The sequence below is a fragment of the Rathayibacter sp. AY2B3 genome, assembly GCF_002931755.1.
GTDB lineage: Bacteria > Actinomycetota > Actinomycetes > Actinomycetales > Microbacteriaceae > Rathayibacter.
On the sequence record NZ_PSUG01000030.1, the window covers coordinates 1 to 44,154 of the forward strand.

A 44,154-nucleotide genomic window follows, 5' to 3' on the forward strand; every position below is an offset into this window, starting at 1 on the left:
TCGCCGACCTCGCCGTCCGACATTCCAGCCTCGCTGAGCTGGCGTTGCAGCTTGCCGTGTCCGTTGACGCTGTCCGGGCACACGGTGTTCACTTACAGCCTCAAACGGGCTCTTCCCAGATGAGGGTGTAGGTCGGCCGGGAGCGTCGGTCCGCAGACAGACGTCGAGGTCACCCGACGACGGAGGTTCCTACGCCATCCGTCCGAAAGACCTCGACGTGTCCGACGCTACCCCGCCGGCCGGCTTCGGCCGCCCTGACCTGACCGCCTTCGCGTCTCATCCCAGTCGACCCTGATCGAGTCTGCTGACCCCCTCGACGAGAACGCAGCGACATCACAGCCACCCAACCCCGACCGTCCGGGAAGCCGGGACACGTCACATGACCTGTGCTGCGGGCGTGTCGAGTGGGTCGTCCAGGGGCGACGCAGGAGCGTCGACGCGACGTGCTGAGAGGTGGTTCCAGTCGAGCGCTAGGACACCGGCTACAGGCATGGCGATAGGTCAGGAACGGCGTCGCTCCCTGCGCAGGAGGGAGCGCAGAGTCTCGGCATTCGCGTAGCCGACCCGTAGCGCGATCTCGGCGGAGGTGAAGTCCGTGGTTGCTGAGAGGTGCCGAGCTCGTTCGATGCGAAGCCGTTGGACGAAGCCGAGCGGAGTGAGGTTGAGCGCCGCACGGACTCGTCGTTCGAGGGTGCGCCGGCTGGTGCCGAGCGACTGCGCGACGAAGGCGACGTTGAACGGTTCGTCCAGGCGGGCGCGCACGAAGCGTTCGAACTCGACGACGATCGGGTCCTCGTGCCGGAGATGTTCGTAGGCGACGAAGGCCGCCTGAGACGGACGCTCGTCGATGATGAGGAGCTTGGCGACATGTTGGGCCAGGTCGGGGCTGATCGATCGCACGAGTGAGAGCGCGAGGTCGATGTGGGCGAACGCGGCGCCGGCGGTGACGAGGTTCCCGTCGACCACGACCATGGTGTCGAGATCGAGGGCGACGGTCGGATAGCGCTTCAGGAACTCCGGCCCCAGGAACCAGCTGGTCGTCGCCCTCCGATGATGCATCCGTCCGGTCTCGGCGACAGCGAACACGCCGGTGCACGCCGCGGCGATCCGGGTGGTCGCCTCGTCGAGGCGCCCGAGCGAGGCGATGACCGAACGAGCATCTCGGCTCTGGAGGACGTCGTTGGTAGCGGCGGCCGTAAGGGTTCCAAGCGCAGGGACGACGACCACGTCGAACTCTCCGGACTCCGACAGCGGGTGGTCCACCGACAGGGTCATCGATGCCGTCGTGGTCACTCGCCGTTTCGGTCCGAGGATGGCGAGTTCGATTGGGTCGATCCGCGGGTCGACATCGCCGCGGGCTCCGTCGGCCACCCGCACGATGTCGATGATCGACGCGATAGCCGAACCGAAGCAGCCGTCGATCGCGATCAGTCCGATACGCATGACGTAAACAATAGCAATACTGCCGTATACGCCACTCCCCACCGGTCCTCGCTCGTCATACGCTGAACTCGTCCCACGAAGAACCCCGACGTCAAGGAGAGTCCCTCATGTCCACACCCGCATCACTTCCGTATGCCTTCGTCGCCAAGATCGTCGCGGCCGATGGACAGCACGACGCGGTCGCCGATCTGCTCGCCGGCGCTGTCGCACTCGCCAACGAAGAAGTAGGAACGATTGTCTGGTTCGCGGTCAGGACCCACGCCGACACCTTCTGGATCTTCGATGCATTCCCCGACGAAGCCGCTCGCGACGCCCACGCCAACGGCGCCATCGTCGCAGCCCTGATGGCCAACCAGCACCTCCTCGGCGCAGCACCCGAGATCCTGGCGGCCGACGTCCTCGCGTCCAAGCTCCCGTAGTCCGCCAACGCACGAGACGATCGCGCCCCGCCGAGCCGTCGCCAGGTCGCGACGCAACGCCACGCTGCGTTGCCGAGCGGTGCGAGGCCTATCGGCACACGGACAGGATGCCGGCCGCGAGCGCTCAGCCGGCGAGGGGTCCGTCGCAGAGGAGAGCGACGTCGGTGTCGGGCAGAGCCGTGAGGCCAGCGCATCGCGCGACCACCAGAACGGTTCGCCGGAGCCGCCTGTCGGAATCGAACGGACGACCTAATCACGTCGGCTTTGCGTTTATCGCTTGATGCGCCCACTGGGCGAACGAGCCGCTGACCTGCGCAGACGCCGAGCGTGGAGGACGCCGCCATCCGGTGGTGACCGACGACGACCGACCAGTACCGACCGTTTCACCGGAGCTTGCGGCGGCGTCGAAGCCGAGCAAGCTCCATTCTTTTAGCTCACCACGCCCTCGTCCTCGCCGGCCCCGTCGTCGGCGAAGACGTTTCAGGGGTCTTCTCAGATGACGGTGTAGGTCGGCCGGGCGCGTCGGTCCGCAGATAGACGTCGAGGTCTCCCGACGACGGAGGTTCCTACGCCATCCATCCGAAAGACCTCGACGTGTCCGACGCTACCCCGCCGGCCGGCTTCGGCCGCCCTGACCTGACCGCCTTCGCTCGACTCGACGGCCTCGGTCTGAGCGTGACCGGACAACGACTTGAACCGGATCGTGCGGTCCTCGCGTGCCGCGTGGTGGAACCAGATCAGTGGTGCCGACGGTGCGGCAGCGAAGGCGCTGCTCGTGACACCGTGATCCGGCGGTTGGCCCACGAGCCGCTGGGCTGGCGACCGACCGTGCTGGAAGTTGTAGTGCGCCGCTACCGCTGTGCCGACTGCGGACACGTGTGGCGCCAAAACACCAGCGCCGCGGCGGAGCCACGCGCGAAGCTCTCGCGCACCGGGCTGCGGTGGGCGCTGGAAGGGATCGTGGTCGCACACCTCACCGTCGCACGTGTCGCCGAGGGACTCGGGGTCGCGTGGGACACCGCCAACAACGCGGTCCTGGCTGAAGGCAAGCGGCTGCTGATCAACGACCCCACGCGGTTCGAGGGCGTGAAGGGAGCACGGCGATCCACAGCCGGCTCTCGTCGCGCAGCGCCTCGGCGACGATCAGGCGGGCGCCGTCGGACGGCTCGGCGGGCAGCGCCGACTCCGCGCCGTCGACGACGACGACCGAGGAGCCCGCCAGTCCGACGACCCGGTCGATCTCGGCGCGCGACTCCGGCATGCTGCCCGGCCGGCCGAAGTGCGCGGCGACGAGGCCGCGGACGTCGAGGGTCTCGGTCAGCAGCGCCTGGACGATTGCGAACTGGTCGTCGGCCTCGTTCGCGGCGTCGGTGCTGACGACCAGGCGGTGCGGGGGAGGCGGGGTCATGCGGACTCGCGCTGCACGAGGGTCGTCGCGAGGATCGGCTGGCGGTCGACGGGGCGGCCCTGCACGACGGCGACGACGGTCTCGGCGGCGACGCGGCCCATGTCCTCCAGCGGCTGGCGGATGGTGGTGAGGGTCGGATCCGAGGTGGTCGCGATGACGACGTCGTCGAAGCCGATCACGGAGACGTCGGCGGGGACGCGGCGGCCGGAGGCCTGCAGGACGCGGATGGCGCCGTTGGCCATCAGGTCCGACGAGGCGAAGACGCCGTCGAGGTCGGGGTGACGCTGCAGGAGGCGGGCCATCGCGGCGGATCCGCTCTCGAGGGTGAACTCGCCGTGCACGATCGGGCTGTGGTCGAGGCCGAGCTCGGTCAGCTCGTCGCGCCAGCCGCGGATGCGGTCGCGGGCGGGCTCCATGTCGTGCGGGCCGGCGATGATGCCCAGGCGCCGACGGCCGGAGTCGGCGAGCGCGCGGGCGGCGAGGCGTCCGCCTCCGTAGTTGTCGGAGTCGATGACGATTGCGTCCTCGGGAAGGGCGACGCGTGGGCGGCCGACCCAGGCGATCGGCACGGGGGAGTCGGCCAGCGCCTGCGCGAGGTGGGTGATCTCGTGCTGGAGGATCACGATCGCGCCGTCGACGGCCCTCGAGCGGAGGAAGCGGGGGATCCGGTCGCTGTCGTCGTGGTCGGCGGGCAGCAGCACCGGCTGCACCTCGCCGGCGTACAGGCCCTTCGCGGCGCCCTTCAGCACCGAGGTGAAGAACGTCCCGGTGAGGCTGTCGAGCTCGTTGAAGGCGACGATCAGGGCGATGGCCCCGGCCCGCCCGCCGCGGAGCATCCGGGCGGCGCTGTTCGCCTCGTAGCCGAGGGACTTCGCGGCGCGCTCGACCGCGGCGGTCATCCGGACGTCGACATTGGTGCCGCCTGCCAGCACCCGGGCGGCGGTGGCGCGCGAGACGCCTGCGGCCTGGGCGACGTCCACCAGCGTGGGTCGAGTCATGCTGCTTCCTTCTGCGAGGGGAGGTTCCGGCTTCCGCGCCTCCCCGCGGAGCGCGGTGGGGAGAGCGTCGAGGTGAAGACTCGCACGGGGCGGCGGGCGGCCGTCCGGAACTGCTCGATTTGCGAAACTTCCCTTTGATACTAGGCGGAGATCGTTATCTCGCGGAGACCGGTTCTCGCTTGCGTCGTGCTCGCGGGCGGGTTAGGTTGGCCGCCAAGAGATCGTTCTCTGAGGCCCGCCCTCACCGAAACCCTGCGAATCCCCAACGAAGAGGAATTGTCGTGAAAAGAAGCCTGACGGCCGTAGCCGCCGCAGCAGCAGTAGTCGCGCTCACCCTGACCGGGTGCTCGTCCGGAGGGGGAGGAGGCGCCTCGGACGACCCGAACGCCGAAGCCACCTTCTGGTCCTTCACCGGCATCAACGCCAAGGACAGCGTCGACGAGTACCTCGCGAAGATGCCCGACGCGAAGATCAAGCTCTCCGAGGTCGGCAGCACGACCGAGACCGCCACCGCCCTCACCGCGGCCCTCGCCGGCGGCAAGGTGCCCGACCTGGTCATGATCCAGAACGACGACCTGCCCCAGTTCGTCGCCAACAGCTCGAACTTCCTCGACCTGCGCACCCTCGGCGGCGACGACGTCGCCTCCACCTACCTCCCGTGGGCCGCGTCCGCCGCGACCGCCGACGACGGCTCCGTCGTGGGCGTCCCGACCGACGTCGGCGGACTGGGCTTCGCCTACCGCGCCGACCTCTTCGAGCAGGCCGGCCTGCCGACCGAGCCCGACCAGGTCGCCGAGCTCTGGAAGGACTGGCCGTCCTTCATCGAGACCGGCAAGAAGTACACCGAGGCGACCGGCAAGCCCTTCGTCGACAACATCGAGACCAGCGTCTTCTTCTCGACCGTCAACCAGGTCTCGGAGAAGTACTACTCGCCCGACGGCGAGCTGGTCTACGACACCAACCCGCAGGTGAAGGACGCGTTCCAGGTCGCCGTGGACACCAAGGACGCCGGCATCAGCGCGGGCATCGCCGCCTGGTCCTCGGGCTGGGCCCCGGGCCGCGCGAACGGCGCCTTCGCCGTGACGATCGCCCCCTCGTGGATCCTCGCCGGCATCAAGACCGACGCCCCCGACACCGCCGGCAACTGGCGCGTCACCAGCGTCCCCGGCATCGGCGGCAACTGGGGCGGCAGCGTCATCGCCATCCCCGCCCGCGCCGAGCACCCCGAGGCCGCCTGGCAGTACATCAAGACGATGATGTCCGCCGAGGGCCAGACCGACCACTTCAAGGCCTCGGGCACGCTGCCCGCCGCCACCGAGGCGGTCGCGAGCGAAGAAGTCCAGTCGTACACCGACCCGTTCTTCGGCGACTCGAAGATCGGCGAGGTCATGGCCACCTCCGTCGAGCAGTTCCCGTCCTTCTACAACGGACCGGACACCACCCCCATCAACGGGGCACTCCTCAACACCCTCGTCGAGCTGGAGGCCGGCAACGTCACCTCCGACAAGGCGTGGTCGACCGCACTCGACACGGCCAAGCAGGCCATCGGCGGCTGATCGCCCCACCCACCCGAGCGGCCCGGCGCCTCGCGCGCCGGGCCCCTCCCCCCTTTCTCGACGGAGGTACTCCCGTGTCAACGGTGACAGCAGCACCACCCCGCAAGCAGCGCAAGCAGCCCAGCGCGCCGGTCCAGAAGGCCGCGCGGATCCGCAACTCCCTCTCGGAGCGGATCGCCCCCTACGCGTACGTCGCGCCCTTCTTCATCATCTTCATCGTCTTCGGGCTCTTCCCGCTCCTGTTCACGTTCTACGTCTCGCTCTTCGACTGGAACCCGATCGGCGAGCAGACCTTCGTCGGCATCGCGAACTTCCAGCAGCTCTTCGCCGACTCCCGGTTCTGGAACGCGCTGGTCAACACCTTCGGCATCTTCATCATCTCCACGGTGCCCCAGCTGCTGTTCGCCCTCTTCCTCGCGCACCTGCTGAACCACGCCCGCCTCCGCTGGGCGAACTTCTTCCGCATGGCGCTGCTGGTGCCGTACATCACCTCCGTCGCGGCGACCGCGATCGTGTTCGCGCAGATCTTCGACAAGAACTTCGGCCTGATCAACTGGTTCCTCGGCATCTTCGGACTGCCCTCGATCAACTTCCTCGCCACGAACTACGGCTCCTGGATCGTCATCTCGACGATGGTCTTCTGGCGCTGGTTCGGCTACAACACGCTCCTCTACCTGGCGGGCCTGCAGTCGCTGCCCCGCGAGATGTTCGAGGCGGCCTCCGTCGACGGCGCGTCCAGCTGGCAGCAGTTCCGCCACCTCACGATCCCGGCGCTGCGCCCGATCATCGTCTTCACCGTGATCATGTCGACCATCGGCGGTCTCCAGATCTTCACGGAGGCGCTCCTGGTGGCTCCCGAATCGGGCCTCACCTGCGGCGCCGGCCGGCAGTGCCAGACGCTGGCGCTCTTCCTCTACGAGCAGGGCTTCGGCCAGTTCAAGTTCGGCTACGGATCCGCCATCGGCGTCGTGCTGTTCGTGATCGTGGTCCTCGTCTCCCTCCTCAACTTCTACCTCTCCACCCGCACCCGGAAGGAGGCCGTCTGATGTCGGATGTGATCGACCAGGCCGTCCCGCAGACGCTGGCCCCCGCGGTCCAGAAGGCACAGCTGCCGAAGCGGCGCGGGAAGGGCGGCGGAGTCGGCTGGCCGACCTACGTCTTCCTCGTGATCGCGGTGCTCGTCTCGATCTTCCCGCTCTACTACATGTTCGTCGTGGCATCGGTCGGAGCGACCGCCGTCACGTCGATCCCGCCGCGCCTGTACCCGGGCACGAACTTCATGGCGATCGCCGAGAAGGTGTTCGACACCGTCCCGTTCATCGCCTCCATGCTGAACAGCCTCATCGTGTCGCTGAGCATCGCCGTCATCTCGGCGATCCTCTGCGCGATGGCCGGCTTCGCCTTCGCGAAGCTGCAGTTCCCGGGCCGCAACGTGCTGTTCCTGATCGTGCTGCTGACCATGACGGTGCCGGCGCAGCTGAGCATCATCCCGCAGTACCTGATCGTCTCGGCGCTCGACTGGGTCGACACCCTCCAGGCGATCATCGTGCCGGGCCTGGCCAGCGCCTTCGGCATCTTCTGGATGCGGCAGCACATGTCCACGACGGTCAGCGACGAGCTGATCCAGGCGGCCCGCATCGACGGCGCCAACTCGTGGCAGCTGTTCTGGCGCATCGCCTTCCCGGTGGTCCGCCCCGCGGCGTTCGTCCTCGGACTGATCACGTTCACCGCGGTCTGGAACGACTTCATGTGGCCGTTCATCGTCCTCAAGTCGCCGGAGCTGTTCACGGTGCAGATCGCGCTGAAGCAGCTGCAGGCCAACCGCTCGATCGACGTCGCCCTGGCGATGGGCGGATCGTTCATGGCCACCCTCCCGCTGCTGATCGCGTTCTTCTTCGTCGGCCGCCGGATGGTGTCCGGGATCATGGACGGGGCGTTCAAGGGCTGATGCACGACGCTTCCCCAGCACTGCCCGGGACGGACGCCGCGCGTCCTCCCGGGCGGGACTGGCGGGACCGCGCTCTGCCTCCGGCCGAGCGCGCCCGCCTCCTGACCCAGGAACTCACCCTCGAGGAGAAGGCGGCGCAGCTCGGCTCCGTCTGGCTCACCGACTCCGCCGACGACTTCGCTCCGAAGCTCGACGACGGGCCCGCCGCGGTCGGCGATCTCTTCACCGGCGGCCTCGGCCAGCTGACCCGCGTGTTCGGAACCGAGCCGGTGACCGTCGCGGAGGGCGTCCGCCGGCTCCGCGAGCTGCAGGAGCGCGTGGTCGCCGGCAGCCGCCTCGGCATCCCGGCCATCGCGCACGAGGAGTGCCTGACCGGCCTGGCCGCGTACGGCGCGACCGCGTTCCCCACTCCGCTGGCCTGGGCGGCCACCTTCCACGAGGAGCTCGTGGGCGAGATGGCGGAGGCGATCGGCTCGGACATGCGCGCTCTCGGCATCCACCAGGGCCTCGCCCCGGTCGTCGACGTCGTGAAGGACTATCGCTGGGGCCGCGTGGAGGAGACCCTCGGCGAGGACCCGTATCTGGTCTCGCAGCTCGGCGCCGCCTACGTGGCCGGGCTGGAGGGGACCGGTGTCGTCGCGACGCTGAAGCACTTCGCCGGGTACGCCGCCTCCCGCGGCGCCCGCAACCACGGCCCCGTGAGCATGGGGCCGCGCGAGCTCGCCGACACGGTGCTGCCTCCGTTCGAGGCCGCCCTGCGGCACGGCGGCGCCCGCAGCGTGATGACCTCGTACACCGACATCGACGGCGTGCCCAGCAGCGCCAGCCGGCACCTGCTGACGACGCTGCTCCGCGACCGCTGGGGCTTCGAGGGCACGGTCGTCGCCGACTACTGGGCGGTGCCGTTCCTCCAGGCCATGCACCACGTCGCGGTCGACGCGGCCGACGCGGGGCGCCTGGCGCTGCACGCCGGGGTCGACGTCGAGCTGCCGCAGACGGCCGCGTACGGCGAGCTGCCGCGCCTGATCCGCGAGGGAGTCGTCGACGAGGCCGACCTCGACCGCTCCGTCGTCAGGCACCTGCGCCACAAGTTCGAGGCGGGCCTGCTCGACGGCGGCCCGCTGGTGCCCGAGGGGGCCGAGGAGGTCGACCTCGACAGCGCCCGCAACCGCGCGATCTCGGCGCGGATCGCGGAGGAGTCGGTCGTGCTGCTGCGCGACGAGGACGTCGCGGGGCTGCTGTCCTCCGGCTCGCTCGCCGTCGTGGGACCGGCCGCGGACCAGTTCCGCAGCCTGGTCGGCTGCTACGCGTTCCCCAACCACGTGCTCTCCAAGCACCCCGGGCACGATCTCGGCCTGTCGATCCCGACGGTGCTGACGGCGCTGCAGGAGGAGTTCGGCTCGTCGCGCGTGCGCTTCGCGGAGGGCGGCTCGATCACCTCCGCGTCGACCGACGGCGTGCAGGAGGCGGTGGACCTCGTGCGCGGCTCCGACGCGGCGGTCGTCGTGGTCGGCGACATCGCCGGGCTCTTCGGCGACGGCACCTCGGGTGAGGGCTGCGACGCGGCCGACCTCCGCCTCCCCGGAGCGCAGGAGCCGCTGGTGACGGCCGTGCTCGAGACCGGCGTGCCCACCGTGGTGGTCGTCCTCTCGGGCCGGCCCTACGCGCTCGGGGCGTTCGGAGCGGCGCGCGGACTCGTGCAGGCGTTCTTCCCGGGAGCGGACGGGGCGGCCGCGGTCGCAGGCGTCCTCTCGGGCCGTGTGGCTCCGACCGGGCGCCTGCCCGTGCAGATCCCGCGGCTCCCGTCCGCGTCGACCACGTACCTGCAGCCGTCGCTCGGGCTCTCGAACCCCGGGATCACGGCGCTGGACGCGACTCCGCTCTACCCGTTCGGCTACGGGCTGACCCGCGGCTCCGTCAGCTACCTAGGGCTGGCGACGGCTGCGGAGCTGCCGGTCGGCGGATCGCTCGACGTGGCGGTGTCGCTCCGGAACGACGGCGCCGACACGGTCGAGGTGGTGCAGCTCTACGCGGGCTACCCGACCTCGGCGGTGGTGCGGCCGGTCGCGCAGCTGATCGGCTTCGCGCGCGTGCCGATCGCGGTGGGCGAGACGCTGACGGTGCACTTCCACGTCGACGCGGCACGGCTCGCGGTGACGGGGGAGGACGGCCGCCTCGCCGTGGACCCGGGGCCCCTGCGGCTGACGGCCGGCGCCTCGGCGGCGGACGCGGCGGTGACGGCGGAGGTGTCGATCACGGGGGAGCGGCGGCTGCTCGCCGAGCGGGCGCTGCGGACGCCCTGGTCGGTGGCGCGGGACTGAGCGGTCGGCGCCTCAGGGGGGAGGCGCCGGCCGCTCGCGGGGGCGCGCCGGCGGTGCCGACGGTGCCGGCCTGCGAGTCCGCGGAAGTCGCGGTGCTCGCGCGCGAGCCCTGCGACTTCGGCGGTTCTGCGGGATCGGCGTGGTCGGCGGCCGGGAGCGCGACGGACGCGTAGCACCGGAGGCGCACAGCGCAAGGGGCCCGCGCGAGCCGGGGGCCCGGCCTAGCGTGGAAGGAGCGGCGCCGCCGGTGGCGGGCCGCGGAGAAGACCGATGCAGAGGAGAGTCATGCCCGCCCTGACCGACACGTTCACGCTGTCCAACGGAGTCGCCATCCCGAAGATCGGGTTCGGCACCTGGCAGATCCCCGACGGCCCCGAGGCCTACGACGCGACGACCGCCGCGCTCGAGGCGGGCTACCGCCACATCGACACCGCCCGCGCCTACGGCAACGAGGCGAGCGTCGCCCGAGCCCTGCGCGACAGCGGCGTCCCGCGTGACGAGGTGTTCATCACCACCAAGCTCCCGGCCGAGGTGAAGGACTACGAGGGCGCGAAGGCGAGCTTCGAGACCACCATGGCGGCGCTCGAGCTCGACCACGTCGACCTGTACCTCATCCACGCGCCGTGGCCCTGGCAGGACATGGGCTCCGACCACCGCGAGGGCAACATCGCGGCGTGGAAGGCGATGGAGGAGATCCTCGAGGCCGGCCGCTCGCGCGCCATCGGCGTCTCGAACTTCCAGGTCGCCGATCTGGAGTCGCTGATCGCGGCGACGGACGTGGTGCCGCACGCCAACCAGATCCGCTGGTTCGTCGGCAACACCCAGGACGAGACGACCGCGTACTGCAAGGAGCACGGCATCCTCGTGGAGGGCTACTCGCCGCTCGCGACGGGCGGCCTGCTCGACAACTCCGACATCGGGGAGATCGCCGCGAAGTACGACAAGTCGGTGGCGCAGCTCTGCATCCGCTACCTGCTCGAGAAGGACGTGCTGCCGCTGCCGAAGTCGACGACGCCCTCGCGCATCGTCGAGAACGCCGACGTCGACTTCGAGATCTCGTCCGAGGACCTCGCGCACCTCGACTCGCTCGTCGACACGGAGTCCTGACCCGCGGTCTCCCGCTCCTGACCGTCCGGAGGTCGTCGCACTCGAGCGCGAGTGCGACGGCCTCCGTCGTCTCGGCGCGTCCGGCGTCGCCGTCGCTCGCGAGTGCGCAGAAGTCGTCGCAGTCGACGTCGAGTGCGACGACTCCTGGCTTCTCGCAGGATCCCTCCCGACCGCGGTCTCGCGAGTGTGCAGGAGTTGTCGCAGTGGGCGTCGAGTGCGACAACTCCTGGAGTGTCGGGGTGGTCGGCGGAGGAGCGACGGGCGTCCGGGATCCCGAGCCCCGCCGCGAGTGTGCAGGAGTTGTCGCAGTGGGCGTCGAGTGCGACAACTCCTGGCTTCTCGGCAGGGCAGGGCAGGGCACGGCGGGCGGGGCCGGCCCGCCCGGCCCGTCCGCCCGCCCGGCCGGCGCCTGCGCGTCAGGCCAGGCGCAGCAGGCGGCAGCCGTGCGGCTCGAGCTCGAGCTCGACGGCGCCGCCGATGATCGGCAGCTCGGCGCCGCTCCACACGTCGACGGCCGAGGTCGCGCCGGAGCAGCCCAGGTCGGCCAGGTGGGCGGAGTAGGACCGCGCGGACGAGCCCAGCCAGAACACTCCGCGCCACTGCTCGTCGCCGCGCCACGCCGACCACACCACCAGGTCGCCGTCGCGGACGATCTCGCGGCTGCCGTCGCTGCCGAGCAGCGCGAGGACGTCGCCGTTCGTCAGCAGCGCCAGGGTGTCGGCGGGCGTGTCCGGGAGGTGCCCGCCCATCATCAGCGGCGAGCGGAGCAGGCACCACAGCGTCACGAGCGTCCGCTGCTCCGCGGGCGTGAACCGCGAGAGCCGGTCCTCGCCCACGTGGGCGCGCACCCCGATCCGCCCGAGCGGCAGCATGTCGGCGTCGGCCCAGGCGCCGGGGCGCTGGTGCGGAGCCCAGCGCGCGGCCCGCTGGAACTGCTCGTGCAGGTGCGCCCAGTCGTCCCAGAAGTCGTCCGAGATCCGCCACATCTGCGCGCTCGAGCGCAGCAGGTCGAGGTTCTCCAGAGAGAGCTGCTTGCCGGGGGAGAGGCTCAGCACCATCGGCCGGCCGGTCGCGTCGATCGCGCGGGAGATCGCGGCGATCTCCTCCGCCTGGATCGGCGGGTAGAGCACGTCGTCGAGCTTCACGAAGTCGACGCCCCACGAGGCCAGCTGCGCCATCACGGAGTCGTAGTACTGCTGCGCGCCGGGCACGCTCATGTCGACGCCGTAGTCGTCGGGGTTCCACGGGCAGACGTCGCCGCGGTCGGCGATGTCGGCGCAGGTCGCCTCCGACCCGAGCACCGGCAGGCCGAGCTCGGCCGCCCGCCGGGGGACGCCCCGCATCAGGTGCACGCCGAAGCGGAGGCCGAGAGCGTGCACGCGCGCGGCCAGCGCCGTGAATCCGCCCGTCGCCGCGGACGGGAAGCGGCCGACAGCGGGCTGCGGGCGGCCCCAGTCGTCGAGCACCGGCTCCGAGACGTCCTGGTAGTCGCTCGTGCCGGGGTCGGGCTCGTACCACTGGATGTCGACGACGACCGTGTCCCAGCCGTGCGGCAGGAGGTGCTCGGCGAGGTACTCGGCGTTCGCGAGCACCTCCTCCTCCGTCACCGAGGCGCCGAAGCAGTCCCAGCTGTTCCAGCCCATCGGCGGGCGGCGGGCGGCCTCCGTGCGCGCGGCGATCACGCGAGCTCCAGCGTCACGGTCGCGAAGGAGTGCGGGGGCAGCGTGACGCGGAGGCCTGTCGCCGTGGTCTCGACGCCCTCGAGGGTCACGGGGCTCACCTCGTCGGCGGCACCGGGGCGGTTGTGCGCGTCGGGCCGGTCGGCGGTCAGGAGGCGGCCGGTCGCGCCGGTCACGGTCCCGCCGCGGAAGTCGAGGGCGATCTCGAGCGGCTCCTGCAGGTCGACGTTGGTCAGCGAGACCAGGACGCGACCGTCCTTCGTGGAGGCGGAGGCGGAGGAGACGGGGATCTCTCGGCCGTCGACCGCGTGCGTCGGGCCGGCGACCGTGGTCGGCAGCACCGTCGCGTCGTGGTGCCCCTTGTTCATCTCGAACACGTGGTACGTCGGCGTGCGGACCATCTCGCCGCCGTCCGGGTCGGTCAGCAGCATCGCCTGCAGCACGTTCACCGTCTGCGCGATGTTCGCCATCGTCAGGCGGTCCGCGAAGCCGTGGAAGACGTCGAAGTGCCAGGCCGCGACCATCGCGTCGCGGACGGTGTTCTGCTGGAAGAGGAAGCCCGGGTGGGTCCCCGGCTCCACGTCCCACCAGGTGCCCCACTCGTCGAGCACCATCCCGTACTTCTTCTCGGGGTCGTGGACGTCCATCACCGCGGCGTGCGAGCGGAGCAGCTCCTCGATCCCCTGCGCGGCCACGATCGTGCTCCAGTAGGTGTCGGCGTCGAAGTCGGTCGCGCTGCCTTTCGCGTGCCAGCTGCCGCCGATCGTGTAGTAGTGCACCGAGACCGACTCCCACGGCACGGAGGAGAAGGGGTGCCCCTCGATCTCGGGGATCACCTCCATCAGCGTCTGCGTCCAGTGGGTGTCGGCGCCGTCGGCTCCGGCGGCCACGCGGTAGAGCGGAGTGTCGTTGCCGCTCTGCACGAAGGTCCCGAACTGCCGCGCCAGGTCGGCGTAGGCGCCGGCGCGCATGTTGCCGCCGCAGCCCCAGGTCTCGTTGCCGAGCCCCCAGAAGCGGACGGTCCACGGCTCCTCCCGGCCGTGGGAGCGGCGCAGGTCGGCCATCGGCGACTTCCCCGCGCCGGTGAGGTACTCGGCCCAGTCCGCCATCTCCTGCACCGTCCCGGAGCCGATGTTGCCGGAGATGTAGGCGTCGGCGCCGAGCAGCTCGCAGAGCGCCATGAACTCGTGGGTGCCGAAGGAGTTGTCCTCCGCGACTCCGCCCCACTGCGTGTTGATCAGGCCGGGCCGCTCCTCGCGGGGGCCGATGCCGTTGGTCCAGTGGTAGCGGTCGGCGAAGCAGCCGCCGGGCCAGCGGAGGTTCGGGATGTCGAGCGCGCGGAGGGCCTCGACGACGTCCAGGCGGATCCCGCCCTCGTTCGGGACGGGCGAGTCCTCGCCGACCCAGAAGCCGTCGTAGATGCACCGGCCGAGGTGCTCGGCGAAGTGGCCGTAGAGGTGGCGGCTGATGGTGGCGCCGGGGCGGTCGAGGTCGACGGTGACGGTGCTGAGCACGGAGGACTCCAGTGTTCTCGGGGGTGGTCGGGGGTGGTCGGGTGCGGGGTCGCGTCAGGCGACGCGGACGAGCCGCAGCACGACCACCCGGTCGGGGTGGAACGCGAGCAGGTCGAGGCCCGCCTCGAGCAGCAGGCTGCCGGAGTAGGAGGGCGCCTCCTCCGCGCTGTCCAGCGGCACGGTCGCCTCCAGCCAGCGCGGGCTGAGCCACCAGGGGCCGAGCGACTCGGGGCGCGCCGCCTCGATGCGGTAGCGCGCCTCGGGCAGGAGGCCCGGGAGGCGCATCCGGTGGCGGGTGTCGGCCGAGAGGACGGGCGTCATCAGCGTGTAGAGCGCCTCGGAGCCGTCGGGCGCGACCACGCCGCGCAGGGTCGGCGAGTCGGGGTCGACGTCGCCGTCGCCGACCACGCGGCCGGTCGCGATCAGCTCCCGGTGCTCGCGGTAGGCGGCGATCCAGCGGCCGAGCACGGCGGAGTCGCCCTCGCTCAGCTCGCGCAGGTCCCACTCCACGCCGAAGTGGCCGAGGAACGCGGTGGCGCAGCGGGTGTGCAGGTCGCTGGTGCGGCCGGTGACGGAGGAGACCTCCGAGGCGACGTGGGAGCCCAGCATCTCCGGCGGCACGAGCAGGCCGGTCCAGCGGAGCATCCGGGTGCGGTCGAGCGGGTCGTGGTTGTCGGAGGTGTGCACGCGGTCGGTGCGCTCCAGGATCCCGAGGTCGACCCGTCCGCCGCCCGAGGCGCAGCTCTCGATCTCGAGCGCGGGGTGCCGGGCGCGCAGCTCGTCCATCAGTCGGTAGACCGCGAGGGTCTGCTCGTGCACGGCGGGCGCTCCGGAGGCGGGGTGGCCGGCATCGATCAGGTCGCGGTTGTGGTCCCACTTCAGGTAGGCCACGTCGAGGTCGCGGATCAGGGTGTCGAGGGCCTCGAGGATGTGCGCGAAGGCGTCGGGGTTCGTGAGGTCGAGCACCTGCTGGAAGCGCCAGCGGGCGGGGAGCTCGGAGGCGCGGGCGCGCAGGATCCAGTCGGGGTGGGCGCGCGCGAGGTCGGAGTCCTCGTTGATCATCTCGGGCTCGACCCAGAGGCCGAACTCCATGCCGAGCCCGCGCACGTGGTCGGCGAGCGGGGAGAGCCCGTCGGGCCACTTCCCGGGGTCGGCCGTCCAGTCGCCGAGGCCGGCGCGGTCGTCCGAGCGGCCGAGGAACCAGCCGTCGTCGAGCACGTACCGCTCGACGCCGAGAGCGGCCGCACGGTCGGCGAGCTCGCTGAGCGTGGCGAGGTCCTGGTCGAAGTAGACCGCCTCCCACACGTTGAGCGTGACGGGGCGCGGGCGGAGGGAGGAGCGCGAGCGGGCGCGGAGGAACGCGTGGTACCGCGCGGCCGCGTCGTCGAGCCCGGTGCCGACGCTGCCGTAGATCCAGGGGGAGCTGTAGCTCTCGCCGGTCGCCAGGCGGACCTCGCCGGGGAGCAGCAGCTCGCCGCCCCGGAACGCGAGGTGGGCGTCGGTCCGCTCGACGGCGTGCTCGTGGTCGCCGCCGATGCCGACGTGGCAGAGCCAGACCCGGCCGGAGCGGGCGTCGAAGCCCGGGGTGCCGACCGCGACGACCGTGGTCGCGTCGAGCCCGGTGCGCCCGCGGCGGGAGGAGCGCGAGTGGGTGCCCATGGCGACGGGGTGGCGCTGCGGGATCTTCTCGGTGCCCCAGCGGCCGGCGAAGTCCAGGATCTCGCGGGCCTCGGTCGGGATCCGCAGTGCCGGGTCGACGCCGATCACCTCGAGGACACCGGGGGCGGTGCTGCGGACGGTCGCGCGGGTCCTGAGCAGTCCGGCGGGTGAGAGATCGATCTCCAGAACGACCCCGATCCCCGCCTCCTCGTCGCGCGCCTCCACGGTGATCAGCGCGCTGCCGCACTGCACGACGGCCCCCTCCGGGACCTCCCGCCCGTCGACCGAGACGCCGGTGACGACGAGGCGGGGCGACCATCCGGCGCCTCCGCGATGCACCCGCAGACCCGGGAGACCCGACCAGCCGAAGGAGTGCTCGGGGAGGACCGAGGGCTCGTAGGGCACGTCGGAATCCCCGTCAATCCCTGTGCGGACAGGGGTTCCGGCGTATTCCATCAGATCGTCGTCGCTCGCCCGGAGCAGCGGGCCCCAGTGGGTCAGCACGGGGAGCGCGCCTCCCGTCTGGGTGAGGAGGACGGAGACGTCAGCGGCGACGGCATGGATCACCCGGGGCGGATTCATAACGACATTCCTACCGTCTCTCCCGGGCTGAGTACAGTGAGAGATCGATCTCGATCAACGACGAGGAGCTCCCGAATGCCGACCCCTCCCACCCTCCAGGGCACCCGCCTCGAGCACGGTCTCCTCGACGCCCGGCGCCGGCTCAACCGCGCCTACCTCGTCTCGCTCGAGGACGACGCCCTGCTGCAGAACTTCCTCCTCGAGGCCGGCATCGGCGACCAGGACTGGCACCTGCAGCCCTCGCTCGGCACTCCGGAGTCGCGCGGCGCGGCCCGGCACTGGGGCTGGGAGACGCCGGGCGGGGCGCTGCGCGGGCACTTCCTCGGCCACTGGCTCTCGGCCGCCGCGCGCGAGACCGCGGTCACCGGGGATCCGCTCCTCGGCGTGAAGCTGCAGGCGGTCCTCGACGGGCTGGAGCGCTGCCAGGAGGAGAACGGCGACGGCTGGATCTGGGCGATCCCGCCCCGCTTCCTCCGGCGCCTGGCCGAGGGCAGGCCGATCTGGGCGCCGCAGTACGCGATGCACAAGCTGCTGATGGGCCTCGTCGACGTGCACCGCGACCTCATCGACGAGCGGGCTCTCCGCCTCGCGCGGAACGCGACCGCGCCTCTTCTGGAGTGGGTGCGCGGCTTCGACGACGACGCGTTCCAGCGGATCATGGAGGTCGAGACGGGCGGGATGCTCGAGGTCTGGGCCGACCTGCTCGCGATCACCGGCGACCCGGTCTACTCCGAGCTGCTGGAGCGCTACTACCGCCGTTCCCTCTTCGACGGACTGCTCGAGGGGCGCGACGTGCTGACCAACATGCACGCCAACACCACGATCCCCGAGGTGCTGGGCGCCGCGCGCGCCTACGAGGTCACCGGCGACGAGCGCTGGCGGCGGATCGTGGAGGAGTACTGGCGCCAGGCGGTCACCGCCCGCGGCACCTTCTGCACCGGCGGTCAGACCTCGGGCGAGATCTGGACGCCGCCGTTCGAGTTCGCCGCCCGCCGCGGCGAGAAGACGCAGGAGCACTGCACGGTCTACAACATGATCCGGCTGGCCGACGTGCTGCTCCGCTGGACCGGCGAGCTCGCCTACGCCGACTACATCGAGCGGAACCTGGTCAACGGGATCCTCGCCCAGCAGCACCCGCGGACCGGGATGGTCGCCTACTTCCTGCCGCTCGAGGGCGGCGCGGCGAAGAACTGGGGCACGCCGACCGAGGACTTCTGGTGCTGCCACGGCACGCTCGTGCAGGCGCACACCCGCCACTCCGACCTGGTCTTCTACCCGGACGAGGAGGGGGTGACCATCGCGCAGCACGTCGACGCGAGCACCCGCGTGACGCTCGAGGGTGCGGAGACGGCCGTGCGGGTCGAGGTGCTCGACAACGCCGGCTACGTGGGCCCGGACGCGAACGCGGGGGAGGCGGGCGACACGCGCCGGCCGACCGCGACCCGGGTGCGCGTCGAGGTGTCGGGAGCCGCGCTGAGGGTGCGGGTGCGCATCCCGGAGTGGATCGCGGACGAGCCGCACGTGGCCGGCGACACCGAGCGGGTGGGCCGCGGCGAGGACGTGCTCGTGATCGAGCACCCGGGCGGAGCGACGAGTGTGGACTTCGCGTTCCCCTTCGAGCTGCGGACCGTGCCGATCCCGGACGAGCCGGGGACGGTCGCCTTCGTCGAGGGCGCCACGGTGCTCGCCGGGCTGGTCGACCGCGAGGTCGCGCTCCGCGGCTCCCTCGACGACGCCGCCTCCCTCCTGGCGCCGGACAACGAGCGGCAGTGGACGCAGTGGCTGCGCGGGTACCGCACGATCGGGCAGTCCGCGTCGATCCGCTTCCGCCCGGTGCACGAGATCGGGGACGAGCGGTTCTCCGTGTACTTCCCGATCCTGCCGGATCCGACCCGGCCGGAGGCGACCCGGCCGGACACGACCCGGCCGGAGGCGACCCGGCCGGAGGCGACCCGGCCGGACACGACCCGGCCGGAGGCGACCCGGCCGGACACGACGTCGCCGGTCCGCGAGGGCCGGAGCCGATGAACAGGAGCCCCATGACCCAGCTCGGCCGATCCGCGTGACCCGCGCCACCGCCGCCCGCGCCGTCCCCTCGGCGCGCATCCTGCTCCCGATCTTCGCGATGCTGGTCGGCTTCGGGCCCCTCACCATCGACCTCGTCCTCCCGTTCCTGCCCTCGCTCGGCGCCGACCTCGAGATCTCGGCCGCCTCGGCGCAGCTCGTCGTGACCGGCGCCACCTTCGGCTTCGCAGCCGGCCAGCTCTTCTCCGGACCGCTCAGCGACGCGGTCGGCCGGCGCTGGCCGCTCGGGATCTCGGCGGGCCTGCACATCGCGGCGAGCCTGGTCGCGGCGAGCACCACCGAGACCGCGGTGCTGATGCCCGCGCGGTTCGTGCAGGGAGCGGCCTGCACCGCGGCCGGAGTGGTGGTCGTCGCCATCGTGCGCGACCTCTACAGCGGCAAGCGGCTGGTGACGATGCTCGCGAATCTGGCGGTCATCACGAGCGTCTTCCCGATCCTGGTGCCCTCGCTCGGCGCGCAGCTGACCAAGGTGCTCGACTGGCGCGGCTCCTTCCTGGTCGTCGCGGTCTGGGGAGCCGTCGCGACCGCGATCGCGCTGCTCGTGCTGCCCGAGACGCTCCCGCCCGAGAAGCGGCACCAGGGCGGACTGCTGCCCTCTCTCCGCAACTCCTTCGGGCTGCTGCGCCGGCCGCGGATCCTGGCGCTCGCCGCAGCGTCGGCCGCCGGCTGGTCGGTGGGCTTCGGCTGCCTGGCGACGGCGCCGTACCTCTACACGAACGTGTTCCGGGTGAACGCCGACGGCTACGGGCTGCTCTTCCTCGCCACGTCGCTGATCACGATCGCCGTCGGCCAGACGACGGGCCGCGTGCTGATCCCGCGCTTCGGCGCCCGCTGGGCGATGACCGCCTCCGCGATCGTGACCGCCCTGGGCTCGGTCGTGCTGATCGTGCTGTCGCTCTCCGGCGACCAGCCGCTCCTGGTGATCGTGGGAGCCCTGACCTTCGCGCTCGCCGGCCGCTCGCTGGGCGCGCCCGCCGTGCAGTTCCTCTCGCTGCAGGGTCCGTCACGGGAGGCGGCGAGCGTCACGGCGATCCTCGGCACGGTGAGCTTCACCGCGGCCGGGCTGGTCATGCCGGTGATGGGCGGATTCGCGGAGGTGTCGCTGGTTCCGTTCGCGATCCTCATCATGGCGGCGGCCGTGATCGAGGGCGTGGTGGCGGTGCTGTTCCGGTCGCGGCGCTTCGCCGCCGACGGCGAGGCGGACGGGCGCGGCGAGGCTGCCGTGGGCCCCGTTCCGCGTTCCGAGACAGAGCTCGACGCGGCACCGGGGTCCTGAACCCGCCGTCCGACGCCGAGCGCGCCGCCCCTGCTCCCGCGACGACTCAAGAGTCGTCGCACTCGACGCCGAGTGCGACGACTTCTGCCCTCTCGCGGCCGCGCGCTCGGCGCCGGCGGCTCCGGGGGCCGCGACTGTCCAGGAGTTGTCGCAGTGGGCGCCGAGTGCGACAACTCCTGGATACTCGCGGCGGGCGCTGAGGGCGGGCGCTAGGGCAGGGCGCGCAGGGCGCGGCCCCGGCGGGCCCGCACGCGCGGCAGCTCAGCCGGCGGACCACTCCAGCTCGAGGCGTACCGGCTCGGAGCCGAAGGCCACACTGCCGTCGAGCACGGCGGAGCCGTCGACGCGCAGGACGGCCGCGCGGCCGGCCGTGACGCGCGTCCCTGCAGCGGGCGCCAGCCACTCCGCCCCGGCGACCCGCCGGACCGTCGCGACGGCGCGGCCCGGCTCCCACGAGAGCTCGTCCACGATCAGCCCGCCGCGGGCGCGCAGCCCCGTCACGGAGCCGCGCGGCCAGGCCGCGGGCAGCGCCGGCAGCACGGTCAGCGAGTCGGCCGTCGATCCGAGCAGCATGGCCGCGACCAGGCCCGGCAGCCCGCCGCTCGCGTCGAGGTTGAAGATGCGGCCCGCGTCGTGGCGGGTCGTCAGCGCCGGCGACCAGTGGTCGACCGCCAGCCACTCCGCGCACACCAGCGCCGACTCCGCGTCGCCGAGCACCGCCGCGGCGACGCCGACCTGCACGAGGCCGAACGCCATCTCCATCCGGCCGGGGGGCGCGGTGGGGGCCTCGGCCCGCCATGCGATCTTCGCCCGCACGGTCGCCAGCGCCGCGGCCCGGAGGCGCTCGTCGCCCGCGACCGCCGCGTCGGGCTCGTACCAGAGCGGGTACAGCTGCGAGGCGTGCCGGTGCGCGATCTCCTCGCCCCAGCGCGGATCGATCCACTCGGCGAGCGTGCCGTCCTCGGCCACGCGGTAGCCGGGCAGGTCGGCCACCACCTGCGACCAGCGGCCGTCGAGGGAGTCGTCGCCGCGGGCGCGTCCGAGCAGCGCGGTCGCGCGGGCAGCGTCGCGGAGGACCGCCACGTCCATCGTCGCGTCGACCGCCGTCGGCACCCGCTCCCCGCCGGGGGTGTTCTCGGGGGAGTAGGAGGGGACGATCCGCCGCACCCCGTCGACGACCACCGTCGCGGTCTCGGCGAAGCGCAGGACGCCCTCGGCCAGCTCCCACAGGCGGTCGTCGACGATCGAGCGGTCGCCGGTCGCGGCGACCACGTCGGCGGCGAGGCGCAGCACCCAGCCGCCGCAGCCGGTCCAGAAGAGGTGCGGGTAGTGCTCCGAGAAGTGGTCGGCGCGGCCGTGGGTCGACATCCGCGACGGGAGGAGCATCCCCTCGGCCCCGTAGACGAGGCGCGCGTTGTCGCGGTAGTCGTCGAGGTGCGGGAGGACCAGCTCGAGCAGCGAGAGCACGAGCTCGGGGGTGCCGGTCGGGATCATGCCCGCCATCGCGCCGTTCTGGACGTTGCCGTTCAGCGTGTAGTCGGCCGACCACGCCGGCCGCCAGGTCCCCTGCCAGACGCCCTGCAGCGTCGGCGGCAGCTCGCCGGTGGACGCGACGATGTTCGCCCGGCCGCTCAGCCAGGCCAGCTCGACCACGCGGCGGCGGGCGCCCGCGTCGCCGGAACGGGCGGCGTCCCACAGGTCCTCGGTCAGCTCCGCGTCGGAGGCGCCGTCGAGGTCGAGCACGGAGGCGCCGACCAGCCGGCCGTGCCCCTCGCGCTGGGCGTCGCGCAGCTCCTCCCACGAGAGGTCGGCGGAGGCGTCGGGAGCCGCGCCGATCGCGACGTCCAGCCGCAGCACGCGGGCGACCCCCGCGGAGAGCTCCACGTCCGAGACGGCGGCGCCCCCGGCCACGCGCCACGTCGCTCCGCTCGTCGCCCGCGTCACGACGCGGATCGCCGTCGGACCCTCGCCCGCCTCGGCGGTGAGCACCCCGGAGGAGCCGCCCTCGACGTGCGACGAGACCACGGCCGAGGCGTCGGGCACGCCGGTGTCGAACGACGTCGCCTCGCCGGCTCCGAGCGCGAGCTCGACGGTGACGACGGTGTCCGCGGAGGACTCCAGAGCCAGCCGGACGCCCTCGCCGCCGTGCGGGGCGAGCAGGCGCACGGCGTGGCGGCCGCCGTTCTCGTCGGTCCACTCCACCGCGGTCTCGCCGCCGAGCGGATCGATCAGGCGGATCGCCGAGGCGACGCCGCCGGGGGTGCGCAGCGAGACGGTCGCGCAGAGGCCGAGCGGGTCGGTCCAGATCAGGCCGCCGTCGTAGCCGCTGTCGCGGGCGGCGCGGGCGAGCAGGGCCGTGCCGGTGTCGGAGTCGCCGGCCAGCAGGGCGCCGCGCAGCTCGTCGCGGACACCGGCGAGGTCGGGTGCGTCGGGGCGCGGATTGACGGGGAGGAACCAGCGCTCGTGGGCGAGCGGGACGGTCAGGAAGTCGGCGGGGCCGTGCGCGACGGCGCCGACGCGGCCGCTGCCGACGATCAGGCCGTCCTCCCATGTCGGGGCGGGAGTGGCGGTGGTGAGGGCGGCGCGCGACGATGCGCGGTCGATCGATCGGATGATCGTTCCTTCCGTCAGGGTGCTCCTGATATGTTGCGTGGAACTTCAAATTAGCCGCCAGGGCACCCGGAGGGCCAACCCGGGCGGCGACTCGAGTGAGGACACCGCGATGACGCGACCGATCACCCTGTTCACCGGCCAGTGGGCCGACCTCCCGTTCGAGGAGGTGGCGCGCCTCGCGGGGGAGTGGGGCTACGACGGCCTCGAGATCGCGTGCTGGGGCGACCACATCGACGTGGCGCGCTGGGACGACGCGGAGTACGTGCAGAGCCGGAAGGACGTGCTCGCCGCGAACGGCCTGCAGGTGTTCGCGATCTCGAACCACCTCACCGGCCAGGCGGTCTGCGACGACCCGATCGACGAGCGACACCGCGACATCCTCAGCGACCGCGTCTGGGGCGACGGCGACCCCGAGGGCGTCCGGCAGCGCGCCGCCCAGGACCTCAAGGACACCGCCCGCTTCGCCGCCGCGCTCGGCGTGACGCAGGTCAACGGCTTCTCCGGCTCGTCGATCTGGAAGGGCGTGGCCATGTTCCCGCCCGCCTCCGACGAGTGGATCGCCGCCGGATACCAGGACTTCGCGGACCGCTGGAACCCGATCCTCGACGTCTTCGAGGAGGTCGGCGTCCGCTACGCGCTCGAGGTGCACCCGAGCGAGATCGCCTACGACTACTGGACCGCCCAGCGGACCCTCGAGGCGATCGGCCACCGCGCCTCGTTCGGCTTCAACTTCGACCCGTCGCACTTCGTCTGGCAGCAGCTCGACAGCGTCGCGTTCGTGCTCGACTTCGCCGACCACATCTTCCACGTGCACGTGAAGGAGTCGGTCACCAACCTCGACGGCCGCAACGGCGTCCTCGGCTCGCACCTGCCGTGGGCGAACCCGCGCCGCGGCTGGACCTTCGTCTCGACCGGGCACGGCGCCGTCCCGTGGGAGCCGGTGTTCCGCGCGCTCAACGCGATCGGCTACACCGGTCCGACCAGCGTCGAGTGGGAGGACGCCGGCATGGATCGCCTCGACGGCGCCCCGGAGGCCCTGGCCTTCGTGCGGAAGCTCAACGCGATCACGCCGCCGGCCGACGCCTTCGACGCGGCGTTCTCGACCTCGCGCGACTGACCGCCCGCCGGCGCCCCTGCGTCTCGGAGGCCGGGAGGACCGACCGCCCGGGAGCGCCGTCCGGGCTCCCCGGCCTCCATCGTGCCGCGAGCGCGTCCGCAACCGAGGTCGGGATGCTGTATCGGGCGCCGAACGGGCCGGAGAGGGCGATCCGCCCTCGATTGCTGACGCGATCCGTCTCGGACTCGGCGGCAGGCCCCCGGCGCCGACCGGGCGGCCTGCCGGGAACGACGGAACGGCCGGCCCCCGCAGGGAGCCGGCCGTTCCGTTCTCGCAGGATCTACAGGCCCTGGGAGAGGCGGTAGTACGCCGCGTTCGAGCGGATGTCGGCCTCGAAGCCGCGCAGGGTGGTCGACTCGTCGATCACCAGGAGCTCGACGCCGGCGATGCGGGCGAAGTCCTCCCACGCCTCCAGGCCGATCTGCGTCGTCATCACCGTGTGGTGCGCGGCACCGGCGGTGATCCAGGCGGCGGCGCTGGTGCCGAAGTCCGGGGCGGGCTGCCAGACGGCGCGGCCGACGGGCAGGTGCGGCAGCGTCTGAGGCGGCTCGACGTTCTGCACCTTGTTCGCGACCAGGCGGAAGCGCTCGCGGACGTCGCTCAGGGCGACCACCACGGCGGGACCGGCGTCGGCGGTGAAGACCAGGCGCACCGGGTCCTCGCGGCCGCCGATGCCCAGCGGGTGGATCTCGAGCGAGGCGCGCTTCGACGACAGGGACGGCGACACCTCGAGCATGTGCGCGCCGAGGATGAGCTCCTCGCCGGGCGTCATGTCGTAGGTGTAGTCCTCCATCAGGCTGGTGCCGCCGGGGAGGCCGGCGCCCATGACGGCGGCGATGCGGATGAGGACGGCAGTCTTCCAGTCGCCCTCTCCGCCGAAGCCGTAGCCGTCGGCCATGAGGCGCTGCACGGCGAGGCCGGGGAGCTGGCGGAGCCCGCCGAGGTCCTCGAAGCTGTCGGTGAACGCCTCGAAGCCGCCCTCCTCCAGGAACGAGCGCAGGCCGATCTCGACCGCGGCGCCGTAGCGAAGCGACTCGTGGCGCTCGCCGCCGGGGAGCAGCTCGGGAACCACGTCGTAGCTCTCGAGGTACTCGGCGACGAGGGCGTCGATCTGCTCGGAGGTCGCGGCGTCGACGCGCTCGACGAGCTCGTTCACACCCCAGGTGTTGACGCTGACGCCGAGGCGGATCTCGGCCTCGGTCTTGTCGCCCTCTGTGACGGCGACGTTGCGCATGTTGTCGCCGAAGCGGGCGACCTTCATGCTCTGCGAAGCGGACCAGCCGGCGGCCGCGCGCGACCAGGTGCCGATGGCCTCGGTGACGCGGGCGTCGCTCGCGTGGCCGACGACCGTCTTCCGGGGCACGCTCATCCGGCTGAGGATGTAGCCGTGCTCGCGGTCGCCGTGCGCGGCCTGGTTGAGGTTCATGAAGTCGAAGTCGATGTCCTGCCACGGCAGGGCGACGTTCGCCTGGGTGTGGAAGTGCAGCAGCGGCTTGGCGAGCGCGTCGAAGCCGTGGATCCACATCTTCGAGGGGCTGAAGGTGTGCATCCAGGTGATGACGCCCACGACGGAGTCGTCGGAGTTCGCCTCGATCATGGTGCGGCGGATGGCGTCGGAGCTCTTCAGCACCGGCTTCCACTCGACGGTCACGGGGATCGCGCCCGCCTCGTTCAGCTGCGCGACGACGGCCTGCGACTGCTCGGCGACCTGGCGGAGGGTGTCCTCGCCGTAGAGGTCCTGGCTGCCGGTCAGGAACCAGACGGTGCGGGTGGCGAGGTCGGGGATGATGCTCTGGTACACGCTCATGCGATGGCTCCGGTGGGGTTCTGTCCGTAGACGTTCTGGTAGCGGTCGAACAGGGCGTCGATCGACTCCTGCGGGATGGGGACGAGCTCGCCGCCCTGGCGCGCGAGGTGCACGGTGCGGGCGACGTCCTCGGCCATGACGGCCGCCTTGACGGCGTCCTTCGCGTCCTTGCCGATGGTGAAGACGCCGTGGTTCTGCATCAGGACCGCGCGCGAGCGGTGCCCGCTGAGGGTCGCGACGATGCCGCGGCCGATGGAGTCGTCGCCGATGATCGCGAACGGGCCGATGGGGATCTCCCCGCCGAACTCGTCGGCCATCGCGGTGATGACGCAGGGGATCGACTCGGCGCGGGCCGCCCACGCGGTCGCGTAGGTGGAGTGCGTGTGAACGACTCCGCCGACCTCGGGCATCTCGCGGTACACGTAGGCGTGCGCCGCGGTGTCGCTGGAGGGGCTGCGGTCGCTGCCGGGGGTGCCGGGGACGACGTTCCCGTCGAGGTCGCAGAGGATCATGTTCTCGGGCGCGAGGTCGTCGTAGGAGACGCCGCTGGGCTTGATCACGAAGAGGTCGGCGCCGGGCACGCGGCCCGAGATGTTGCCGCCGGTCCAGATGACGAGGCCGTAGCGGACGAGCTCGGAGTGCAGCCGCGCGACGTCCTCGCGGACGCGGGCGATCGCCTCCTCGACGGCGGGGGTCTGGGTGGTCATGCGGTGGCTCCCTGGTTCTGCGGGTCGGTGAGGGTCTCGACGGCGGTCTGCTCGACGGCGAGGCCGGCGCGGTAGCGCTCGAGGTAGGCGGAGAAGCCGGCGACGTCGTCCGCGTCGGGGGCGACGGTCTCGAAGCCGGAGTCGCCGAAGACCTGATCCGTCAGGTACGCGTCGAGCGCGACTCCGCTCTGCAGGCGGTAGGCGGCGAGCACGGCCATGCCCCACGGGCCGCCCTCGGACGCGGTCGCGGCGACCGAGACGGGGGCGTCGAGTGCGCCGGCGAGGAAGCGCTGGGCGACTCCGGCGGTGCGGAACATGCCTCCGTGCGCGAACATCTCGTCGATCCGGACGCCCTCGCCCGCGAGGACGCGCATGCCCAGCGCGAGCGTGCCGAACACGCCGTAGAGCTGCGCGCGCATGAAGTTGGCGAGCGTGAGGCGCGAGTCGGGGGTGCGCACGACGAGCGGGCGGCCCTCGACCAGGCCGGCGATCGGCTCGCCCGCGAGGTGGTTGTAGGCGAGCAGTCCGCCCGCGTCCGCCTCGCCCTCGAGCGCCTCGGCGAAGAGGGTGCCGTAGACGGCGTCGCTGTCGGAGGGGCCGCCGGACGCGGCGGCGAACCGCGAGAACAGGCCGACCCAGCCGGCGAGCTCGCTGGCTCCGTTGTTGCAGTGGACCATCGCGACGAGATCGCCCGCGGGGGTCGCGACGAGGTCGAGCTCGTGGTGCACGCTCTCCAGCGGGCCCTCGAGGACGACCATGGCGAAGATGCTGGTGCCGGCGCTGACGTTGCCGGTGCGCGGGGCGACGGAGTTGGTCGCCACCATGCCGGTGCCGGCGTCGCCCTCGGGCGGGCAGGCGGGGGCGCCGGGCCGGAGGGAGCCGGTGGGGTCGAGCAGGAGCGCGCCCTCGGCGGTGAGCGAGCCGGCGTCGGCGCCCGCGGGGAGCACGGCGGGCAGCAGCTCGCGCAGCGGCTTCACGGCGCCGGCCGCGCGCTCGTCGTAGAGGTCGACGACGCGCTGGTCGTAGTCGCGGGTCGCCGGGTCGGTCGGGACCATGCCGGAGGCGTCGCCGACTCCGAGGACCTTCTCGCCGGTGAGGCGCCAGTGCACGTAGCCGGCGAGGGTGGTGAGGAAGTCGATCCGCTCGACGTGCGGCTCGGAGTCGAGGACCGCCTGGTGCAGGTGCGCGAGCGACCAGCGCAGCGGGATGTTGGCGCCGAACAGCTCCGTGAGCTCCGCCGATGCGGGCCCGGTGCTGGTGTTGCGCCAGGTGCGGAAGGGGACGAGCAGCCCGCCGTCCGCATCGAAGGGGAGGTACCCGTGCATCATCGCCGAGACGCCGAGCGCTCCGACGGAGGAGAGCTGCACGCCGTGACGCGCCTGCGCGTCCGCGACGAGATCCGCGTAGGCGGCCTGGAGGCCCGCGTGGACGGCGTCGAGGGAGTAGGTCCAGCGGCGGTCCACGAACTGGTTCTCCCACTCGTGGCTGCCGACCGCGAGGACCACGGACGGGTCGGCCGCATCGACCAGGCACGCCTTGATCCGGGTGGAGCCGAGCTCGATGCCGAGGGCGGTGGCGCCGCTCGTGATCACGTCGGCGGGGGTGGGCCTGCGCTGGTCCATCATGCTCCTCGCTCGGGCGATGTGACCGTTCACAAAGCCCCGGGTCAGCGTAGGCGAAACGGCTCGGGGTCGGCAAGCGAGGGGCCGGCCGGCGGGGTCCGACTGCTGCTCCTCCGCCGCAAGCCCCTTCCGCCGGGGCCGCCCGCTTGGTCGCATGAGGCGTGCGTGAGATCAGACTCGTCAGACTCGTCACCCGCCTCGAGAACGCCGCCGCCCTCGATCCGTTCGTCGGCCGGGTGAAGCGGGCCGTGAACGCCCTGGTCCGGCCGCAGCCGGTGCGGGACGTGCTGCACGGCGTCCCGGTCGGCCACCCCGTCCATCCGCTGCTCGTCCTCGTGCCGACCGGCGCCTGGGTGTCGGCGGCGGTGCTCGACCTGCTGCCGGGGAACCAGCGCGCGGCGCGGACCCTCGTCGGCGTCGGCGTGATCAGCGTCCTGCCGACCGCCGCCTCCGGCTTCACCGACTGGTCGGAGCTGCACGAGCAGCAGACCCGCGTCGGGCTGGTGCACTCGGCGGCGAACGTGGTCGCGACGGGCCTCTACGCCGCGTCGTGGGTGCAGCGCCGCCGCGGGCGCACCACGAGCGGGACGGTGCTCGGGATGCTCGGGCTCGCCGTCGTCTCGGGCGGCGGCTACCTGGGCGGCCACCTCAGCTACCGGCAGGCGGCGGGCGCGAACCACGCGGAGGACGTGCCGCACCGCTTCCCCTCGGGCTGGCAGGAGCTCGGCGCCCTGGCGGACCTGCCGGAGCGCACGCCGGTGAGGAGGGAGGTCGCGGGCCTTCCCCTGCTGGCCTTCCGGCGGGGCGAGCGGATCGACGTGCTGTCGAACGTCTGCAGCCACCTCTCGGGCCCGCTCGACGAGGGCGAGGTCTCGGCGGACGCCTCGGGGGAGGCGTGCGTCGCCTGCCCGTGGCACGGCAGCGCCTTCTCGCTCGAGACCGGCGAGGTGCTGCGCGGGCCGGCCACCTCGCCGCAGCCGCGGTTCGAGACGCGGGTGCGCGAGGGGCGCGTGGAGGTGCTGCTGCCGCACGCGGGGTGAGGCGGGAGCTCAGGAGGTGGCTGCCGCACGAGGGTCGGGGCGGGGCGCCGGTCAGGAGGCGGCGGCCGCCCCCGGTGCGGGGCGGCGCTCAGGCCTGAGCCGTCGACGCCCGCTCCACCAGCACCGGCGGCACCGGGCGGTCGACGGCGGGCTCCTCGCCGCGCAGCTCCGCGAGCACGACGCCGATCGTGCGGCGGCCGACCTCGGCGAAGTCCTGGCGGATGGTCGTCAGCGGCGGCTGGTAGTGCGCCGCCTCGGGCACGTCGTCGAAGCCCACGACGCTGAGGTCCTCCGGTACACGCAGTCCCCGCTCGGTGCAGGCGTGCAGGAGTCCGAGGGCCATCTGGTCGTTGCCGGCGAACACCGCGGTCGGCAGGGGCGACCCGTCGAGGAGGCGGAGGCCGGCGCGGTAGCCGGACTCGGCGCTCCAGTCGCCCGCCACGACGGCGACGGGCGCGAGGCCGGCCGCGCTCATCCCGGCGCCGAAGCCCTCGAGCCGGGCCTGCGCCTCCACCCAGTGCTGCGGACCGGCGAGGTGCGCGATGCGCGTGTGGCCGAGGCCGACGAGGTGCTCGGTGGCGAGCCGTGCTCCGGCCGCCTGGTCGACGAGGAGCAGGGAGTCGGCGCCGCGGTCCGTCGCGCCGAGCGTGACCGAGGGGACGCCGATCGCGAGGCTCTCGATCGCCTCCAGCGCGCGCTCCTGAGGGGCGAGGACCACGATCGCCTCGACCGACTCCCGCTGCAGGTGGGCGAGGCCGTCGGCCAGCGACTCCGCGTCCGGCGCCGCGTTCACGACCGGCACCCGGTAGCCCGCGTCGCGCGCCGCCTGCTCGATCGCGGCCATCGCCGTGGCGGTGCCGTAGAAGCTGTGGCTCTCGGCGGCGAGGATCCCGATCAGGCCGGAGCGGCTCGTCGCCAGGGCACGGGCGGCAGCGCTGGGCCGGAAGCCGAGGTCTTCGATCGCGGCGAGCACGCGCTCCCGGGTGCGCGGCCGCAGCTGGGGGCTGTCGTTGAGCACCCGCGACACCGTCTGGTACGACACTCCGGCCCGCACCGCGACGTCGCGGATGGTCGGCGCGCGGTCGAGGGGCATGGCCACACCGTAGCGGTGCGTGCGCCCCCGTCCTCCTCCGCGAGAGGCCGCGTGAGTACGGGTCCGTCGGCGTGTCCCGGGCCCGAGCGGCATCTCTCGGAGGGTGTCCGGGCGCGGGTCAGGGGCCGCCGAGCCAGTGGTCGATGCGGTGGTGGTCCGGCGTGAAGCCGTGGTCGACGCCCCAGAGGACGGCCTGCGTGCGGCTGGTCGCGCCGATCTTGCCGTAGACGCTGCGGATGTAGGACTTCACCGTGTTGGGGCTGAGGTAGGTGAGAGCCGCGACGTCGGCGTTGCTCTTGCCCTGCGTGATGAGCGCGAGGATCTCCGACTCCCGGTCGGTGATGCCCTCGTGGCGGCCCGGCCAGTCGAGGCCCGGCGCGCTGCCCGCCCGCCGCGGAGGGTCGCTGACGACGACCTCGCCCGCGGCCACCCGCTCGAGCGCGGCCACCAGCTCCCGCGCCGGCAGGGTCTTGGAGAGGTAGCCGTGGACGCCCTGCTCGAGGGCGTCCGCGATGAGCGTCGGCGCGAAGTTCCAGGTGTAGACGACCACGTGCTCGGCCCGCTCGTTGCGCACCAGCTCCGCGATCTCGTGGTGGTCCGACTCCGGCTGGGCGAACGAGTCGTAGAGGACGACGTCGATCCGGTCCGAGAGGGAGGCGTTCGCGTCGATCTCCGCGACGACCACCCGGTCGCGGTAGTGGTCGAACATGTGCGCGAGGCCCGTGAGGACGACGTCGTAGTCGTCGACGAGCGCGACGGTGAGGGGCGCACGGCGGGTCATGGTCGGACGCTACCGCACGGCTCGTCGGGGCGAGCACACCCCCAGGGGTGTAGCGGCGCCTCCTCCGGGGTGGTTGCGTAGTCACCGGTCCCGCAACCGCGGAACCGATCAGCGGGCCCCCGCCCGCACAACGGAAGGACGACCGCCATGCTCGGTCTCATCATCAGCCTCATCGTCGTCGGACTCATCGCAGGAGCGCTGGCCCGGCTCATCGTCCCCGGGAAGCAGAGCATCAGCATCGGCATGACCATCGTGCTGGGCATCGTCGGCTCGTTCGTCGGCGGCTTCCTCGGCTTCCTGATCTTCCAGCACGACCCGATGGACGGCTTCTTCCAGCCTGCCGGCATCATCGGCTCGATCATCGGAGCGATCATCGTCCTGCTCGTCTACACGCGCTTCGCCGGCCGCTCCGCCGCGCGACGCTGACCCGCAGCGCCCGGCCGACAGCGAGGTCGCTGCCGCCCCGCGCTCCGCGGGCGTGCAGTCACCGCTCTGACCGGCGGCCCCGGCCCGGCTCCCCCCACGGGCCGGGCCGTCGTGCTGTGCGCGGGGTGCCCGGGCGACGTGGTGTGCGCGGGTGTCCGGGCGTCGAGCGCGTCCCCGATGCTCCGTCCGCGGATGCCCGCGCCGAGTCCTCCGACCTCCCCGGATCGGCGGCCGAGTCCGTCGCGGCCGAGTCCACGGAGTCCGAGCCCGCCGCCGCCCAGCCGCCGCGCACCGGGGTGCGCGATGCTCGGGCGATGCCGCTCGTCGTCCCCGATGCCCTCGTCCCCTTCGCGCTCCGGCTCGCCCGCGCGAACCGCACCTTCGTCAGCGCGGAGGGAGCCCGCCGCCGTATCCGGGAGCGTGCGCTCCGTCCCGCCTCCTACGGCCCGCCGCCCCGCCTCCGGCCCGGCGTGCGCGTCGACGTGGAGCAGGTCGGCTCCTGGCCGGTCTACACGATCCGCCCGAGGGTGATCCGCGGCGGCGTCGTCTACGTCCACGGCGGCGGCTGGGTGAACGAGATCGCGCCCCAGCACTGGTGGCTCGCCGCGCGCATCGCCGACGAGGCCTCCGTCGCGGTGACCCTCCCCCTCTACCCGCTCGTGCCCTTCGGCACCGCGCTCGAGGCGCGCGACGGCGTCCGCTCTCTGGTGCTGCGGAGTCTGGAGCGGTACGGCGCGACCTGCCTCGCCGGCGACTCGGCGGGCGGCCAGATCGCGCTCTCGACGGCCCTCGCCCTGCGCGACGACGGGGTGGTCCTGCCGCGCACCACCCTCGTCTCGCCCGCGCTCGACCTCTCCTGGAGCAACCCGCGCATCCCCGAGGTGCAGCCGACGGATCCGTGGCTCGGCACGCCGGGCGGTCGCGTCCTCGCCGAGAGCTGGCGCGGCTCCCTCGACCTGCTCGATCCCGTGGTCAGCCCGCTGTTCGGAGACCTGGCGGGCCTCGGTCCGCTCACCGTCTTCACCGGCACGCGCGACGTCCTCAACCCGGACGCGCACGTGCTGGCCGAGCGGGCGGCGGCCGCCGGGGTCCCGTTCGAGCTGCACGAGGCCGTCGGGCAGGTGCACGTGTACCCGCTCGTGCCCACGCGGGCCGGCCGCGAGGCGCAGCACGACCTGGTCGAGGGGCTCCGCGCGGCGGTCTGATCGGCGGCCCGCCGAGGCGGCCGGCGGGCTCCTCTCAGTCCGTCTCGTGGACGGCCGACGGCGCCGCCGCCCGCTCGTCCACGACATCGAGGCGCGCCAGCGCGTTCGCCGTACCCCGGTGGCCCCGGGTCGTGAACAGGCCGATCACGGCGGCCGCCGCGAGGACGAAGGCGAGCAACGACCAGAACCCGCCCTCGACGGCGAGCAGGGTCGACCAGCCGCCCGATCCCGCCGCCCAGCGCACGAGCCGCTGCCGGAGGAGCGGTCGCGGCTCGGGACGCAGGCGCACCACCGTCTCGCCGAGGGTCCGCCCGGACCGCAGCACGATCACCAGCTGGAGCAGCGGAGCCGCGAACGGCAGGGCTCCGAGGACCACGTCCCCGGGGCTCGACCGCGTGTCCACCCCCGCGAGCACGAGGCCGATCCCGGTGACCGAGACGAGCGCGCCCGTGATCAGGCTCAGCGCGAGCACGTCGCAGAACATGCCGAACGCGCGGCGGCGGATCGTGACCGGGCGGGCCAGCTCCGGCACCGCGCCCTCGGTCCGGCGGGTGAAGACGAGGAGGACGGGGGAGAGGAGGGTGCCGAGCAGGGCGCCGACCGTGTTGGCCAGCAGGTCGTCGACGTCGAAGAGCCGGTAGGCGCACGGGTAGAGGAACCAGTCGCCCGTGAGCTGCGTGACCTCGATGAGGAGCGACACGGCGAAGCCGACGACGGTGCCCCCGATCAGCCCGGCGACGAGGCGCCCGCGCAGGGCGAGATGGCGGACGAGCATCCCGAGGGGGACGAAGAAGACGACGTTCAGGAGCACCTGCGCGGACGCGGGGTTCGTCAGCAGTGCGCGGGGCCCGTCGATCCCGCCCTCCTTCGCGATGTCGCCGACGAAGGCGAACAGGCGCAGCTGCGGACCCGATCCGGTGCGGCAGGCGGCGGCGACCGTCGCCTCGTCGGGCAGGGGGAGGAGCGTGTAGGTGACGAGGGCGAGCGCGTAGACCACGGCGGCGAAGGCCAGCACCGCGTTGCCGATCCCGAGGACTCCGCGACGCCGGTACTGCAGGGCGGCCCAGGGCACGAGCCCCACGAGGGCGATGGCGGAGCCGAACAGGAGGGCGAGCACGGCGGAGGTCATGCACCGACAGTAGGAGAGAGGGGGCCGATCTCCGCGGCCTGGCGCGTCAGAGATCTCCGCCAGCGCGATTCGTCCCTCCCCAGCGCGGGATCCGGGCACTCCTCCACGGATCCGTGCGATCCCCGTCCGCCGCCTCCACGCCCTGCTAGCGTTTCCTGGGTCGCGTCCAAGAAACGCGAACGCCTCCGACCCCTCCACGAAAGACGTCATGCCGCTGCGCCCCCGCCTCCTCGCCCTCCCCGCCGCCGTCGCGGCCGCCGCGCTCCTGCTCAGCGGCTGCACCGCCGAGACGCCCGACGCCTCCAGCACCCCCGTCGACGGCGGGACGCTGACCTACGCGTCCGGCGACGCCGAGCCCACCTGCCTCGATCCGCACGTCGGCGGCAACTACCCGCAGGCGCTCCTCGCGACTCAGGTGCTCGAGTCCCTCGTCTCGCGCGACGCCGACGGCACCATCACGCCGTGGCTGGCCGAGTCGTGGACCGTCTCGGACGACGCGCTCAGCTACGACTTCACCCTGCGTGAGGGCGTGACCTTCACCGACGGCACCGCCCTCGACGCGGAGGCGGTCGCCGCGAACATCGCGCACCTCCAGGACCCGGCGACCAAGTCCTCCACCGGCTACCTCGCGGTGGCGAAGGTCGCCTCCGTCACGGCCGTCTCGCCGACCGTCGCCCGCTTCACCCTGACCGCGCCGGACAGTGCGCTGCTCGAGTCGCTCGCGCAGCCGTGGACCGCGATCGAGTCGCCCGCCGGCATCGCGCGTGGCGAGGAGGCCAACTGCGAGGCGCCCGTCGGCACAGGCCCCTTCACCGTCTCGGAATGGGTCAAGCAGGACCACGTGACCCTCACCCGCAACGAGGCCTACGACGCGTCGACCGGCCCGACCGGGGACGGCCACGAGGGCCCCGCGCACCTGGCGAGCATCACCTGGCGCTTCATCCCCGACTCCGCCACCCGCTACGCGGCGCTGCAGTCGGGCGAGGTCGACGTGCTCGACAACGCGCAGCCCGACACCCTGAAGGCCGCGACCGGAGCCTCCGACCTCGTCGAGCTCGACGCGCCGCGGCCCGGCTCGGTCAACCGCCTCGAGCTCAACTCCGGCCAGGCGCCGTTCGACGACGAGTCCGTCCGCGAGGCGTTCGTCCGCGGCGTCGGCGTGAACGACGCGATCGACTCCCTCTTCTTCGGGACGGCCGAGCGCTCCTCCTCTCCGCTGTCCAGCCGCGAGGCGACCGCGTACTCCGACCCGTCGCTCTTCGAGGACGCCGGGTCCGACTCCGAGGTGACCGCCGCGGAGGATCTGCTCGAGAAGGCCGGCTGGGTCGACTCGGACGGCGACGGCATCCGCGAGAAGGACGGCACGCCGCTGACGCTGCGCTTCCCCGTCAGCACCAACCAGTCGATCCCGGCCGAGCAGTCGCTGTTCGAGCAGATCCAGGCCTCGGCGAAGACCCTCGGCTTCGACGTGCGGATCAGCCTGCTCGACCTGTCGAGCTGGTACACCGCGCTCGCGTCGAACGAGTACGAGCTGGTGAGCGCCCCGTACACGAAGGTCGGGCCCGACGTGCTGCGGATCCTCTACTCCTCCTCGGGCATCACCCCCGCGCCGAGCGGCTACTTCGCCAACCACGCGCAGATCGCCGACCCCGTTCTCGACTCGCTGCTCGAGCAGGCGAGCGCCACGACCGACGAGGACGCCCGCGCCGACCTGTACGAGCAGGCGCAGCGGATCGTCCTCGAGGGCTACTGGATCCTGCCGCTCTACGACCAGCAGAACCACTACCTGCACCGGTCGGCCGTCCAGGGACTCGTCGCCCTCGACACCGTGTCGACCCCCTGGTTCGCCGACGCCTGGGTCTGACCCGGCCCTGGAGTGATCGCTGAGGCGCGGGTCCTGTGGCTCCGCGCCTCATGCCGTCGAGCGGCCGCCGCGGGCAGAGCCTCGAGACCCCGTGCTCCGGAGAGAGCGGACCCCGCCGCACCCCGCCCACTGCCCCGACCGGAGAGGACGACCGCCCGCATGATCCGCCGCGTGCTCCTCCGCCTCGGCGGCGCCCTCGTGGTGCTGTGGGCCGTCGCGACCGCCGTCTTCGTGCTCATCCGCCTCGTCCCCGGCGATCCGGCGCAGGCGATCCTCGGCGGTCCGGGGTCGCAGGCGTCGCCCGAGGCGCTCGCCGCGGTGAGGGAGCAGTACGGACTCGATCAGCCGCTCCTCGTGCAGTACCTGGTGCAGCTCGGCAGGCTCGCGCGCGGCGACCTCGGCACCTCCTACTCCCTCCGCACCCCGGTCGCGCAGATCCTCGGCGAGCAGCTGCCCGGCACTCTCCTGCTCGCCGTGCTCGCGCTGACCGCCGCGTGGATCCTCGCGCTCGCGACCGCCCTCTGGTCGACCCGGGGCGGCCGGCTCGCCGCCGCGGTCGGCTCCGGCCTCGAGCTCACGGCAGCCGCGCTTCCGCACTTCTGGCTGGCGACCGTGCTGATCGCCGTCTTCGCGACCGCGCTGCGCTGGCTGCCCCCGGTCAGCACCGGGTCGCCCGCCGGGCTGGTGCTGCCGACGCTCACTCTCGCGATCCCGCTGGCGGGCTTCCTCGGCCAGGTGATGCGCCGCTCCCTCCTCGACGCGCTGGAGTCGCCGTTCGTGCTCGCCGCCCGGGCGCGCGGCGAGGGCGAGCTCGGCGTCCGCGCCCGCCACGCGCTGCGCCACGCGGTGCTGCCGGGGGTCTCGCTCTCGGGCTGGGCGTTCGGCTACCTGATCGGCGGGGCCGTGGTGGTCGAGACGATCTTCGCGAGGCCGGGGCTCGGCCGGACGCTGCTCGCGGCGGTGACGGTCCGTGACGTGCCGGTGGTGACGGGAGTCGTGCTCGTCACGGCGGTGGCGTACATCGTCGTGACCCTCGCCACCGATCTGCTGACGCGCGTGATCGACCCGCGTCTGGCACGGCGGGAGGCGGTCGCGTGAGCGAGCTCGAGCTGCGCGCCGCCCGCCCGCTCCGCCGGGGCGCGTCCCGCCTCCGCGCGGGCGAGGTGCTGGCCGCGGTCTTCGTCGTGCTGCTCCTGCTCGCCGCCGTCGCGCCCGGGCTGCTCGCCCCCTCCGATCCGCTCGCCGTCGCCCCGCGCGACGCCTTCACCCCGCCGGGCGCCGCGCACCTGCTCGGCACCGACGAGTCCGGCCGCGACGTCCTCAGCCGCCTCATCGCGGGGGCGGGCGCGTCCCTGCTGATCGGCGCCAGCGCCACCGCGATCGGACTCGTCCTCGGCGCGGTGCTCGGGGTGGTCGCGGCGTTCGGCGGCCGCGTCGTCGACGGAGTGATCGGCCGCGTGCTCGAGGTGCTCTTCGCGTTCCCCGCACTCCTGCTCGCGCTGCTCGTGATCGTCGTCACCGGCCCCGGAGTCGTCCCCGCCACCATCGCGGTCGGCCTCTCCACCGCGCCGGGCTACGCCCGCATCCTGCGCACGCAGCTGCTCGGCATCCGCGACTCCGGCTACGTCGAGGCGGCGCGGGTGCTGGGGCACGGGCCGGTCCGCATCCTCCTCCGTCACGTCCTCCCCAACACCTTCGGGCCGCTCGCCGTGCTGGCGACCCTCGGCGTCGGCCAGGCGATCGTCTGGGCCTCGGCCCTCAGCTACCTGGGTCTGGGCGCCGAGCCGCCCGCGCCGGAGTGGGGCGCGATGCTCTCGGCGGGCCGCACCTATCTCGCGAGCGCGTGGTGGCTGACCGTGTTCCCGGGACTGGCGATCGTGCTGACCACGATCGCGACGACGGTCCTCGGCGGGCGTCTGAGGGGTGCGCGGTGAGCGCGGTCGTCGTCGACGGGCTCCGGGTCGCCTTCGACGGCGTCGAGGTGGTGCACGGGGTCTCGCTCCGCGTGGAGCCGGGGGAGTGCGTCGCGATCGTCGGCGAGTCCGGGTCGGGCAAGAGCGTCACTGCGCGAGCGCTGCTGGGGCTGAGCGGAGGCGCCGTGACCGGAAGCGTCCGCGTCGGCGGGACCGAGGTGGTCGGCGCGGGCGAGCGGGAGCTGCGGCGGCTGCGCGGCGGATCCGTCGGCTTCGTGCCGCAGGACGCGCTGCTGTCGCTCGACCCGCTGCGTCCGATCGGCCGCGAGATCGGCGACGTGCTCCGCCTCCACGGCCGCCCGCCCGCGGCCGAGCGCGCGCAGCGGACGATCGAGGCCCTGGCGAGCGTCGGCATGCCGGAGCCGGCCGAGCGGATGCGCGAGCGCTCCGGCGACCTCTCCGGCGGGCTCCGCCAGCGCGCCCTCCTCGCGGCGGCCGTGGCGCTCGACCCGCCGCTGCTCGTCGCCGACGAGCCGACCACCGCGCTCGATGTCACCGTGCAGGCCCGGGTGCTCGAGCTCTTCGCCGAGCAGAAGGCGCGCGGCCGGGCGCTCGTCCTGGTCTCGCACGACCTCGCCGTGGTGGCGGGCCTCGCCGACCGCATCCTCGTGCTGGCCGACGGCCGCGTGGTGGAGGAGGGGACCGCGGCCGAGGTGCTGCGCGCGCCCCGCAGCGCCGAGGCCCGCGCGCTCGTGGCGGCCGTCCCCGCGGGGCGCCCGCGCGGCTCCCGGCTCACCGACCCGACCGCCCCGGCCACCCCGCACGACGCCCCCGGCGAGGTCGTGGTCGCGGCCCGCGGTATGGCCGCCCGCTTCGCGCTGCCCGGCGGAGGAGTGCGGGTCGCGGTCGACGGCGTCGACCTCCAGCTGCGACGCGGCGAGACCGTGGGGCTCGTCGGGGAGTCCGGATCGGGCAAGAGCACCGTGGCCCGGCTCGTGCTGGCCTTGCGGCGTCCGGACGCAGGCGCCGTCGAGCTGTTCGGCGAGCCGTGGTCCGCAGTGACGGAGCGCTCCCGCCGTCCCCGCCGCCCGCGGATCGGCGCCGTCTACCAGGACAGCCTCTCCTCGTTCGACCCGCGCTGGAGCGTCGGCCGCCTCCTCCGCGACGCCGGCACCGCCTCCGTGCCCGCGCTGCTCGAGAGCGTGGGACTCGACCCCGCCCTCGAGCGGCGCTCGCCGCGGACCCTCTCCGGCGGTCAGCGCCAGCGCGTCTCGATCGCCCGGGCGCTCGCGACGCGCCCCGACGTGCTGATCTGCGACGAGCCCGTCTCCGCCCTCGACGTGTCGGTGCAGGCTCAGATCCTCGACCTGCTCGACGACCTGCAGCGCCGTCACGGCCTCGCCCTCCTCCTCATCTCGCACGACCTCGGCGTGATCGCCCACATGAGCGACCGCATCGCCGTGATGCGCGAGGGCCGGATCGTCGAGGCGGGTCCGGCCGCGTCGCTCCTGGCCGCGCCGCAGGAGGAGTACACCCGCCGCCTGCTCGCCGCCGCCCCGCGCCTCGAGCGCTGAGCCGTCCGCGGCTCCCCGCGCCACCCGCCCGCCGAGACGCCGCGCGCCTCGCCGCGACGCCGCCTCCACAGCGGTGCCCCGCCTGCCCAGCGGTGCCCTGGAAGCGCGCCCGCGCAAGCCCGCGCCGCGAATACGCCGCACCTCCACCACGTGTCGGACCTGCGGCGTAGCGTTGCCGAGGTGATGCGCCCGACGACCCAGACCCTCGGCCAGCTCCGTGCCTCCGGGCACGTGCAGAAGAGCCTCCGCACCGAGATCCGCGACAACCTGCTCGACGCCCTGCGCGAGGGCCGCGACCCCTGGCCGGGCCTGCACGGCTTCGCCGAGACGGTCATCCCGCAGGTCGAGCGCGCCGTCATCGCCGGCCACGACATCGTCCTGCTGGGCGAGCGCGGCCAGGGCAAGACCCGCCTCCTGCGCACCCTCGTCGGCCTGCTCGACGAGTGGACGCCCGTCATCGAGGGATCCGAGCTCGGCGAGCACCCCTACGAGCCGATCACCACGGAGAGCCGCCGCCGCGCGGAGGAGCTGGGAGAGGACCTGCCCGTCGCGTGGAAGCCCCGCGAGGAGCGCTACGTCGAGAAGCTGGCCACCCCCGACACCAGCGTCGCCGACCTCATCGGCGACGTCGACCCGATGAAGGTGGCCGAGGGCCGCAGCCTGGGCGACCCGGAGACCATCCACTTCGGCCTCATCCCGCGCAGCCACCGCGGCATCGTCGCGATCAACGAGCTGCCGGACCTGGCCGAGCGGATCCAGGTCGCCATGCTCAACGTGATGGAGGAGCGCGACATCCAGATCCGCGGCTACGTCCTCCGCCTCCCGCTCGACGTCCTCGTCGTCGCGAGCGCGAACCCGGAGGACTACACGAACCGCGGCCGCATCATCACGCCGCTGAAGGATCGCTTCGGCGCCGAGATCCGCACCCACTACCCGACCGCGCTCGTCGACGAGGTCGCCGTCATCCGGCAGGAGGCGGACCTCGTCGCGACCGTGCCCGACGCGCTCATCGAGATCCTCGCCCGCTTCACGCGGGCCCTGCGCGAGTCGAGCTCGGTCGACCAGCGCAGCGGCGTCAGCGCCCGCTTCGCCATCGCCGGCGCCGAGACCATCGCCGCGGCCGCCCTGCACCGCGCCACCCGCCGCGGCGAGGAGGAGGCGGTCGCCCGCCCCATCGACCTCGAGACCGCCGTCGACGTGCTCGGCGGCAAGATCGAGTTCGAGTCGGGGGAGGAGGGCCGCGAGGACGAGATCCTCGACCACCTGCTCCGCCAGGCGACCGCCGAGACCGTCCGCGCCCACCTGCGCGGGGTCGATCTCGGGCCGCTCGTCGAGGCGGTCGAGAACGGCGCGATGATCACGACCGGCGAGCAGGTGACCGCCCGCGAGTTCCTGGCCGGCCTGCCGCTGCTCGGCGAGGCCCGCGTCTACGACGAGGTCGCCGAGCGCCTCGATGCCGTGGGGGAGGGGCGCCGCGCCGGAGCGGTCGAGCTCGCCCTCGAGGGCCTGTACCTCTCGCGGAAGCTGAGCAAGGAGACGGGCGGGGGCGAGGCCGTCTATGGCTGATGCTCCGCGCGGCAACCGCCGGCTGAAGCGCGACGCGCGCTACGCGAAGTACGACGGCGGGCCCGATCCGCTCGCCCCTCCGGTCGACCTGAAGGAGGCCCTCGACGCGATCGGCGAGGACGTGATGGGCGGCACCTCGCCCGAGCGCGCCCTGCGCGAGTTCCTCCGCCGGGGCGCCCGCGACCGCGAGGGCCTGGACGACCTCGCCGCCCGCGTCGCCGAGCGACGTCGCGAGCTCACGCAGAAGAACAACCTCGACGGCACGCTCCGCGAGATCCGCGAGCTCCTCGACAAGGCCGTCCTCGCCGAGCGCAAGCAGCTCGCCCGCGACACGCAGATGGACGACGGCGACCGCGCGCTCGCCGAGATCCAGCTCGAGAGCCTCCCGCCCTCACCGGCCGCGGCCGTCTCGGAGCTCAGCGACTACCGCTGGCAGAGCCCCGAGGCGCGCGCCGACTTCGAGCGGATCCGCGAGCTCCTCGGCCGCGAGATGCTCGACCAGCGCTTCGAGGGGATGAAGAAGGCCCTCGAGAACGCGAGCGAGGAGGACCGGGCCGCGATCGACGCGATGCTCCGCGACCTGAACGAGCTGCTCGAGGCGCACGCGCGCGGCGAGGACACCCCCGAGCAGTTCGACGCCTTCCTGGAGCAGCACGGCGAGTACTTCCCCGAGGGCCCGGAGTCGGTGGACGAGCTGATCGACGCGCTCGCCGCCCGCGCGGCCGCGGCCCAGCGGATGCGCAACTCGATGACCGCCGAGCAGCGCGCCGAGCTCGACGCCCTCGCCCAGCAGGCCTTCGGCACGCCGGAGCTCCTGCAGTCCCTCGGCCGCCTCGACGAGACCCTGCGGGGGCTCCGCCCCGGCGAGGACTGGGGCGGCTCCGAGCGGATGGACGGCGAGCAGGGGCTCGGACTCGGCGACGGGACGGGCGTGTTCCAGGAGCTGGCCGACCTCGACGCCCTCGCCGACCAGCTCGCGCAGACGGACCGCTCCTCCCTCGACGACCTCGACCTCGACCTGCTGGCGAAGCGCCTGGGCGAGGACGCCTCCGTCGACGCGCAGACGCTGAAGCGCCTGGAGCGGGCACTGCGCGACTCCGGAACCCTGCGCCGCGGCTCCGACGGCCGCCTCGCCCTCAGCCCGAAGGCCATGCGCCAGCTGGGCAGGGCGCTCCTGCGCGACATCGCCGAGACCGTCTCCGGCCGTCAGGGCGCCCGCGACGTCCGGCGCGCAGGCGCGGCGGGCGAGCGCTCCGGAGCGACGCGCTCGTGGGAGTTCGGCGACACCGAGGCCTGGGACATCCCCCGCACGGTGACCAACGCCCTGACCCGCACGGCCGGCGAGGGCCGACCGGTCGGCTCGGGGGTGCGCATCCGGATCGACGACGTCGAGGTGCAGGAGACGGAGGCGCGCACGCAGGCCTGTGTCGCGCTCCTCGTCGACACCTCGTTCTCGATGGCGATGGACGGCCGCTGGGTGCCGATGAAGCGCACCGCGCTCGCCCTGCACACCCTGATCAGCAGCCGGTTCCGCGGGGACGCGCTGCAGCTCGTCGCCTTCGGCCGGCGCGCCGAGGTGATGGACGTCGAGCAGCTGGTGGGTCTGGACGCGGAGTGGGACAAGGGCACGAACCTGCACCACGCGCTGCTGCTGGCCAACCGGCACTTCCGCAAGCACCCGAACGCGCAGCCGGTGCTGCTCATCGTCACCGACGGCGAGCCGACCGCGCACCTCGAGCCCGACGGCGGCGTCTTCTTCGACTACCCGCCCGACCCGCTGACCGTCGCCGTCTCGGTCCGCGAGCTCGACGCGTCGCTCCGCCTGGGCGCGCACACCACGTTCTTCCGCCTGGGCGACGACCCGGGCCTCGCGCGCTTCATCGACTCGCTCGCCCGCCGGGTCGGAGGCTCGGTGGTGAACCCGGAGGCGGAGGACCTCGGCGCGGCCGTCGTCTCCTCCTACCTCGGCGCTCGCGGCGCGGGTCCGGGCGGCGGCGGGACGCCCGGCGAGGAGCTGTTCGGCCGGGGCTGGAGCTTCTGAGCCGTTCACGATGCAGGAGAGATCTGCTCCCGCGCCTGCGGATCAGCGCGTCTGCCCTGCTCCGGAGGCGTTCGTCCTGCGTTCTGAACGCGCCCGGCTCAGAACAGCGGCCAGGGCACCGCGGGCATCCCGCCCCGCGGGCCCGGGAAGCGGCCGAAGGAGCCGAGCCTCTCGCAGCGCTTCGCGAACGCGGCGATCTCGTCCTCGGTGAGCAGCTCCGAGAGCGCCTCGCCGAGCGGACCGTCGATCCGCGTGCGCAGGAGCGCCAGCGCCGTCAGCTCCTCCTCGAGCAGCGGTTCGCCGATCCAGCCCCAGAGGACCGTGCGCAGCTTGTGCTCGGAGTGGAAGGTGAGCCCGTGGTCGACGCCGTAGCGGTGGCCGTCGGGCAGCGCGAGCACGTGCCCGCCCTTCCGGTCCGCGTTGTTGGCGACGACGTCGAACACGGCCATCCGGCGCAGCGCGGTCGAGTCCTCGTGCACGAGCGAGATGTCGCGGTCCTCCTCGTCGCTGCCGTCGAGGACGTGCCGCCATCCGTCGGGCACGGAGTCGGCGGGCACCAGGTCGACGGCGTCCTGGTCCGGATCGATGTCCTGCCAGAGCTGCACCATGCCCGGACCGAGCGGACCGTCGCGCAGCCACGTGCGCGGCACCACGTTCCAGCCGAGCGCCTCCGAGACGAGGTACGCGGCGACCTCGCGGCCCGCGAGCACGCCGTCCGGGAAGTCCCACAGCGGCTTCTCGCCCGAGATCGGCTTGTAGACGACGGACGTCTCGCCGAGCTGCGCGAGGAACGTCGCGTTCGAGGCGATCGTGATCCGGCCGGCCAGCTCCAGCTCGCCGTCGAGCCCGCCCGGGTCGCTCATGCGAGCGGGCAGTCGTGCCCGTCGGGATCCATCGGCTCGCCGCATCGAGGGCAGAGCGGACGTCCGGCGCCGACGACCTCGAGGGTGCGCTTCGCGAAGGCGCGCGCCGTCCCGACCGGGATCTTCACCTGCAGCATCTCGGTGGGCTCGGGCTCCTCCTCGGAGTCGTCCTCCGCCTCGGTCAGCGGGTAGGCCTCGATCACGATCTGCGCGGTGGACGGGTCCCAGCCGAGGCTGAGCCCGCCGACGCGGAACTCGGGCTCCACGGGCTGGTCGAGCGGATCGTTGTCGACGAGCTCCGGGGGAGTGCCGGCGGGGACGCTGACCGGGTTGCCCTGGGCGGTCATCAGCTGGTCGAGGATCTCGTCGATCTTCTCGGCGAGGAGGGCCGACTGCTGCTTTTCGAGGCCGACGCTGACCACGCGGGGCCCGGTCTTGGCCTGGAGGTAGAAGGAGCGCGAGCCGGGTGAGCCGACGGTCCCCACGACGACGCGATCGGGCCAGTCGAATCCGTGCACGATCGGAGGCATGCCCTCAGTCTACGAGCGCCCGCCTCCGCAGTGGCTGCGCGCGTCGGGCTCCCCGTTCAGGTGGAGGCGTGTCGAGAGAGGACGGGTCTCGACACGCCGCTGCCCGGCCCCTCCTGCTGCTCGGGGAGCCCGCCCCTCCTGCTGCTCGGGGAGCCCGGAGCGGGCGCATCGAGATCCCGCACCGCCGAGCACCCGCACCCCTGCCGCTCGATCAAGCCCCGAAGCGGGCCTCTCGAACCCCCGCCTACTCGTGCCCCGACGCGCGCAG

At 73.0% G+C, this 44,154-nt stretch carries 33 protein-coding genes and 1 pseudogene; 19 read left to right on the forward strand and 15 right to left on the reverse strand.

Translation table 11 applies throughout. From position 1 onward, the window contains the following. Window positions 1–501: 501 nt before the first annotated feature. Window positions 502–1,443: a GlxA family transcriptional regulator gene (locus C5C24_RS11065; RefSeq protein WP_053548963.1), complete on the reverse strand. Its 942-nt coding sequence runs from the start codon at window positions 1,441–1,443 to the stop codon at window positions 502–504. A 107-nt stretch (window positions 1,444–1,550) separates the two neighbouring features. On the opposite strand from C5C24_RS11065, the gene C5C24_RS11070 reads away from it, so the two are divergent. Together C5C24_RS11070 and C5C24_RS11075 are read left to right on the forward strand one after the other, a co-directional pair. Then, window positions 1,551–1,862, forward strand: a complete 312-nt coding sequence (locus tag C5C24_RS11070; RefSeq protein ID WP_033107114.1) for a putative quinol monooxygenase — start codon at window positions 1,551–1,553, stop codon at window positions 1,860–1,862. 594 nt (window positions 1,863–2,456) lie between these two features. Further along, window positions 2,457–2,954 (forward strand): annotated as a pseudogene (locus C5C24_RS11075) (ISL3 family transposase); the annotation flags it as partial. Here the strand turns inward: C5C24_RS11075 and C5C24_RS17960 are convergent. Beyond that, window positions 2,923–3,270: a hypothetical protein gene (locus tag C5C24_RS17960; RefSeq protein WP_104304970.1), complete on the reverse strand. Its 348-nt coding sequence runs from the start codon at window positions 3,268–3,270 to the stop codon at window positions 2,923–2,925. The pseudogene C5C24_RS11075 and the gene C5C24_RS17960 sit on opposite strands and share 32 nt — an antisense overlap. Beyond that, window positions 3,267–4,268, reverse strand: coding sequence for a LacI family DNA-binding transcriptional regulator (locus tag C5C24_RS11085; protein ID WP_104238437.1), 1,002 nt, complete (start codon window positions 4,266–4,268; stop codon window positions 3,267–3,269). The genes C5C24_RS17960 and C5C24_RS11085 overlap by 4 nt, the downstream gene beginning before the upstream one ends. Window positions 4,269–4,549: 281 nt before the next feature. Between C5C24_RS11085 and C5C24_RS11090 the strand changes: the two genes are divergently transcribed. The 5 genes from C5C24_RS11090 to C5C24_RS11110 all read left to right on the forward strand — a co-directional run bounded on the left by C5C24_RS11090 (window position 4,550) and on the right by C5C24_RS11110 (window position 11,200). Further along, the gene (locus C5C24_RS11090) at window positions 4,550–5,824 is read left to right on the forward strand and encodes an extracellular solute-binding protein (protein ID WP_104226495.1); all 1,275 of its coding nucleotides are present in this window, start codon (window positions 4,550–4,552) and stop codon (window positions 5,822–5,824) included. An 83-nt stretch (window positions 5,825–5,907) separates the two neighbouring features. Beyond that, on the forward strand, window positions 5,908–6,870 hold the full coding sequence (locus tag C5C24_RS11095; RefSeq protein WP_104224677.1) for a carbohydrate ABC transporter permease: 963 nt from the start codon (window positions 5,908–5,910) through the stop codon (window positions 6,868–6,870). After that, a complete protein-coding gene (locus tag C5C24_RS11100) occupies window positions 6,870–7,772 on the forward strand; it encodes a carbohydrate ABC transporter permease (protein ID WP_104281419.1) in 903 nt (300 codons plus the stop codon). Before C5C24_RS11095 ends, C5C24_RS11100 begins: the two co-directional genes overlap by 1 nt. Beyond that, window positions 7,772–10,093, forward strand: coding sequence for a glycoside hydrolase family 3 N-terminal domain-containing protein (locus C5C24_RS11105; protein ID WP_104304971.1), 2,322 nt, complete (start codon window positions 7,772–7,774; stop codon window positions 10,091–10,093). The genes C5C24_RS11100 and C5C24_RS11105 overlap by 1 nt, the downstream gene beginning before the upstream one ends. Before the next feature lie 285 nt (window positions 10,094–10,378). Next, window positions 10,379–11,200: an aldo/keto reductase gene (locus tag C5C24_RS11110; RefSeq protein WP_104226493.1), complete on the forward strand. Its 822-nt coding sequence runs from the start codon at window positions 10,379–10,381 to the stop codon at window positions 11,198–11,200. A gap of 416 nt (window positions 11,201–11,616) precedes the next feature. Here C5C24_RS11110 and C5C24_RS11115 read toward each other — a convergent pair whose 3' ends face one another. The 3 genes from C5C24_RS11115 to C5C24_RS11125 are packed head-to-tail and all read right to left on the reverse strand — an operon-like array spanning window position 11,617 to window position 16,634. Then, window positions 11,617–12,882 carry a glycoside hydrolase family 27 protein gene (locus tag C5C24_RS11115; RefSeq protein ID WP_258065182.1) on the reverse strand — a complete coding sequence of 422 codons (1,266 nt, stop codon included), beginning with the start codon at window positions 12,880–12,882 and terminating at the stop codon, window positions 11,617–11,619. Beyond that, a complete protein-coding gene (locus tag C5C24_RS11120) occupies window positions 12,879–14,393 on the reverse strand; it encodes an alpha-N-arabinofuranosidase (protein WP_219812868.1) in 1,515 nt (504 codons plus the stop codon). Before C5C24_RS11120 ends, C5C24_RS11115 begins: the two co-directional genes overlap by 4 nt. A 54-nt stretch (window positions 14,394–14,447) precedes the next feature. Further along, window positions 14,448–16,634 (reverse strand): alpha-galactosidase, encoded by a 2,187-nt coding sequence (locus tag C5C24_RS11125; RefSeq protein WP_104304973.1) that lies wholly within the window; start codon window positions 16,632–16,634, stop codon window positions 14,448–14,450. A 75-nt stretch (window positions 16,635–16,709) separates the two neighbouring features. On the opposite strand from C5C24_RS11125, the gene C5C24_RS11130 reads away from it, so the two are divergent. Both C5C24_RS11130 and C5C24_RS11135 read left to right on the forward strand, forming a co-directional pair. Then, window positions 16,710–18,662 (forward strand): beta-L-arabinofuranosidase domain-containing protein, encoded by a 1,953-nt coding sequence (locus tag C5C24_RS11130; RefSeq protein ID WP_181135524.1) that lies wholly within the window; start codon window positions 16,710–16,712, stop codon window positions 18,660–18,662. A 34-nt stretch (window positions 18,663–18,696) separates the two neighbouring features. After that, window positions 18,697–19,995, forward strand: a complete 1,299-nt coding sequence (locus C5C24_RS11135; RefSeq protein ID WP_104304975.1) for an MFS transporter — start codon at window positions 18,697–18,699, stop codon at window positions 19,993–19,995. Between the two features lie 261 nt (window positions 19,996–20,256). On the opposite strand, the gene C5C24_RS11140 is transcribed toward C5C24_RS11135, so the two are convergent. Beyond that, a complete protein-coding gene (locus C5C24_RS11140; RefSeq protein ID WP_104304976.1) occupies window positions 20,257–22,197 on the reverse strand; it encodes a glycoside hydrolase family 95-like protein in 1,941 nt (646 codons plus the stop codon). Between the two features lie 520 nt (window positions 22,198–22,717). On the opposite strand from C5C24_RS11140, the gene C5C24_RS11145 reads away from it, so the two are divergent. Then, entirely contained in the window at window positions 22,718–23,725 is a 1,008-nt protein-coding gene (locus tag C5C24_RS11145; RefSeq protein WP_104304977.1) for a sugar phosphate isomerase/epimerase, read from the forward strand. A 280-nt stretch (window positions 23,726–24,005) separates the two neighbouring features. On the opposite strand, the gene araA is transcribed toward C5C24_RS11145, so the two are convergent. Genes araA through C5C24_RS11160 form a run of 3 tightly spaced genes read right to left on the reverse strand, consistent with a single transcriptional unit; the run spans window position 24,006 to window position 27,861 of the window. Further along, window positions 24,006–25,532: an L-arabinose isomerase gene (gene araA, locus C5C24_RS11150; RefSeq protein WP_104277902.1), complete on the reverse strand. Its 1,527-nt coding sequence runs from the start codon at window positions 25,530–25,532 to the stop codon at window positions 24,006–24,008. Then, complete coding sequence (locus tag C5C24_RS11155) at window positions 25,529–26,239, reverse strand: L-ribulose-5-phosphate 4-epimerase (RefSeq protein WP_104224687.1); 711 nt, start codon at window positions 26,237–26,239, stop codon at window positions 25,529–25,531. The genes araA and C5C24_RS11155 overlap by 4 nt, the downstream gene beginning before the upstream one ends. Next, window positions 26,236–27,861 (reverse strand): xylulokinase, encoded by a 1,626-nt coding sequence (locus tag C5C24_RS11160; protein WP_104281427.1) that lies wholly within the window; start codon window positions 27,859–27,861, stop codon window positions 26,236–26,238. Before C5C24_RS11160 ends, C5C24_RS11155 begins: the two co-directional genes overlap by 4 nt. Window positions 27,862–28,022: 161 nt before the next feature. Between C5C24_RS11160 and C5C24_RS11165 the strand changes: the two genes are divergently transcribed. Then, window positions 28,023–28,901, forward strand: a complete 879-nt coding sequence (locus C5C24_RS11165) for a Rieske 2Fe-2S domain-containing protein (RefSeq protein ID WP_104304978.1) — start codon at window positions 28,023–28,025, stop codon at window positions 28,899–28,901. Between the two features lie 88 nt (window positions 28,902–28,989). On the opposite strand, the gene C5C24_RS11170 is transcribed toward C5C24_RS11165, so the two are convergent. Beyond that, window positions 28,990–29,994: a LacI family DNA-binding transcriptional regulator gene (locus tag C5C24_RS11170; protein ID WP_104277147.1), complete on the reverse strand. Its 1,005-nt coding sequence runs from the start codon at window positions 29,992–29,994 to the stop codon at window positions 28,990–28,992. 118 nt (window positions 29,995–30,112) lie between these two features. Next, window positions 30,113–30,775: a response regulator transcription factor gene (locus tag C5C24_RS11175; RefSeq protein ID WP_104225041.1), complete on the reverse strand. Its 663-nt coding sequence runs from the start codon at window positions 30,773–30,775 to the stop codon at window positions 30,113–30,115. Window positions 30,776–30,922: 147 nt separating this feature from the next. Here C5C24_RS11175 and C5C24_RS11180 point away from each other — a divergent pair, with 147 nt between their 5' ends. Together C5C24_RS11180 and C5C24_RS11185 are read left to right on the forward strand one after the other, a co-directional pair. Beyond that, entirely contained in the window at window positions 30,923–31,201 is a 279-nt protein-coding gene (locus tag C5C24_RS11180; RefSeq protein ID WP_104225042.1) for a GlsB/YeaQ/YmgE family stress response membrane protein, read from the forward strand. Window positions 31,202–31,515: 314 nt separating this feature from the next. After that, window positions 31,516–32,406, forward strand: a complete 891-nt coding sequence (locus C5C24_RS11185; protein ID WP_104304983.1) for an alpha/beta hydrolase fold domain-containing protein — start codon at window positions 31,516–31,518, stop codon at window positions 32,404–32,406. 34 nt (window positions 32,407–32,440) lie between these two features. On the opposite strand, the gene C5C24_RS11190 is transcribed toward C5C24_RS11185, so the two are convergent. Further along, on the reverse strand, window positions 32,441–33,535 hold the full coding sequence (locus C5C24_RS11190; RefSeq protein ID WP_181110265.1) for a VanZ family protein: 1,095 nt from the start codon (window positions 33,533–33,535) through the stop codon (window positions 32,441–32,443). A gap of 208 nt (window positions 33,536–33,743) precedes the next feature. Here C5C24_RS11190 and C5C24_RS11195 point away from each other — a divergent pair, with 208 nt between their 5' ends. The 6 genes from C5C24_RS11195 to C5C24_RS11220 all read left to right on the forward strand — a co-directional run bounded on the left by C5C24_RS11195 (window position 33,744) and on the right by C5C24_RS11220 (window position 42,493). Then, complete coding sequence (locus C5C24_RS11195; RefSeq protein ID WP_104304979.1) at window positions 33,744–35,399, forward strand: ABC transporter substrate-binding protein; 1,656 nt, start codon at window positions 33,744–33,746, stop codon at window positions 35,397–35,399. A gap of 159 nt (window positions 35,400–35,558) precedes the next feature. Next, window positions 35,559–36,497 (forward strand): ABC transporter permease, encoded by a 939-nt coding sequence (locus tag C5C24_RS11200; protein ID WP_104277150.1) that lies wholly within the window; start codon window positions 35,559–35,561, stop codon window positions 36,495–36,497. Beyond that, window positions 36,494–37,333, forward strand: coding sequence for an ABC transporter permease (locus tag C5C24_RS11205; protein WP_104277151.1), 840 nt, complete (start codon window positions 36,494–36,496; stop codon window positions 37,331–37,333). Before C5C24_RS11200 ends, C5C24_RS11205 begins: the two co-directional genes overlap by 4 nt. Then, window positions 37,330–38,886, forward strand: a complete 1,557-nt coding sequence (locus C5C24_RS11210; RefSeq protein WP_104304980.1) for an ABC transporter ATP-binding protein — start codon at window positions 37,330–37,332, stop codon at window positions 38,884–38,886. The genes C5C24_RS11205 and C5C24_RS11210 overlap by 4 nt, the downstream gene beginning before the upstream one ends. 183 nt (window positions 38,887–39,069) lie before the next feature. Beyond that, window positions 39,070–40,452 (forward strand): magnesium chelatase, encoded by a 1,383-nt coding sequence (locus C5C24_RS11215; RefSeq protein WP_104262318.1) that lies wholly within the window; start codon window positions 39,070–39,072, stop codon window positions 40,450–40,452. Then, window positions 40,445–42,493 (forward strand): VWA domain-containing protein, encoded by a 2,049-nt coding sequence (locus tag C5C24_RS11220; protein WP_104304981.1) that lies wholly within the window; start codon window positions 40,445–40,447, stop codon window positions 42,491–42,493. Before C5C24_RS11215 ends, C5C24_RS11220 begins: the two co-directional genes overlap by 8 nt. Window positions 42,494–42,591: 98 nt before the next feature. Here C5C24_RS11220 and C5C24_RS11225 read toward each other — a convergent pair whose 3' ends face one another. Together C5C24_RS11225 and C5C24_RS11230 are read right to left on the reverse strand one after the other, a co-directional pair. Beyond that, a complete protein-coding gene (locus tag C5C24_RS11225) occupies window positions 42,592–43,356 on the reverse strand; it encodes an SCO1664 family protein (RefSeq protein WP_104277154.1) in 765 nt (254 codons plus the stop codon). Beyond that, complete coding sequence (locus C5C24_RS11230; protein WP_104225051.1) at window positions 43,353–43,886, reverse strand: DUF3090 domain-containing protein; 534 nt, start codon at window positions 43,884–43,886, stop codon at window positions 43,353–43,355. The genes C5C24_RS11225 and C5C24_RS11230 overlap by 4 nt, the downstream gene beginning before the upstream one ends. Between the last annotated feature and the right edge of the window lie 268 nt (window positions 43,887–44,154).

What these genes read in the sequence shown, in the direction of transcription:
- C5C24_RS11065 (WP_053548963.1), bottom strand. Translation starts at nt 1,443, where the DNA reads ATGCGTATCGGACTGATCGCGATCGACGGCTGCTTCGGTTCGGCTATC.
- C5C24_RS11070 (WP_033107114.1), top strand. Translation starts at nt 1,551, where the DNA reads ATGTCCACACCCGCATCACTTCCGTATGCCTTCGTCGCCAAGATCGTC.
- C5C24_RS17960 (WP_104304970.1), bottom strand. Translation starts at nt 3,270, where the DNA reads ATGACCCCGCCTCCCCCGCACCGCCTGGTCGTCAGCACCGACGCCGCG.
- C5C24_RS11085 (WP_104238437.1), bottom strand. Translation starts at nt 4,268, where the DNA reads ATGACTCGACCCACGCTGGTGGACGTCGCCCAGGCCGCAGGCGTCTCG.
- C5C24_RS11100 (WP_104281419.1), top strand. Translation starts at nt 6,870, where the DNA reads ATGTCGGATGTGATCGACCAGGCCGTCCCGCAGACGCTGGCCCCCGCG.
- C5C24_RS11105 (WP_104304971.1), top strand. Translation starts at nt 7,772, where the DNA reads ATGCACGACGCTTCCCCAGCACTGCCCGGGACGGACGCCGCGCGTCCT.
- C5C24_RS11110 (WP_104226493.1), top strand. Translation starts at nt 10,379, where the DNA reads ATGCCCGCCCTGACCGACACGTTCACGCTGTCCAACGGAGTCGCCATC.
- C5C24_RS11125 (WP_104304973.1), bottom strand. Translation starts at nt 16,634, where the DNA reads ATGAATCCGCCCCGGGTGATCCATGCCGTCGCCGCTGACGTCTCCGTC.
- C5C24_RS11130 (WP_181135524.1), top strand. Translation starts at nt 16,710, where the DNA reads ATGCCGACCCCTCCCACCCTCCAGGGCACCCGCCTCGAGCACGGTCTC.
- C5C24_RS11145 (WP_104304977.1), top strand. Translation starts at nt 22,718, where the DNA reads ATGACGCGACCGATCACCCTGTTCACCGGCCAGTGGGCCGACCTCCCG.
- araA (WP_104277902.1), bottom strand. Translation starts at nt 25,532, where the DNA reads ATGAGCGTGTACCAGAGCATCATCCCCGACCTCGCCACCCGCACCGTC.
- C5C24_RS11155 (WP_104224687.1), bottom strand. Translation starts at nt 26,239, where the DNA reads ATGACCACCCAGACCCCCGCCGTCGAGGAGGCGATCGCCCGCGTCCGC.
- C5C24_RS11160 (WP_104281427.1), bottom strand. Translation starts at nt 27,861, where the DNA reads ATGGACCAGCGCAGGCCCACCCCCGCCGACGTGATCACGAGCGGCGCC.
- C5C24_RS11170 (WP_104277147.1), bottom strand. Translation starts at nt 29,994, where the DNA reads ATGCCCCTCGACCGCGCGCCGACCATCCGCGACGTCGCGGTGCGGGCC.
- C5C24_RS11175 (WP_104225041.1), bottom strand. Translation starts at nt 30,775, where the DNA reads ATGACCCGCCGTGCGCCCCTCACCGTCGCGCTCGTCGACGACTACGAC.
- C5C24_RS11180 (WP_104225042.1), top strand. Translation starts at nt 30,923, where the DNA reads ATGCTCGGTCTCATCATCAGCCTCATCGTCGTCGGACTCATCGCAGGA.
- C5C24_RS11185 (WP_104304983.1), top strand. Translation starts at nt 31,516, where the DNA reads ATGCCGCTCGTCGTCCCCGATGCCCTCGTCCCCTTCGCGCTCCGGCTC.
- C5C24_RS11190 (WP_181110265.1), bottom strand. Translation starts at nt 33,535, where the DNA reads ATGACCTCCGCCGTGCTCGCCCTCCTGTTCGGCTCCGCCATCGCCCTC.
- C5C24_RS11195 (WP_104304979.1), top strand. Translation starts at nt 33,744, where the DNA reads ATGCCGCTGCGCCCCCGCCTCCTCGCCCTCCCCGCCGCCGTCGCGGCC.
- C5C24_RS11200 (WP_104277150.1), top strand. Translation starts at nt 35,559, where the DNA reads ATGATCCGCCGCGTGCTCCTCCGCCTCGGCGGCGCCCTCGTGGTGCTG.
- C5C24_RS11215 (WP_104262318.1), top strand. Translation starts at nt 39,070, where the DNA reads ATGCGCCCGACGACCCAGACCCTCGGCCAGCTCCGTGCCTCCGGGCAC.
- C5C24_RS11220 (WP_104304981.1), top strand. Translation starts at nt 40,445, where the DNA reads ATGGCTGATGCTCCGCGCGGCAACCGCCGGCTGAAGCGCGACGCGCGC.
- C5C24_RS11225 (WP_104277154.1), bottom strand. Translation starts at nt 43,356, where the DNA reads ATGAGCGACCCGGGCGGGCTCGACGGCGAGCTGGAGCTGGCCGGCCGG.
- C5C24_RS11230 (WP_104225051.1), bottom strand. Translation starts at nt 43,886, where the DNA reads ATGCCTCCGATCGTGCACGGATTCGACTGGCCCGATCGCGTCGTCGTG.